Below are 57,671 nucleotides of genomic sequence, written 5' to 3'. Positions count from 1 at the left end.
GCGCCCTAAGATGCAATGTGCTCTGCCTTCAGAGATGGACAAGAAAAAACAAATTCACTTTATCAACACTGTCTTGTGCAGAGCAGTCAGTGTAGGAGAAGAAAAATCATGAGGTTAATATTTAGGGTGCTCTCAATGAGCATCTTATTGCTTGCCGTGAACATGGCAGCGAGGGCAAATGAAGTGACACTTTATTATGAGTGGGATGCTGAAAATCAAAACGGTCTTACATTCATTGAGGAGAGACAAGGAGTTGATTCTTTTAATATACCAAATTTTATACAGACTGGTGTCAATGGATCGGGAGATCCTCCGAGGCAGTTTGTATCATCAGCACTACAATTGAAACTGACTCCCAATGTTAATACTCAAAAGTCAAATATTGATTTGAAATCCATTCCCCCAAAAACAGTGACATTAAAATTACAAAATCGTTCTTTGCAAACAATAAATTTGATGTTTCATCTAAATACATTAGATTTCAGATATAGCTAAGCGATTTAATTTTAGTTACAATATAAAGAACTAATTAGCATGAGGTCACTATGAGTTATTCAGTGGATTTTCGTCAAAAAGTCCTGAGTATTCGAGAGAAAGAAGGACTGAGCATCAGAGCAACGGCGAAGCGTTTTCACGTAGGTACAGATACTCTCAGGCGTTGGCTCAAGCGAATAGAACCGAAACCCTCGGGTCCGCGTCGAGGCAAGATGGATAAAGAGGCGTTTATCAAAGATGTGGCAGAGTATCCAGATAGCTATCAACGGGAACGGGCGGCCCGTTTCGGGGTGTGCCCCAAAGCCATCTGGCAAGCATTGAAAAGATGGGGTCTGACCTATAAAAAAAACTCTGCGTCATCCCAAGGCAAACGAAGAGGCACGACAGGGGTTCCAGGAAAAAATCGCGGGGTATCAAAAGCAGGGTAAATCTCTGGTTTATCTCGATGAGAGCGGCTTTGCTCACGATATGCCCCGCCTCTACGGATACGCTACACGAGGTCAACGCTGTTTTGGGACTCACGATTGGCAGGCTAAGGGCCGCACTAACGTCATTGGTGCCTTATTAGGGGTCACTCTCATCGCGGTGGGCCTCTTTAACTGCTCCATTAACAGCGATGTTTTTTATGCCTGGGTCACTCAGCTGCTCCTACCCGCTCTTCCTCATCCGTGCGTGATGATGATGGATAACGCTTCTTTCCACAAGCGAAAAGATATTCAACACGCCATTCTCAACGCCGGTCATTCTATTGAATATTTGCCTCCTTATTCGCCCGAGTTCAACCCTATTGAGCACACATGGGCTCAAGCTAAAAGAAAAAGAAGAGAACTTCAATGCGACATCAATACCTTGTTTTCAGAACATATTATGTAACTATTCTTATGTCGTTTAGCTATATCAACCATCGACAGAAAATAATCTTAAAAATATAAATTACGAAGAATCCTTCTGCGAAGGAGTAACCGATACAGAACCATATCTTGGCGTGATTGAAAAAAGATATTTAATAAACTTGAAAAACGGGAATAATTGTAAATTTGAAATTAATGATCTCAATCAATCTGATCAAATTGCAATAGGTTTTGCTTATCAAATATTTTTGAATAACAATAATCTATTAAAAATTCACTCAGGAAGATACGAAGGAGAAGTGAGTTATTCGATTGACAATATTGTTAACACACATTCAAATTTCAGCAAAAACATAGACCATTTTACAATTAAGTTTGTTTTAAATGTGAAGCATCATCTGAAGGTTCACCTCACAGGTCATTCAAAGGTGCAACTGGAGCCATGTGCTCAAGCAGGCAACTGTAGAGCAGCCACGATCAATCAAAATTGGCAAAACTGGCACCAAAATCGATACCCCCTGACCGGTAAAACCCGGTTTTCTTTATCAAGTTCCGGGCCTTTTAAAGTTTATCTGGAATGTGAATATGAATCTCAAAGTGGATGTGCTATCGAAAGCAAAAAAAACCAAACATTGGTTCCGGTTCAAACGCGTCTGGGGCTGCCTGATTTTGCTGTTCCAGAAAATAAATTGCTTCAAACAAAAAATCATGTTGATGATATTATTTTCCCTCCGGATGTTAATAATCAACAAGGAGATATAAATTTTTCAGTCACTTCGGACAATGTGGAAACAATGCTAAAAAACGCGCCAGATAATTACAGTGGAAGAGTCACGGTTGTGTTTGATACTGAATTCAATTAAATCCCATCAAACTGAGCAAGCACAGTGCCGCAGATCATGGCCCTTGTGCCTTGCTTCTGTCAGTAAACGTTCCAACTCTCAACACCGGGCCCACAGTGCCATCCTGTTTACTCTGCTGGTCATCAAGAATTTGATTTTTTTGTAAAAGCCTGTTTACTTATTGATTGGGGAAATAAATCAGTCTGTATGACGCGACATCCCTCACGAGCCCATCCCTTCCAATAGAGTGAAAAACGATGCGATACAAAAAAATCACACTGCACACCCTCAGGCTGTCTGTGCTGACGATGTTGATACACAGTGGAGCCGGTGTTTCAGAAACAACGGTGTTTGATGGAGTAACCCATGAGTTGAATGAACAGGCTTACCTTGAGGGGATAGAGGCAAGGAATAAAGCTCAGGTGAATAATCGACCAGTACAACCTCTATCCCTGTCTGGCGGTGGAAGTAAAAAAACCGCGGTGAAAACCAGCGGAGTGGGCACCTCTGTGATGCTGAAAGGCACTGAAAAGCAAAAAATTACAGTGGACACCCAGGCCGCAGGCAGTTCTTATGGTCTTTGGGCGATAGACGACTCCACCCTGACACTCAGGCATATGGAGATAACGTTGAAGGGTGCCAACGACTGGGCGGTCGCTGTGGAAAAAGGGGCAAAAGTCGATATCGGGAACAGCACCCTCAGCGGCATAAAAAAGAATTTTTATGGTCTTTGGGCGAAAGGAAAAGAGACAGAGGTCACGGGTCATCAACTGAAGATAAATTCACGAAATGGAGATGGGGGTAGAGCGGTCACTTCTTACAGTGCCAGGATAACGCTCAAAGACAGCACCATCAGCAGTCAAGGAGAAAACTCTCGAGGTATTCTCACATTCGAGGCTGCCAGGGTGACAGGGTGACAGGGTGACAGGGTGACAGGGTGACAGGGTGACAGGGTGACAGGGTGACAGGGTGACAGGACATCATCTGGACATCAACGTAGAGGGTCAAGGTGCCAGAGCTATAAGCGCTGAAGAAGATTCAACGATGGATATCAAAGACAGCACCATCAGCAGTCAAGGAGAAAACTCTCGAGGTATTCTCACATTCGAGGCTGCCAGGGTGACAGGGTGACAGGACATCATCTGGACATCAACGTAGAGGGTCAAGGTGCCAGAGCTATAAGCGCTGAAGAAGATTCAACGATGGATATCAAAGACAGCACCGTTAGCAGTCACGGGGAAAATTCTTTTGGTATTGTCGCATTGAGGCGTACCAAGGTGACAGGCCATCATCTGGGCATCAAGGTAGAGGGTCAAGGTGCCAGAGCTATCAGTGCTAAACACAATTCCACAGTGGATATCCAGGACAGCACCGTTAGCAGTCACGGGGACAACGCTCGTGGTATTGTTGCATTCGAGAATGCCAATATCACTCTCAACAATAGCACCCTGAGCAGTATCGGGGAAAACGCTATTGGTATTGTCGCATTTAGGACTGCCAAGGTGACAGGAAATGATTTGGACATCAAGGTAGGGGGGCAAGGTACCAGCGCTATATTTCCTAACCAAAATTCAACGCTTCATCTTCATGACAGCCATATTCAAACCCTGGACAAAAACGCCGCGATTCTTGCTTTTGACACAGGAGCAACAGACACGACAGTGACCATGACGGGCGGGTCTCTCCATGCCGCAGGTGACCTGATTCTGTCTGCCGGCGGAAAAACGAACCTGGTTTTCAGCAGGGTCGTTATCTCCCCGCCGGGCAGTGGACATGCCATTCATTTTACCGGGACAGGGGGAGAAGTCGATTTAACGTTGAACCAGACAGCCCTCTACGGGAACATTATGGCGGAGGGTGAGAATAAAGCCAGAGTGACCCTGGACTCTGGCAGTACCTGGTCGTTTACCAACAATGCTACTGTAACAAACTTGAAAAATGCAGGACAGATGGTCTTTGAACCCCCTCATGACACCCCTTCGTTTTCTACCCTCACGACAGACCATTACGAGGGCGATTCCGGTAAAATCCTGTTTTACGCCCGCCTGGAAGGCGACGATTCGCCGGCGAATAAATTGATTATCAATGAATCCTCCAAAGGCACCACCCGTGTGACAGTGCGTAATGTGGGTGGGAAAGGGGGCGCCACCAAAGGCGGCATTCGACTGATTGAAGCCAAAGAGGGCACTGACGGCACCTTTGTTCAGGACGGCCCTATCGTGGCCGGCTCTTATCAATACTCTCTACAAAAAGGCAATCAAGAAAACCCAAACGATTGGTATCTGGTGTCCTCATGGTTTGCCCGGCCTGAGAGTTTGAGTTATGCGAATAATCTTCGGGCAGCCAATACGATGTTTCACATGACGTTACATGAACGCTTGGGTGAAACCCAGTATACCGAGGCCCTGTCAGAGGACAGCCCTGTCCCTGGGATGTGGATAAGGGCGTCAGGAGGTCATCATACCTCTTCCCTGTCTGACAACGACGCGCAATCTCACCGTTATGTGATGATGCTCGGCGGAGACATCGCCCAGTGGTCTTCTGATGGCCTCAACCGTTACCATTTGGGCGTGATGGGCGGATATGGCCATGAGTACAGCAAAGCGCATCACCGTCATCATGGGATGTCGTCGCAAGGGAAGGTGCGGGGCTACAGTGCAGGGGGGTATGCCACCTGGTATCAACATCCCAAAGCGCCTTCGGGTTTTTACGTCGATACCTGGGCGCTGTATCACTGGCTCAAGAATGAGGTGACGCCTGAAGAGCGGCGTACGGAGTCTTACAAAAGCCGGGGGGTGACCGCGTCTGTGGAGGGGGGATATCTGTTGAAGGTAGGGGAATATGTTTCCCGCTCGGGAATACTGCACAGTTTTTGGGTTGAGCCCAAAGCCCAGCTGACCTGGATGGACGTCAAGCCGGAGAACCACACTGACCAGAACGGCACCCGGGTGACGGGTCAAGGGAATTACCTGCAGAGTCGGCTGGGTTTACGGGCGCATCTGCTGGGGCACAGTCCGAAGGATGAAGGAAAACAACGGGAGTTTGAACCCTTTATTGAAGCCAACTGGATTTATCAACCCAAGCCGACGGCCATCAGGATGGACGACAGAAAGTATGAGATTCAAGGGGCGCGTCACCTCGGTGAATTCAAAATGGGCGTGGACGCAAAAATCAGTTCGCGTTTACATCTATGGGGCCATGTGGCGCACCAAATAGGCAAAAAAAGCTACAGAGATACTCGAGGGGCGGTGGGCGTTAAATATCATTTTTGAAGGATGGCCGTAAACAAACCTTATCTGCCTGTCACACATGAGACAGGCTTGGGATGGCAATATGTCTGTTTGTTTTAAATGAATTATTTTTTTAATTTTGTCTATTAAAAATAACATGTGCCATAGCTTGAGTTAATTGCGTGAGCTGTTCTGGGCGAATAATATAAGGGGGCATCACATAAATCAGTTTTCCAAAAGGCCGGATCCACACTCCCTGCGCAACAAATTCACGTTGTAATGAGGCCACATCCACTGCTTTTTTCATTTCTATCACCCCTATCGCGCCTAACACCCGTACATCCAAAACGGTAGGATGCGCGGATAAAGGAGATAATTCTGCCCAAAGCTGATGCTCGATGGCTTTCACCTGAGGTTGCCATTCATGACGCGCCAAGATTGCCAGATTTGCATTTGCAACCGCACAGGCCAATGGATTCGCCATAAAAGTAGGGCCGTGCATAAAACAGCCTGCTTTTCCTTTGCTGATCGTATTGGCTAGCTCTCTGGTACATAAAGTGGCTGATAGGGTGAGATATCCTCCTGTCAGCGCTTTCCCTAAACATAAGATATCCGGCGCGATGGCCGCATAATTGCACGCAAATAACCGGCCTGTTCGGCCAAATCCTGTGGCTATTTCATCGGCTATTAATAAAATTTGATGCCTCTCACACAGAGCACTGACTTCACGCAAAAAAGCGGGATGATAAATACGCATGCCCCCCGCGCCTTGTACAATCGGCTCCAGGATAACCGCCGCAATATCCGTATTATTTGTTTCTATGAGTTGTGAAAATGATTGAATTTCTTCGTTATTCCAAGGTGCGTCAAAAAAATGACCCTCTGAAAACTGATAGGCAGGAGGGGCAGGCGCAAATAAATTTTTTGCCACATATCCCTGATAAAGCGCCTGCATAGAATTTTCAGGATCACAAACAGAAAGGGCGCCAAAGGTATCTCCATGATAGCCCTGACGAAAGCTCAAGATTTTTGATCGACGCTCTCCTTTGGCGTGCCAATATTGCAACGCCATCTTTAACGCCACTTCGACTGACACAGATCCAGAATCTGCGAGAAAAACACAATCCAGGGGATCGGGTGTCAGAGCGATTAATTGTCGACATAGATCAATGGCCGGCGAATGGGTGATCCCACCAAACATGACGTGAGACATTTTTTCTATTTGCTGATGAAGCGCCTGGTTCAGCTCCCGACAGTTATAGCCGTGAATAGCCGCCCACCACGAAGACATCCCATCGATTAAACGTCGCCCATCTGCCAGTATGAGCTCAACGCCCTGAGCGCTTTTCACGGGATAGCAGGGCAAAGGATCGATCATGCGGGTATAGGGATGCCAGATATGATGGCGATCAAAATCCAGATCATCTTGCTTCATCAAAAATGATTTTCTCTTTATCTGATTTTTGCGCTAAAAAAACGCCATATTCGATATTCTCGATATCAGGCAATTCATCATAAAAATAAATTAAAAATGTAAATGTATTTTAAAACAACCTCAGTATATTTTTGATTGAATTTTTTTACATCTATATTCATAATATTGTGGTTTAAATTTAGTTTTTATTTCAAATATTAATAATTCTTATTTTTTAATTATTCACAATTCGAATATTAATTTATAAAAATCAAGCAAAAATTTTTAAGATCTTTTCTCGCTTTATTTTTTAACGTTTCTTTAATAAAAACAATTATTGATAATCCATGTGATCATTTTTTAAGTTAAGAGTAATTAATATAGGAAATAAATTCTTGGATAAATGGATTTTGAAGAAATTAAAAAATGAATAGGTGTTTTCTTAAATCCGCCTTTTTTCCCTTCGTATTTCTATCAAATCTTATGTACAAATATATTTGTTGATAATTTAAGCAAGAATGATTCATTTTTCGTAATAAATAAAAAATTTTTTAGGAGCAATCGACTTTGGTTATTGAAAATCATCTTTTATCAGCTCTGGTTTGTTCTGCGCGTTTATTAAACCTGGCTGGATTGCATCCGATCAGTATTGAAAAATTTCGCAATAGTTGCCTTTTTAATGATGAAGATCGAGTGACTCAAGAACAGTTAAAAAGGAACTTAAACCAGTTTGGAAAGCTTTCTTCCGCGAAATTTCATTTGCGTTCATTAACATTAGACAAATTAAAACCCCAACACTTACCTTTGGCGTTCCGTGATAAAACGGGCCAGTTTGTGATATTAGCGGGCATAAATCAACAACAAGCTTTATTACAATACTCTAATACACAAAAACCGGAAATCATCAATAGATCGGAATTAGACAATCTATGGGGCGGCCTTTGTTTGTTCTGCAAGCAATCCCGTTTTGATATTCGTTGGTTTATTCCTGTTTTTCTTCGGCATCGTCGCCAATTAACCCAGGTATTATTGGTATCTTTGATGTTGCAATTATTAGCGCTGGTTGCGCCTCTGTTTTTTCAGGTGGTGATGGATAAAGTATTGGTTCACAACGCATTGGCAACGCTTGATGTGCTTGTTATCACTTTAGTGGTGGTTGGGGTCTTTGAAGTGGTGCTCAAAAGTTTACGGGAATATTTATTTGCCCACACGACCACTCGGGTCGATATTCAACTGGGGGGGAAATTATTTCATCATTTGATTCATCTGCCTTTAAGTTACTTCAAACAACGCCACGTGGGGAATATTGTCGCCCGAGTACGCGAGCTCGACAGCATTCGTGAATTTATTACCGGTTCTGCTTTGACTTTATCAGTGGATGTTGTTTTTTCCGTCGTTCTTTTTACGGTGATGTGGTTTATTTCCCCTTATCTCACGCTGATTGCCTTAGCGTCTTTACCCTGTTTTGTTGTTTTGGCGTTCATGACCACAAAACCTTTACAAAAAAAAGTAGAAACACTGGCTTGCTGTGCGGCCCAAAATGGGTCTTTTTTAACGGAAACTGTAGCAGGCGTTGAAACCCTGAAAAGCTTGGCGTTAGAGCCCCGAATGCAACATCGTTGGGAGGAGCAAACATGCGATTTTGCTAAAGCGAATTTTGATGTACAGAATGTACAAAATTTCAGTACTCAAACAGCCCAGCTGTTACAAAAATTGACCACGACCTCAGTGATTGTGTTTGGGGCTTACGAGGTCATGGGGATTCATCTGAGTATTGGTCAATTGATCGCCTTTCATATGTTATTGGTTCAAGCCATGTTACCGATGACGAAACTGGTAGATTTGTGGCAACAAAGCATCCGTGCTCAAGTGGGATTGTCTTTATTGGCAGATATATTGACTTTACCTATGGAGAATAGTGGGTCTGGTTTTAAACCTAAAAAACCTCTTGAAGGGGCAATCAGTCTTCATAAAGTCATTTTTCGTTATCGTCCTGATCTTCCTCCCGTACTACGTGAATTGACATTACGAATTTCTTCAGGGGAGCATATTGGATTAGTTGGGCCTTCTGGATCAGGCAAAAGCACGATAGCTCGTCTGATACAACGCCTTTATACAGCCGAACAAGGGGAGATCTTAATAGACGGAAAAAATGTTAATCAGTTCGACGCTCATGCTTTAAGACGTCAGGTCGGAGTGGTGATGCAGGAAAATTACTTATTTAATCGCACCGTACGAGAAAATATTGCCCATGCTTTTCCTACAGCGCCTTTGGAACAGGTGGTTAAGGCCGCGTGTCTGGCAGGTGCGGATGAATTTATTCTGGCTTTACCTCTAGGATATGACACTGTTTTATCTGAAGGGGGATCTTCTCTTTCAGGAGGGCAACGTCAACGTATTGCCATCGCACGTGCGTTGTTATCGGATCCCAAAATACTGATTTTTGATGAAGCCACCAGCGCATTAGATGACGATTCTCAAAGTCAAATCATGAAAAATATGGCAGAGATTGTGGCTAGCCGAACGGTGATCACCATTGCACATCGTTTATCTACAGTCCGTCATTGTGATCGGATTGCCGTTATTGAAGGAGGCGTGCTGACAGAATTAGCATCACATGATGAATTATTAGCCTTTAAGGGAAGCTACTACCGTTTATGGCAACAACAAATTAACTTTAGCACTGAGGAAATGAAATGAAATTTTTGCAGGCCTTTTATCAAAAAATGATGAAATGGCGCGAGAAAGAAAAGAAAGTACAACTCACTCGGGATGAATATGATTTTTTACCCGCTTATTTAGAAATCATTGAACGCCCTGCAGCACCTTGGGCTCGTCGTACTGCCTGGTTAATTTTAGGATTTTTATTGTTGGTATTGCTTTGGTCGATTATCGGAAAACTGGACATTCATGCCACTGCTTTAGGTAAAGTTATCGTGTCTGATCGTACTAAAGTGATCCAATCTCTTGACCCCGGTACGGTCATTGCCATCAATGTACGAGATGGCCAAAAAGTGAAAGCGGGGCAAGTTTTGCTTGAGCTTAATCCGGTTGGAATTGATACTGAAGTACTGAAAGTGAGTGAACAACTTGCTCATCGTAGCCTGGAAAAAGCCCGGTTAACGGCCCTGCTCACTTCAGCTCCATTATCCCATTTTTCCCCTCCTGCAGATACAGAAGAGTTAATTGAAGCCAGCCGTGCTTTACTGCAACGAGAGTTTGATGAGGTGAACGCCGAGTTAGAACGTCAAGATATGAAAATAGCGGTCAATCAAACGAATGATGAATCAGTGCAAGAACAAATATCGAATCAAAAAACGCTGATTCAAAATATTGAACAACGTTTAAAAGCCCTTCGTACACTGGCAAAAACGCAGTCTATCGCAAAAATAGATCTCTTGGAAAAAGAGAAAGAATGGTTGAACGGGAAGGCACTTTTAAGTGAAATGCAAGGAAAACAAAAAATTTTGCTTTCAGAAAAGCAAAGTTATTTACAAGAAAAACAGCGTTATATGGCAGAAAAAAAACGCGATTATCGTGAACGCCTTAACAAAGTTCAGGAAAACATCAGTCAACTAAAACAAGAAAAAATTAAATTAATGGATAGGCAGCGTTTACAAATGTTGAGATTGCCTATTGATGGTGTGGTGCAAGAACTTTCTGTACATACATTAGAGGGGGTGGTCTCTTCGGCACAAAAATTAATGTCCATCGTACCAGAAGATACTCATCTGGAAATTGAAGCCATGGTATTAAATAAGGATGTCGGGTTTGTATTACCCGGGCAAACAGTGGAAGTGAAGGTGGATAGTTTTCCTTATACTCGTTACGGCACTTTAAAAGGAGAAGTCAAACATGTTTCTTTGGATGCAGTGGAAGACCAAAAGCAGGGGCTTATTTTCCCTACTCGTATTAAATTAATGGATGATACCTTGAAAGTGGATGGTCAATTAGTACGCCTATCTGCGGGTATGTCGGTCAACGCTGAAATTAAAACGGGTAAGCGTCGCGTGATTGATTATTTACTCAGCCCTCTACAGCAGTATCAATCTGAAGCGATGAGGGAACGTTAAAATGGCCAACCACAAAAAGTCCAGCGTTCCTTCTTTACTGGCGCTTGCAAGGGGAGCCGCTTGCTTTGATTTAGCAATAGAGTCTGCCCAGTTAGAACATAAGTTGGGTTTGCCGATAGAGAAAATAGACGACATCGCTCTTTGTCGATGCGCAAATTGGATTGGACTTCGAGCACGTAGAATTAAACAACCTGTCGCTCGATTAAACACAATGCCTTTACCTGTTTTATTTTCAGAGGGGGGAAATTGGTATTTATTATTAAATCTGAACGAAACTCATGCCGTCGTTTACTCTCCTCTTTCTGATAACGAGGGGAGTATCTCTCGTGAGCAGCTCAATCAGTTATGGTCAGGGAAAGCCATCTTATTGGCAAAAGCAGAAAAGCCAGCCAAGAAGGCAGCTTTTGGTTTTGGCTGGTTTTTACCTTTGATTCTGAAACACGGTAGGCAGTTACGCAATATTGTTGTTATTTCTCTATTATTACAGGCCATACTTTTGGTGACTCCTATGCTGTTTGAAACAGTCATTGATAAGGTGTTGGTCAGTCGTGGTATAGATAGCCTGATCGTATTAGGTATGGCGATGATAGGATTGGCTATTGCTGAACCTATTTATACTTTTTTGCGAGGCTGGCTATTTTCAAATCTTTCTACTCGAGTTGGAGCTGAGCTTAACACCCGTCTTTATCGTCATCTGATGAGTTTACCTTTAAACTATTTCAGCAGCAGACAAACGGGGCAAATTATTGCCAGGGTCCGTGAGATGGAGCAAATTAGAAGCTTCCTGACAGGATCAGCCTTAACCATGTTATTGGATTTATTTTTTGTCAGCACCTTTATTGCAGTCATGTTTTATTACAGCGTCAAGTTGACTTCAATTGTATTGATATCCTTGTGCTGTTACCTGGTATTTTGGCTGTGTGTGGGGAAAATTTTACAAAAAAGAGTCGAACGTGAATATGAAGAGAGTGCCAATGCCACTTCTTTTTTAACCGAGGTGATCACGGGTCTTGAAACCATTAAAACCACGACAACAGAAAAACAATTCAACCGTCAGTGGCAACAATATTTAGCGAATTTTGTTCGTTCGGCTTTCAATACCAAACAAGTGGGTAATTTAGCAGGCCAGGGCATTAGTTTAATTTATAAAATAACCTCCGCTTTATTACTTTGGTATGGTGTTCAGCTCGCGTTAGAAGGCAAATTGTCCCCTGGTGAGTTAGTCGCATTTAATATGTTTTCGGGTTACGTCACCCAGCCCATATTACGTTTAGCCCAAATTTGGCAAGATTTGCAACATACAAAAATTGCATTAAAGAGAATTGGCACCATTTTAGATAGCCCAAGTGAACCCGGTAATTCAGGTTTGGTTTCATCTGCTCAGAGTGCAGGTCGTATCGCTTTTAAACAGGTTCGTTTTCGATATTCTCAGGACACACCAGAGATACTACAAAATTTGAATATATCCATAAAAAGTGGTGAATTTGTTGGAATAACAGGGCCTTCTGGTTCTGGGAAATCTACCCTGACCAAGTTATTGCAACGTTTATACACACCACAAAGCGGTCAAATTTTAGTCGATGGACAAGACCTGGCAATCACAGATCCAACCGCTTTACGCCGCAGAATGAGTGTGGTTTTACAAGAAAGCATCTTATTTTCTGGGACAATACAGGAGAATATCTGTCAGTGTCGACCTAATGCTGATATGGAAGAAGTAGAAAAAGTCGCCCGTTTGGCCGGCGCTCATGATTTTATCATGGGCTTAGCTCAGGGGTATGAAACACAGGTGGGTGAAAAAGGCGGCATGCTTTCTGGTGGGCAACGGCAACGGATTGCGTTGGCAAGAGCATTAATGGCGGATCCTCAAATTTTAATTTTAGATGAAGCGACCAGTGCCCTAGATTATGAATCAGAGGCGGCTATTATGCGTCAACTGCCTGAAATTACTCGCAATCGTACCGTTATTTGTATTGCCCACCGTCTCAATACCTTACGGGGTTGTGATCGTATTTTGTTGCTAAAAGAAGGGGTTGTTCACGAGGAAGGCACTCACAGCGAACTGGTGGAACAATCCGGCCATTATGCGCGTTTATGGGCGCTACAAACCACTTAATCGCTTTTTTTATTTCTTTTAAGATAAACAGAACCCTCTTGAAATTATCCAGAATATTCAAGAGGTCTAAAAATTCCCACTCAATCTGTCACCAACGCGCTTTCAATAAGTTATCGGCCATCACATAATTAGGCTGAACCCCTTTAATCGGTTTGAGATAAAGATGAGGGGGCTCTTTTTTGGTGATACCCGCTATAAACTCCTCTCGAAAATATTTAAGAGCACTTTGTAAAGGCTCGACCGCCCCAGGTGCATGTGCACAAAAGGTTTTTCCTGGGCCTAAAAAGCGACAAAGCTGCTCCAGCGTTTCTATATCCCCTTCTCGACCTTCGCCTCGTTCAAGCGCTTTCAAAATTTTGACACTCCAAGGAAGGCCATCTCGACAAGGCGTACACCAGCCACAGGATTCACGGGCAAAAAATTCTTCTAAATTGCAAGTTAAAGAAACCATATTGATTTCATGATCTACCGCCATTGCAAGCGCCGTTCCAAGACGACTGCCGGCTTTTCCAATGTGTTCGAAATCCATAGGGAGATCGAGATGCTCTTCTGTCAAAAAATCTGTGCCTGCGCCGCCAGGTTGCCAGGCTTTAAATTTGAGACCGTTTTTCATTCCACCGGCATAGTCTTCTAGAATTTCACGAGCAGAGATCCCAAAGGGCAATTCCCAGACACCCGGGTTTTTCACCCTTCCAGAAAATCCCATTAATTTAGTGCCCGTATCTTTACTTTTAGCAAAACGACTCGCATCAGGAGCAATGCCTTGATACCAGGCTACGCCGTGCTCCATGATCGCAGGCACATTACAAAGAGTTTCTACATTATTGACACAGGTCGGTTTCCCCCAAACACCGGAGGAGGCAGGAAAAGGCGGTTTGGATCTCGGATTGGCACGACGCCCTTCCAGGGAGTTAATCAGGGCCGTTTCTTCCCCGCAAATATAACGTCCTGCCCCCGTGTGGACCATGAGTTCAAAATCAAACCCACTCCCCATAATGTTTTTGCCGAGCAGCCCTACTTGAGTGGCTTCAACAATCGCTCGCCGCAAATGGACTGCCGCCTCGATATATTCTCCTCGCAAAAAAATGTAGCCACGATAGGCCTGAAGCGCAAAAGCCGAAATGAGCATGCCTTCCACCAGCAAATGGGGCAGTTGCTCCATCAAAAGCCGGTCTTTGTAAGTGCCCGGCTCCATTTCATCCGCATTACAAAGCAGATAGCGAATTCGCATGTTGGGATCTTTAGGCATGAGACTCCATTTTAAGCCTGTGGAAAACCCTGCACCACCTCGACCTTTAAGACCCGCTTCTTTCACTGAATGCACGATTTCTTCAGGAGTGAGGCGAGTTAATGCTTTTTTTGCTCCTAAATAGCCATTTTTATTGCGATATTCTTCCAACCAAAGTGGTTGTTGAGAATCACGTAAACGCCAGGTCAATGGGTGCGTTTCAGGGGCTTTGTGAATTTTTTTAAACGCACCAGTGATAGAAGCAGGGGCCGAATTCATGGATATTGCTCCAATAAGGTGTCAATATTTTCTATCTGTAAGTGGCTATGGGTGTCATCATCGATCATCATGGTCGGCCCTTTATCACAATTGCCAAGGCAACAGGTCGGCAATAAAGTAAAGCGACCATCTTTTGTGGTCTGCCCAGGCTGAATACCGAGTTTTTCTTCAAGCACAGCTTGTATTTTTTGATAGCCCGTGATGTAACACACAACGCTGTCGCAGTAGCGGATCACGTGGCGCCCAACAGGTTTTCGAAAAATCTGGCTGTAAAAGGTCGCAACCCCTTCGACATCACTGGCAGGGATGCCGAGCACTTCTGCAATCGCATGAATCGCCTCGTCAGGGACCCACCCTCGTTTTTTTTGTACTATTTTTAACGCTTCGATAGAAGCGGCTCTGGCGTCTTCATAATGGTGTTTTTCTTCCTCTATCGCATCACGTTCTTCGGAGCTTAATACAAATGGCACGACATTCATGGCATCAATTTGATGCTCAGAAAGATTTTTATGATGACTCATGATCAGCGATCCACATCAGACATAACAAAATCGATACTGCCCAGATAAACAATTAAATCAGACACTAAGCTCCCTCGGATCACAGAGGGAATTTGTTGAAGATGAGCAAAGCTGGGTGTGCGAACCCTTGTTCGATAACTCATGGTTCCCCCGTCGCTGGTTAGGTAGTAGCTGTTAATCCCTTTGGTGGCCTCAATCATTTGGAAGGATTCATTCGCAGGCATGACTGGCCCCCAAGAGACCTGTAAAAAATGGGTAATCAGGGTTTCAATATGTTGCAAGGTGCGTTCTTTAGGCGGCGGCGTAGTAAGTGGGTGATCTGCTTTAAAAGGCCCCGCAGGCATGTGTTGATAACATTGTTCCAGAATACGCATGCTTTGACGTATTTCTTCTACCTTGAGCATCACCCGCGTGTAGCAATCACTTTGACCATAACCCACGGGAACGTCAAATTCAAAATGCTCATAACCTGAATAAGGCCGCCATTTACGAACATCAAATTCAATGCCGGTTGCTCGTAGCCCTGCCCCCGTCACACCCCAAGCCAAAGCGTCTGACGCATTGTAGCTGGCGATCCCCATAGATCTGCCTTTTAAAATGCTGTTTTCAAGCGCGGCTTTGACGTAAGAATTCAGGCGTTTTGGCATCCAATCGAGAAAAGTACGAAGCAATTTTTCCCAACCCTGAGGCAGATCCTGCGCGACACCTCCAATACGAAACCAAGCAGGATGCATACGAAATCCAGTAATGGCTTCCACCAGATCGTAAATTTTTTGTCGATCAGTAAAGGCAAAAAATACCGGCGTCATGGCGCCCACGTCTTGAATAAAAGTGCTGATATACAGTAAATGGCTATTAATACGGAAGAGCTCTGACAACATCACACGAATGCTTTTAACTCGATCAGGAACCGTGATGCCGGCCAATTTTTCAACCGCTAAAACATAAGGCATTTCATTAACGCAGCCGCCCAAATACTCAATACGATCGGTATACGGAATATAGCTGTGCCAAGACTGACGCTCGGCCATTTTTTCAGCTCCGCGGTGATGATATCCAATGTCTGGAACGCAATCGACAATTTCTTCTCCATCGAGCTGCAAGACGATACGAAAAGCACCATGAGAAGAAGGATGATTCGGGCCAAGATTGAGAAACATAAAATCTTCATTCTGTGTGCCTCGCTTCATGCCCCAATCTTCTGGTTTAAAAGTCAAGGCTTCCATTTCCAGATCTTGTTTTTGTTTGGTCAGCTCGAAGGGATCAAATTCTGTTGCGCGCGCGGGATAATCTTTGCGTAAAGGATGGCCTTTCCAAGTGTCCGGCATCAAAATACGTTTTAAGTGCGGATGGCCCTCAAAAGTGATGCCAAACATCTCCCAGGTTTCACGTTCATACCAATTCGCATTAGAAAAAATAGAAGTGATAGTCGGTAAGCACAATTTTTTTTCAGACAGAGCGACTTTCAGTAGAATGTCTCTATTACGTTCAATCGAAAGTAAATGATAAAAAACACAAAAATCGGCTTCAGGCAAACCTTCACGGTGGGTACGAAGCCTTTCATCGACCCCATGTAAATCAAAAAGCATCACATAAGGCTGGGACTCTTGACGCAAAAACAAAATAACCTCAACAAGCTGATCTGCTTTGACCCAAACGACCGGCATGCCGGTACGCGTTGCTTGAACGAACAGTGATTTTTGCCCAAAACGCGCCGATAGCCTGGCTATCACAGAATCATCAAGATGATCATCAGTTTGGCAAGGTTTGTAAAGGTTTTCAGCCATGATTAAGTCTGTCATAAAAAGATTAAATCTCGTCTGGAGTGCGTAAATTTTTCACTGCAATGCGCTCGGCATGTTTACGCTTTCTTTCTGACGGCATGACAGCGCGATACACACCCTGATCGCCAATTGCCCAAGACAGTGGGCGACGTTCTTTACCGATCGATTCCTGAAGCAGGAATAAGGCTTGCATGTAAGCTTCAGGTCGAGGAGGACAGCCAGGGATATAGACATCAACGGGAAGAAATTTATCGACACCTTGCACCACAGAATAGATATCATACATCCCGCCAGAATTAGCACAGGCGCCCATAGAAATCACCCATTTCGGCTCTAGCATCTGGTCATATAAACGCTGTATCACCGGCGCCATTTTAGTAAAGCAAGTGCCGGCCACCACCATAAAATCGGCCTGTCTGGGTGAAGCGCGCAATACTTCTGCACCAAAACGCGCGACATCGTGAACCGCCGTAAAAGAAGTGACCATTTCCACGTAACAACAAGAAAGGCCGAAGTTATAAGGCCATAGAGAATTTTTTCGACCCCAATTCACTGTATCATGCAAGGCATGTTCGAGCTTCCCCATATAAATATTACGATGAGCCTGTTCATCGAGAGGATCTCGGCTGACATTTTTTTGCGTTTGTAAAGGATAGGTAAAATGATCTTTATCATTCGGTTCTGCGCGCGTTAAAGTGTATTTCATGATGGTTACTCGTTATTAGACTGACGCTGCTGTGCCATTTTATAAATAGAGGGATTGGATTGAACACGGCCTCTAGAACCAATCGGTGCCCAATCCAATGCACCGATTCGCGATAAATAAAGTAACCCCACCAATAATACAAAAATGAAAACGCTCACTTCAATAAAACCGGTCCATCCGCTTTCACGAATAGAAATGGCCCAAGTATAAAGGTAAAGGGCTTCTACATCGAAAATAACAAAAAACATGGCGAAACAATAAAATTTAGCAGATAAGCGCATGTGCGTTGAGCCGACCGAATCAATACCAGATTCATAGGGAATATTTTTAGATCTGGCCTTGGCCCTGCCTCCCAGAAAAAAAGCCCCCAACAGCATAGCAAGACAAAGCCCTATTGCAGAAATACTAAAAATGGCAAATGCCCAATGATGCGCAAAAATTTGGGGTATGTTTTGCATTTTATTTAGCCTCTTTATTTTTTCCTGTAGCCAAGTCAGAGGGGATGATAAAACATCTATATCGTTTGAGACACTTTTTTTGCTATTTCATTTGGAAATTTCATCGCGATCATCATATTTTTTAACATGGTGCGTTTGCGTTCACTATTTGTATTGGTTATCACCCAATAAGGTGTTTTAGGTATTTGTTTGGGTTTTGTGTGTGTGCCATTTTTGAGTAAAAAATTTTTACTGCCTGAAAAATACGCCCGTTTACGACCCTGTAATGATTCGGCAGCCACAGAAAAAGCTTTGCTATCTAGATCATATAAGGTGGATAAAATCAACATAAAACGGGCGATTACCTTATTTTTTGAAGCATAAGTTTCAGATGATAAAATGTCGTTGAGAATTTGTATTCTACTAAAAAGAGTTGCTTTCACTGAGGATTGATGAATTTTCGGTGTCTTTTTGATCTTTATTTCTGTCTGTTTTTTTTGAGTCAATGAGAACATTCGTCGTAAAATCTCTGAGGCACTTTCACCAATATATTGGGTATGAGCGGCAATATAACGATAAAGTTCTTCATCAACTTCAATAAGTTTCATTTTAATCCAAGGCCATTTTTGTTAGATTCATTTATAATAGAATAACTTAAAATTTATTTTTATTCAGTGTGAATTTTGCGATGAAATTAAACTTTATTTTACATCAATCTGACAGTACTTCTCCTAATTTACCTATAATTCTGATCCACGGGCTTTTTGGTAATTTAGATAATTTGAGCATGCTCGGTCGTGATTTTCAAAAACACCACGACGTTATACAGCTTGATCTGCGTAACTATGGTCTATCTCCTCATTCACCTGAGATGAATTATTTTGCTATGGCTCAGGATGTATTGGAACTATTAGATCAGCTGAAAATCGAAAAAGTGATCATCATTGGGCATTCGATGGGCGGAAAAGTTGCTATGACGATGACTGCGCTGATACCAGAGATAATTAAAACGTTGGTAATCATTGATATTGCACCTGTTGTTTACCCTCTTGACCGGCATAATCAGATATTTATGGCACTGAACGCGGTAACTGATGCCAAAATCACTCAGCGTCATATGGCGGGTAAATTAATGCGTGATTTTGTCAAAGATGAAAATATTATTTTATTTTTACTGAAATCTTTTCACGAAGGCATCTGGCGATTTAATGTGCCGGTTTTATGGGATCAATACCAATATATCGCTGGCTGGGAACCTATTCCAACATGGCAAGGTCCTTTGCTGTTTCTCTGCGGTGCGTTGTCTCCTTACATCAAAAGAGAGTATAGAGAACAGATTGCAGGCTATTTCCCTATAGCGCGATCCCATGTGATTTCCGGCTGTGGTCATTCACCTCATGCCGAAAAACCTGATGTCGTTTTACGTGCCATACAGCATTTTTTTTCAAAAATCCTGCATTGACCAATTCAGCTAATTTTACCAAAATCGTCAAAGGTAACCCCAGAAACCACCTCTAATTAACATTATGACGACCTTTTTTCTTCAATTGAAATTTTAACTATCAGTTTTTCAAGAGTCCTGGTGAATCCAGTAGGCTAAGCGTTCATAAAGGTCTATCATAAGTAATGATATTTTTACTCCTGCAACGGACAAAATGAATGGGAAAAAAACCTGAGTCTTACTATCTCTCAGCAGAGGATGCTTTATCCCTTGTTGCTAAAAGCATTAATATTAAAATTGATGTTGACAAAAATGAACTGGAGCGTCTATTTAAACAATATGATAGAAATAACATCAATGATACGGTAAAATTAAAAAATTTTTTTTTATCATTAGGCCTCGTGCTACAGGAAGTCCATTTTAATGGCTCAGAAGATTTGCTTAATGAAGCTATGCCAATCATTTTATTAACACCAGATATGGAATGGATGGCGTGCATAGGAGGTGGCAAAAAATTTAAATTGATTGAGGCTGGAGGGCAAATTTGTGAAGTGAGCTTATCAGCGGAAAGACTCGCGCTGATTTCGGCTTTCAGATTGCAACCATTACGAAAAGTGGTTGATGGCATTCGAGTGATTAACATATTAAGGCAGGCGCTATCGACCAACAAAATTTTTTACAGTAAATATTTTTTCTCATCATTTTTTATGGCGCTGTTTGCCTTAACTATCCCTGTATTTAGTAATCTTTATTACGATAAACTGGTGCCCAGTGCCTCAACTGCATCATTGTTTGGGATTGTATTTATTGCGGCCTTATTTATTATTTTTGAATTTATTCTGAGATCGTCAAAAGATATCTATCAATCCATTATTTCAAGAAAAGATGATGTGGATATTGATGTCTCATTTTTGGAAGCGGTTATTTACAATAAGAAAAAAGATGGGCGATCGATGTCTTCTGCCTTCGTTTTATGGCACGAATTTCAAAAAGTAAAGCAAGTATTACTCAATACCGTCTTTCAGCGCTTAGCGGACATTCCTTTATTAATTATCTTTATTTTAGTGATTTATCTGAATGTAGGATGGGTGGTTTTTATCCCCATTTTTATGTTTTTATTTTCGATATTAATCGCATTCATTCATCATCACTACACATATTCATTAATAGAAAAGCAAAAAAAAGTGCAAAAAAATAGAAATGTTTTTATGACTGAAGTTTTTTATTCTATTAAAATGATCCACACGTTAAATAATAAAAATTTATTATTAGATTGGGTAAACAGTTCTAATCAGCAATCTTATCTTAATTTAAAAATTCGCAAATTTACTCTCTTTTATCAATCCATGCTAGCGAGCATATCTTCTGTTTCTCATATTAGTATTATGGTAATCGCTTTTTTTATGGTGATTAATGGTAGCGTTACCACTGGGGCAATTGTTTCCTCGGTGATTGTCTCAGGTAGAATATCTGGGATTATTTCTCACTTTTCATCAATGGTGGTCTCTTTACTTTCTGCTGAAAAAACCGCTAAAGATTTAATCGCCTTTTTTGAGAATGATAAAAAAAACAAACCCACGCTACAATCTATCAGCCACTGCAGTGGACAAATTTCTCTAATGGGAGTCAGTTATCAATATCATCCCCAGTCACCGGCGGTGATCAGCAATCTTTCCCTGGATATTCCAGCCGGCCAACGCGTAGTGATTCTGGGTGATTCTGGAGCAGGTAAAAGCTCATTATTAACATTGTTATCTGGTTATATCTCACCTTCAGAAGGGGTTATTCTTTATGATGGATATAATCTGAGTCATCTATCTCAATCTTTTTTTTCTCAACAATTGAGTGTGGTCACCGCCCATGATGTATTATTTACAGGGACAATAGAAAGTAACTTTGCTTTAAAAGCACATTCAGATCGCGAACGAATATTACAGGCGCTCGCTTTGACTAACTGTAATTTTATCTTGCAACATCCGATGGGCTTACGTTTTCCTGTCAATTTTATGGCTCGAAATCTCTCTTCTGGGCAGCAGCAGCAGCTGTTGATTGCACGTAGCCTGAGTAGTGATGCCAGTATCTTTTTGTGGGATGAGCCCACCTCAAATATTGACGAAAATACCGAGAAAAAGATTTTTGAAAATTTAGACACTTTTATGACGGCTAAAACATTATTAACGGTGACACACAGGCGCAATTTGATCAAATATTTCGATCGCGTATTGGTCATGCAAAATGGACAGATTACCCGTGATTGTTCACCAGAAAAATTGATGTTGTAAAATCAAAGTAAGAGTAAAAGCAGAGGCTATTCGTGTTTGTGTGCGCCAGCTGAGTTAACCCTATTTATTTTAATCAGTACTCTATTGAGGAATTTTAGTGATGACAATAAAAAAATTAATTTTAGTAAGACATGGTGAGAGTGAATGGAACAAAGAAAATCGTTTTACTGGTTGGGCTGATGTTGATCTATCCGAAAAAGGTCGTGTTGAAGCACAACAGGCCGGTAATTTACTAAAAAAAAAAGGATTCTCTTTTGACTTTGCTTACACTTCCGTTTTACGACGTGCCACTAATACGCTTTCTCTCATTCTAGATGTACTGCAACAACAGAATCTACCAATCGAAAAATCCTGGCGCCTGAATGAGCGTCATTATGGCGCACTCCAAGGTCTCAATAAATCAGAGACAGCGGCAAAATTCGGATCTGAACAAGTGAAGCAATGGCGTAGAGGATTTTCAACCTTGCCTCCTGCATTAAATTTAAATGATCCCCGTGCTCCTGCTAATGATAGCCTGTATGCTACACTCAATAAAAATGATCTGCCGCTGACAGAGAGCTTAGCCACCACCGTCGATCGTGTCGTGCCTTATTGGGATGAAGTGGTTAAGCCCCGTATCATCGATGGAAAAAGGGTAATTATTGTCGCTCATGGAAATTCTATTCGTGCGCTCGTCAAATATGTTGATCATTTAAGTGAAGAAGAAATTATGGAAATTAATATTCCAACGGCCGTTCCTTTGGTGTATGAATTTAATTCATCTTTGCAGCCTATCAACCATTATTATTTAGGCAACGCAGAAGAAATTACTCAAAAAGTGGCTGCGGTGGCAGCTCAAGGAAAAGCTTGAATGCCTTCATAAAACGATTTTTCTGTCACTGCTTTTCGATTCGAATAACGGATAATTTTGGTTCAATGTAGTGTTCATTCAAATCTTAGGAGAATAACCTATGCATACAATTAAAAATTTACCTAGGACATCGACAACCGGTCATATAAATCAAAAACCTCTTTTCGTACGGCATGAAAGTACCAATAATGTCATTGATAATATTGAAAATAAATACTATCCCTCTCTGGAAAAAGATGTCATTTTAAAAGAGAGTATTCTTTCTGCTTTTCATCGTGCCAGTGTCTTTTGTAATAAAGCAAACAGACCTGACTTTATAACAGACGGTTCTTGCCAAGCAAGTGATATTATAACCATGCGCAATAGCCTATACCATTGCATAAAGGATAGGCTTGATGATTTTAAAAAAGAACTTGATGAGGCTAAAGCAGATGGAGATCTGGTCACTGTACAAAGAATTTATGCTGAACTGGTGGCGAAAACATATCAAGACCCACTTTCATTGCAAGAGCAAACTTCTAAGCAGACAACATCCGCATCACCTGAAACAATCGAGATGATCAGTGAAACCGAAGATAAATATATAGAGGGGGCCCCCACTTTCTGCGGAGAAATCTCTTATTTATTCTATCATTTTTTATGTCAGGAAGGGGTCAATCCGAACAAAATGCGGGTTATCTGTTTTACACAAAAAGATCCGAATATTAATCCTGATTCTTTGAAAAATCACGCCTTAATTATTTACTCTTCAAATCAGGAGTTATTAAAAAAGATGGAAAATTACTGTGGTGTTGGAGAACATGTGCGACGTGAAAGTTGCACCACAGAAGTCCCTTGAATCAGGGTAAGGTTGATCCGAAACCTTATTGTCACTTTCTCGGTGCAAGAGGAGTAATTCTCTTGTTCTAAGCGAGAATGAAAGCCTAACTAAAGTATTAAGCTGAATAAGAAATAGGGGCTAGGCAAAATTGAAATGGGCTGAATAAAGTGAATCTCCGTGATTAAAATGTCGTCAGCAACGAAAACACGAAATCAGATGTGACGTGTTAAGGGGAAATTTAACGACAGTTAGAAACGGGTAAAGAAGAGTGTTCGTTCTTTACAACGGATCCCGTTCCCCGGCATAGAGGAGGCAACCCATTCAATGTATCTTCATGGTGTGAAACACGGTAACCCCATTAATCTTTTAGTGTTGATGTAAATACTAAGAGACAGTGGGCATAAGACGTTCCAAAAAGCGAAGGCAATCAGCCGAAAGGCAACTGGAAATCATAACAGGATTGATAGAGGTAATTACTTTACTCTGAAAAGAGGCTGACGTGGAACGGGTGACTTACCCATATAATCCTTTACCAAGGTTATGAATTGATTTAGAAGAGTTAGATGCCTATGGCAAACGTAATAAATCAAAACTATGAACAACAACTGGAATGGCATGCTATTAACTGGCGTGTTGTGACAGCCATGATTAATAATCTAAGGCAAAGAATATATAGGGCTTCAGCAACAGGTGACTTAAAGAAAGTCAGAAATCTGCAAAAACTCATGATGAAATCAAGAGCTAACCATCTTCTGGCTATCAGGAAAGTCACTCAGGTCAATCGGGGAAAACACACGGCTGGAGTAGATAATCAGGTAATTAATGACCATAAAGGACGAGAACATCTTTATAAGTTATTAAGCCAAACAACTTCAGAAAAGGTTTATCCAGTAAAACGAGTTTACATAGCAAAAAAGAATGGAAAAAAACGCCCTCTTGGGATCCCAACCATTCTCGACCGCTGTAGACAAGCGATAGTTAAATCGGCGCTGGAACCTTATTGGGAAGCAAAATTTGAACCAGTCAGCTACGGATTTAGACCGGGGCGAAGTGCCCATGACGCAATACAAAAAATTTTCTGTATTGCCAGGGCACGGGGGACAAGGCATTGGGTACTGGATGCAGATATTAAAAGCGCATTTGACAACATTGACCATAATTTTCTCATAAAAACAATCGGGGGATTTCCCGAAAGAAACATGATTAAAAAATGGCTACAAGCCGGTGTGCTGGAACATGGCAACTATATACCCAGTGTTGCAGGTACTCCATAAGGAGGGATTATCAGTCCACTACTGGCCAATATTGCACTCCACGGAATGGAAACCTTGCTGGGTATTCAATACTGGAAAAATGGCAAGCCAAAACAAGGCCAACCTTATGCAGTAGTGCGCTATGCGGATGATTTTGTTGTATTAGGTAAATCCCGTGAAGAATGCGAAACAGCTAAAATAAAGTTGCGAAGTTGGTTAGCACAGAGAGGGTTAGCCCTTTCGGAAGAAAAAACCAGTATCAAACACCTGAAGGAAGGATTCGACTTCTTGGGATTTAATATACGACATTATGAAAATCGCCACAGAAAGCGGGGATATGTGTTGTTAATGAAACCGTCAAAGGAGTCGATTAAAAGGTACAGACAGCAAATGAGAATGACCTGGAAAAGGATCATTGGCATGCCGACAAAAGAAGGCATAATGCAGCTGAATGAAAAAATAATAGGATGGTGTAATTACTATCGTATTGGTGCGTCAAAACAGACATTCAGTGCAATAGACCAATGGATGTGGATTCGCCAATGTAGATATCTGTATCGACGTCATCCCAATAAACATTGGTGGTGGCGAAGAAAACACTATTTAGGCAAGATACCAGGTAGAGAAGACTATTCAGTATTTATGGATAAATCAAACGGTGGATTTCTCTGGAAGCATGCATGGACAAAAATACAGCGTCATTGGCTAGTTACCAAGAATGCTTCCCCCGATAATCCTGAATTGCGTGATTATTGGCGTCATAGGCAGGCACGTAAGCAGCCTTTTATTTGTGGTATAAAAGTCAACCTCTATAAGCGACAGAAAGGTTATTGTCCTCTCTGTGATCAAGAGGTGGACAATGGTGAACAATTACATGTTCATAATATTCAGCCCAAAGCTGAAGGGGGTGATAACAAGCTAGCTAATTTAAGATTGTTACATGCTAATTGCCACAGACAATTACATAGCAAAAAAGGAAAAATGTTGAAGTCAGTAAGTTGCGTGAGCCGTATGCGGGGTAACTCGCACGTACGGTTCTTGAGGGAGTGGGCACTTTCGGCCTGCTTACCTAATCAAAGCACCGACGATAAAATGATGGCTTTTAGAATGAAAAAATACAGCTTGGCGGTGATGCAGCAACACCTTGACCAAGGTCACGACACCTTACCTTTGGTCTTGCCTGTCCTGTTCTATCACGGGCAGAAAAGTCCTTACCCGCATAGCATGGATTGGCGGGATTGCTTTTGCGAAAAAGAACTCGCGAGGATATTAGACTCACAACCTTTTCCATTGGTAGATGTTACCATGCTTCCTGAAGAAGAAATTATGAAGCACGGGATCATTTCCTGGCTTGAAATGAGTCAAAAAATGGTTCATACCCGTGACATGATGGAAATAGCGCCTTATCTTATTCGTCTAGATAAGCTTTTTCCGTTAAACGATGAACTCTTTAAAAGTTTGTTGTATTATTTGTTTCAAGAAGGAGAAACGGCAGATCGTATGTTGTTTTTTGACGCTCTTTATTCAACCACTCAACGGGAGAATGTGATGACGATAGCAGAAGAACTCAAAAGAGAAGGCAGAGAAGAAGGTAGAGAAGAGGGTAGAGAAGAAGGTAGAGAAGAAGGTAGAGAAGAAGGTAGAGAAGAAGGTAGAGAAGAGGGTAGAGAAGAAGGTAGAGAAGAAATTGCTAAAAATCTCTTAAATAATGGCTTTTCTTTCAAACAGGTTAAAATGTATACCGGTCTTTCTGAAGACAGTTTAAACAAATTACTTCATTAGCCATCCGCTTTAAAAAAACAAGATCCCATTTGAATTAAGCGACAGGGTCTTTCAAGGCTTAAAATTCAGAGAAGAATAAAAAAGAGTCAAGGAAGGTTTATTTTGTGGGCGCTCTTCACTAGCCCACTTCTGTTAAGAAGCACAGGATTTCTTTCATAGCCTCAGAAAATAAGCTCGTTGAGAAGGGAAGATGAAAGAAACCTAGCTAAAAACAGAGGAAAATTAAAAATCTTCCCTGAGGCTTCAACTTTTATTCTCTGATCAAACCGATGACTTTTTCTTCGCTCCGCTTTTTGATTTTTTAGCCACTTTAGTTTGTTTGGGCGCTTGTAAATGAACGGAGTCTTTCAGACTTTTCCCCGCAGAAAACACAGCGACTTCACGAGCAGGGGTTTTGATTTTTTCACCCGTTTTGGGATTACGAGATATCCGCTCTTTGCGATGGCGGACTTTAAAAGTCCCAAATCTGATGATTTGCACCGGCTCTTTTTTCCCCAATGCTTCGATAATACTCGAAAAAACAGCGGTGACCGCCTCGGTTGATTGCGCCTTCGTCAGGCCAGACTTGTCTCGGACTTGCTCAATTAACTCAGTTTTATTCATCCTTTATCCTTTCAAATTGTTATCAAATATACCGCCCGATAAATACGCTATCTCTGCCCATTTTTAACGAAATATCAACAAACAACAACCCATTTCCAACAAATGATAAAAATAAAAAGGGGCGATGCGCTCAGGGAGTCAAATTCGGAGAATCAAATACAATGGGAGCGGGTTTATCTTGAGACCGCATTTCACAGACCCGTTTCTGCTGAATAGGGTCTGTTAACCTCAAGGCAGTCTGACCCATTTCATTGAAATCTCGAACCAACGAACACGCTTTCTCAACGTACTCCCGCGGACCCGAGAAAACCCGTTTCTCTCCACTTTTTTGCTCTGCCAAATGTAACCCCGCCACCATATTGTCCCCCTCGTTTTCAAACGGTCTGGCCATCTCAATGGTTTCCCCTCGGTCAATCATTTGGGTGATTCCTTCCTTTTTGTATACAATCGCCCCGTCACGGTGGATATGATGGGTATAGCCTTTGAGCTCAACCGGCGCAATATCATCTGAAACGGCACATTCAATGACCGTATCACTGAGGTAAGCCGTGCGCTCATCCCGCTTCGCTTGGTAAGCCCACCCTCTTAACTGGCTAATGGCCGCTTTATCCCCTTTTAACGCCTGCTGTTCCACCCAAACACGATAAGACAGTCGCCTATTTTCTGGAGAACGATACCAGTTCTCCCGCTCTTCCTTTAATTTTAAACGCAACTCGGCCATCGCTTTTTCTCGCTCAAAAGCCAACACATGATAGGCCAGTTTTCTCATTAAAGGATCGCGCACCGCAACACACACATGGGCTCTTCGGAAACGAAAGGTCATGGAAAGAGTTCTGAAACGATTTTTTGCGTCAAAAGAGGGGCATTTCGCTTCTTTTTTGTCAGTTTGATAACGCAATTTTAACTCTTCTCGGGCCTCAGCGCGTTCTAATCGGCGAGTCATTCGAGCTTGATGATCACGCAAATGAAGTCGATCATCATAATGTGAACTCACCATATAGTTTGTTAAGGTCACCTCCCCTTGTTCATTTTTAAATTCCATCACTCGGGGCGCACTTTCAAATTCGCCAATGCGAGGCACTAATTTCGAAAGAGTGAATTGAGGGTGTAAACTGCTGGCTTTTAAAGGAACATTGTTCGGACAATTTTTGTCATAAATAGCCAACCCAGAACCTTTTTTTTTCAATTCCAGATGGGCCCTTAAAAAAACAGCGTGTACCTCTTCCCATTCTTGAAGCGGCCCTTTTAAAATAGAAGTCAACTCTGTTCGGCACGTACGAACCACATACGAATAAAAACTTTCTTTATCTTCGTGATATTCAAACTGCGTCGATGCTCTCGGAGCCGAGGGATATTGAGATTCAGCTCGAATAATCTGATGATTTTGATCTCTCTTCCAACACCCATTATCCGGTTTCCAATCATATTTAAGCTCTAATTTTCGGCAGGCTTTGTGCAAAATTTTAACGTCGTTATAGAGGTTCACTGCACGATAAGAAAGGGGATGAATACGGTTGGCCGCCACATGACAATGGAGGTTATCGGTGTCACGATGAATCGCAAAAACATACTGATGATCAACCATCCCCATTTCCTTTAAACAAAACAAAGCACTGTCAAAAATGTGACTGTCTTCAGGTGTTTCTTCTTCCGGCCAAGACAAAATAAAATGATAAACCGGATCGAGACAACGACGATTATTCGAGGCCATCGCATTCATTTCAGAGGAGGCGGTTTCAATACTCAACGTGTTCGTTTGACATAAAACGCCTTCACAAAGAATCCGATGACTCCCATCGGGTAGGTGCGTGATGAGCTGCTGTGATTCAGGGGAAGCATGGCGATCAATATAATCAATTAAACGATCAAACACCGCGATTTTAGAAGTGGAAGGACGGTCAAAAAAAGCATCAGCGGTCACGGGAATATCACCTGGATTATCTTCACGGAAAGAGAGGTAAAACACCAGTTTAAGAAAACTTGATTTTCCATCACGGCGCTTTTTTGGAATGACAACGACCATCCTTTATTCCTTAAAATCAATTTTCAAAATCGCCTTTTTTAAGGCCACTAATAGGTCGTAATATGCCATATTTTATTTTTTATAAATATCAATACTTTAAAATGAAAAAGTCACAATAAATCACAATTCACTCATAATGGTCTTATTCAGCTCTGTTTTTTTAGAGACTCAATTGAATCCCCAAAAATTAAAAAAGAAATTCAAATCGTCTCCCATTCACTGCCCCTGCTGTCTCGGTCTTTGTCTGTCATATTCGCCGATTTGTGGCCCAATAATTTCTGGGCAAACTCTTTACCTCATGTATGGCTTGATTGAAAGGGCGTTTCACTTCTAAAAGGAAAAAAAATGAAATCGTTAAAGCAAGGTATTTTTAATATCAGTGATGCGAGTATCGGTTGGGGCATGGCCTTTGTGGGGCTGGCGATGGTCGCTGCGGCGGGGATGGGGTTGTATGTGAAAGTGTATTCAACCTCATCGGTGGCCTCTATTAATACGTTACTGAATGAAACTAAATCATTACGTATTTCAACCGGCTATGGCACCGCTAACCTGGTCCCTGCGCTCATCCGCTCAGGGGCCATCCCTAAAGGCATTTCGATTGTGGGAGACCGGCTTTTTAATGCCAGCGGCGGGGCCATCACCGTCACCGGCAAAGGGATCGGTTTTATTGTCTCAACAGCCGGCATGAATGAAAAAGATTGCATGAAACTCGCCACGACCTTAAGCAATGGAGATATCGCTTCGGTCCGAATCAACAGTGCGCCTGCGATGACGGGCGAGATAACCGGCACAGGCCTCTGCCGCCTGTGTTGCTGGAAGAAACAATACGGTGACTTTTACTACGAATATGTAAGGCCCTTGAGATTTACAAAAACATTCAAGAATGAGGATGTAAAACGACCCCGCCCTACTTTATTTGCATGTTCCATGGATTAATCACGGTGACTCTGGCCGCTTCGTAGGGAGAAATATCACGTGACGCAACAATGAATCCACGGGAGGCTGCAATTGCGGCAATATATCCGTCTGGGGTTGGGAATCCTTGCCCTTTGGCTTTGGCTTTGGCTTTGGCTTTGGCCGTCACAGCCAATTCGGCGTAATGCCGCGCGGCGTCAGTGTCGAATGGAAGCACCCTAGCCTTAAACAGGCCCATCAAGCCGTTAAGCGCTTGTTCAATCATACTCTTACGCTTACCTGTTGGAAGGGTCCCAATACCGAACAGCAACTCAGCCAATGTCACACTAGACAGATACAAGGTTTCAGCAGCTTGATCGTTCAGCCAAGCGCGAACAGCCGGGTGGGGCTGAGGTTTCATCGACTCTGAAACCACATTAGTATCGAGAACAATCATTCAAATTTCGTCGGTTCGGCGGGGATTTTATCTTCTACCTGATTGAATATCTCAAAATCTTTATTTGTTAAGCCGATATTGCGTCCCAAATCAGCGAGGGCATCCCCCAAACGGACACGTGTTTCTGGTTTAACGGTTATCGCTAAAATTTCCCGGACTTCAGCTTCGGTGCTACGTCCATGCTGCGCGGCTCTTACCCTCAATGCTCGGTGTACTTCGTCAGGTAAATTACGGACTGTTAACATTGACATAGTCTTACCTCAAAAATAAGCATTCAATGAAGTCATAATATGTTATTGAATGCAATTTTGCAAAATAATTTTGGTTCACTCATCGATGATTTTAACAGTATTGATCAGCAGAGATTAAGACAACCTTCCGGCTCCTCATAGGAGAGAGAACAATGACATCTTTAAAGAAGGGCATCTGGCAGATCTTCGATGCCTCCATCGGCTTGGGGGTCGGGCTGTTTTGCTTTGCTCTGATCGTGTTGCCTTTGGTCTATGAGTTTAACAAAGACCAGCAATACAGCACCGCGGCCACGTCTCCTTATATTCTGGGTGTACCAGAGCTGATACAGGCGGGGTATTTACCGGCCGGCTTTTCAGAGACCAATCTTTTTTCACAGCGTTATCACACCCGCATTGTTCAACCGGCCCCGTTAAAATTTCATCATATGATTTTTTTGACAGGCGGGGCTCCGCTGAGTTTGAGTGCCGCCCGGAAAATGGCGATGAGAATCGGAGGCAGCGGCGGTTACATTGAGGGCGGGTCAGCCAGAGGGGTGATGGGGGGCTGGACTGAACCCCTCTACGCCTTTAGCTATACGTGTTGAAGTCGATGCTCTCTTGAAGGCCCAAGGCCATACCTCAAATACGGCAATGCCGCTTTGTTCCGTTCGATACGCACCCATTGCCCCGCGGCGCGGGCCGTTCTCATGTGGGTGTCGTAGAGGATTTTTAAACGGCGGGGCGTGCCCAATTCAACCATAGCGCCATCCTCCATCAATACCTTTCCCAGCCAACCCCGCTTTCCAAGGAGGGGTTCGAGTTCATCCTGAAACTGTTTCAATGTCTTGCCCTCCGCCAAAGCAGCATCAACGGCTTAACGTATCTGATAAGCGAGGAAGACCTGTTGATACGCTAATTTTCCAGTGCGAACTGGATAAGCAGATAGACATTATCTCCGAGATAGCCAAAAATCCCGCAGCATAGATCGAATTCAGGTCTATTGTAGGCACAATCCGCTAAAAAGGGGGTGTTAGCCGTGAGTATGCGCACTGTTGTTCCGAACATTTTTAAGAAGGAGACTCAATTCAAATTAAACAATGCCTAAAAAAACGGCCATTAACTGTGTTACCAGTTGCATATCTTTTTTTGATGCGCTACCACAAAAATTACCCAGACGATGACGAGGCACGGCTGTTAATTTGTCCAGCATAACTTCTGAAATACAGTTAAGACCGTTGCTATCGTCTGGCTCCATACGATAACGAAAAACAGAAGCGCCAGTAAGAACACTGGTAAACGGTGCCACTACCACAGAAGGATGTTGAGAAAATATATCGGATTGAACAATTAAGGCTGGACGAGGTTTGCCATAATCCCCGTTGCTGACAACAGTGACAATATTACCTCGTTTCATTCCCAGCCTTCCGTATCACTCACTTCATCTATCCAGTCCATTATTTTTGTTTCATCTCGTTGATTCAGGCTAACGGATTGATTTCTGCATTTCTCAATAAACTGAAGATCGCGAGTATCCGGAACCCAGATAGTGACAGGTCGATAGCCTGCCTGCCTTAACGCTTCACGGTGTTTTCTGACACGTTGATTAACAGTCATTATTAATGCTCTCCTGTAATAGCTCAGTACGCAGTATAGCACATGTTACATGTAACAAAATAGTGCTGTTTATGCTGTGCCAAGTGAAATTTTTCATCTGAACTCCCTCCTTTGCCCGCGCTACCTTGGCGGGCATGACAACACACACTTTTGCCTTAAACACGGAACTTCGGCCCCTTCTGGAAGCGACCGCTGCCCAGAAGGGAACCCCGTTGTGGGTGGAATTAATCCCTGTCGGTGAACAGATCACTGGACGGGATGGCCGTTCCTGGGTCAATGATCACCCCCAAGGGATGGTGGATGCTTTTCAGGCCAACCACGCCGACCTGCCCATTGATATTGAACATGCGACTGAACTCAAAGCCCCCAAGGGCGATCCCGCCCTTTCAGTGGTGTAAAACTTCTTGAGTTTTATCCGAAATTATTTGACCAGAACACTTCCAGGAAGAACTCTGCACCGTCATTGAAAAAACAGGGACAAGATTAAACCCACATCACCATACGCAACTCTACCAAGCCATCCAGACCTGTGCCGAAAACGCCGCGAACACAAAATTATCTCGAAAGAAAAACGGCAAAGATATCCTGGACAAGGCGCAATTTATAGAAAACCTGGGTTTATCAGAAACGGTGGATTGTGAAAAAATGCACTGGATAAACGGCATGGCGGTGAAGTGCAGGGTAAAATCCAAGCGAACGACACCGTCACGGTGTCAAAGAACGGCAAAACCGCCAAATACCAGAGCGACGGCAATATTCACGGAGCGGTCTGGGGCGCCCCCTCAACGGATGACTAAATAATACCTTTGTGCGCGATATTCGATTGGGACATGGCAGTGTTAACAAAGTAAATTAAAGACCTTAAGACAAGCGATAGCGAAGAAAGAAAAGAAGGTGATATCGAGTTTATCAAAGCGTAAAGCGAGTCTTTTTTGTTCTTTTATGCTGAAGAAGAAACGTTCAATCGCAGAGCGTGTTTTGTATTTTTCTTTATCATTAGGTTGAATGCCGGTGCAAACAGCCCCTTTTCGTCGGGGTATCACAGGGCTCTTTCCACTATCCCGGATTAATTTTCTGACATCAAAAAAGTCAACTCCCTTATCAGCGATGATGTAGCTCACCTTCCTCCCATTTCCCTTTATCCACAGCTCAGTAAAGGCTTTCATATCGGAGCGCTGTCCTTCAGATAGACAGGCACTCCGGAGAAAGCGGCCTGAAAGACCCACGTGAATTTGAGTGCTCACGCCTTTTCGGCCGCGCCCTATCGATTGAGGTCCCTTTTTTTAAGGCTTCCTGAGCCGTGTCGGTGGATGGCGACCGTCGTACTGTCTACCCATGTACAGTCCATTTTGATTTTCTTTTTTTGTTGTAAACGATAAAGCAAGTTCCAGAACAAGCCATTTTCACTCCATCTTTTAAAGCGCATATAAATCGTATGCCAATGACCGTATAAATCAGGTACATCACGCCAAGGGATACCCGTTCTCAATACGTACAAAACAGCTGAAAAAAACTGATAATGACTGATGCTTGCAGGTCTACCTGGACGTTTATCATATTTTATAATATGAGGTTCGATTATTTTTATAAAATCACACTCTTTGAGCGGATAGTGCCTGTTTTTCATTTCTTTATCCCCCTAAAAAACAGAGAATATCTTAACATTAACTTTGTTAACAGTGCCATATGCAAGAAGTCCAGGTATGGCGTGGGCCTGGCTATCGTGATGAACATGCCACATGTGATTACCGGCGCGTATAACTCGAACTCTTATGAATATGTTGACTACATTCAGCGGCGCCCTCTGCAAAAAAATATCAATTATAACTGGATGAATGTGTGGTGTATGTAATGCAAAACCTTAAAAATTTTCAACGTTATCACCCTGAATCCTCTGACAAAAAAGCGCTAGAAAGCGCTATGGGGGTCATTTTTCTTATTTCAGAAGACGCTCAGGACTGGTATGAGTGCTAAAAAACTTTTCAGCCAAAGACGATGGAAATCGAGTATGAATCCGATGGTGTCATATGCTCAATGGGTTACGATATCAGTGGCTTTTGTCCCGAAGGATGCAGCGTAGCAGAAGTGTCCGAATGGCTTGGTTTTTCATTAAATTGAATGAAATCACCCATCAGTCAAAGTTCAATGCTTAGACTATTTAAACTCTCCCTCCCCCTATCTTAACTCTTTAAGACAGCTTATTCAGGTATTACCTGATGTTTTGATGGTCTTTATTTTGGAAGAATAAAACATCAGAGATTTTTGATATTTATTTTTGTTAGAGAGATGCCATATATTAATAACAAAAAAATAAATTAAACAAAATATATACAAATAATGCTTCTAAAAATCTGAATATAAAAAATATTTAGGGGCTTAATTTATAATTATTCATTTTTTAAATAATATTTGGGGAAATAAAAATGTCAGTCGATCGTCTATGTATATCTCATCAAGAGAACATCGGTTTTTATACGTCAAATAACGCATGTGGCATGTGCCTCATCAAAAATAGCCAGTGAACTCGTTTCAGTCAAAAATAAAAATCCATCTCTGGATGACATCCAGGCTGAAAAACAGACAAAACCGGCATTAAACATCTCTCAGGAGCTTAAAAAGCTAATAGACTCGCCTAAATTGTGGGAAGAAATAAAGTGAATTGGGTCTTCGCTCAGTAAAGAAAAAATGGAAAATATTCAAAATGAATTTCAAAACGCAATAAAGACAGAACAATTTGACGACAAGACAATACAGGATTTATACAAAAGAACGAATAAAATGTTCAAAGAAGATTCAATCTTACGCTCATATTTTCCCGGGTATTTGAAGCAAAAAACAAACCCGCTCATGGATGCTTTAGAGAATTTAAAAACATTAGTAACCCCTACAAAAGATTCGATTGTTGACAAAATGATTCTCGGAACTTTTTGTATATTCAACGTGGTGGCTGGTCAATCTTCAGGAATGACAACCTCATCAACTGAAGGGGGTGCATTGGAAGGATTGGTAGGGGCCGTAACTACTATGAGTTTTAACGGAATTCCAGAGCATGACGCCCATGCTCAAGAAAATAAAGTTCAAGATGAAAGAAAATATGCATATAAGGATACGGAGCGGGGGAATAAAAGCATAAAGCGTGAGGGTTTAAGAAAGGAAAGAGACGAAAATTTGAAGATTTTTAATGATTCTTGTGAACAGCAACGTCAAAATACAACAAACAAAAGAAAGCAAAAAGAATTCAATAGCGCCATAGAAGCAAGGGGAACGACTAACACACCTGAACAAATCACTGTGAATCGTCAATAATTCTATACCTGCGGATAACTCCGTTAGTGACATTATAGGTGATAATAACGATTCCCACACTCAAGCAAACACGTCTAGTGTTACAACAGAAAAAGCAGATAACGCGGTAATAAAAAACAAAAATGTAACAAAAACTTTTTCTAACACACCCTCAACTTCGTTGACAAACAACATCTACAACCCAGAACCAAAAGATCAACTACATTTTGACAGTGAAAATATGGCTGTTTGGGAATCTGCTTCTCCTTCTCCAGGACAATGGTTTACAGGTCTTGTAGAAACTCAGACAGGTGCAATAAAAATCGTTCCTGTGAATATTTTTGGTGGTCAAAATGGAAAATTGAATGAATTGACTCTCAATAATACCGGAGCTAACTCAATAAATCGATATGCATCAGGTGTGCCAGGAGAACGCAATGGAAAATCGATAGAGCCCAGTTGGTTATCACATCGAAATGGGAGTACTCCACACACAGCCATAGCTTTTAAATATGGTTTTAATCAAGAATCTTGTTTGGGTTTTTCATTAATTAAAACAACTAAAAATGGAGAATTTGCCCAAATAAAATTTTCTTCAACTAGTTTAAATTCTAAACCTGATGGAGAAGTTAAACATAGTTTTTCCCGGGCTACTGCTTCTGATTCAAAGGGTTTTCCCCAGACAGCGTTATAATGCCGACAAAATGGCGAGAGGCTTTAATCACAGCTTTAAGGAGTGGAGATATGTCTATTCGTCATTTAGCTGTTTCTTATGATTAATTTTTAATTAACTAATTAATTTTAAAATCAAACAGACTAAATAAAATTTATAAAACCTTTTTATTTGTATTATCAAAAGATAGTATTATTCGAAATTAAATTTTAAACCTGTTGTTTAATAAAAAAACGCGGGTTTAAGCACTTTTTGTGGGTGTGTTTTTTAGTATTACCTAGTGTAAAAATTGAATAGAGGATGTAATATAGCTTCTATAATTGTCTAAAGACCAGAAGATTTTTTATTAACAGAGGAGTATCTTTCAGAAATTCGTGCTTTTTAACGCTATGCGAAATTCATTTTTTGTAAAAAATGAATTTGTCAAAAACAAATATTATCGCAAACCAAAACCTGAACAACCATGTTTACAATGTCGCGTTGGAGGGAAGTGTGAAAGAAGAAAAAATTTCTTACTTGCTGTTACTTGATTAATCGTTGATGAAATTTATTTTTGATGCCAATTTCAAGCAAAATAACAGGTCATAATAAAACTTAAATGATTGTTAAATAATACTTAAAATATCGTCTTTCATCCGATTTTATTGTCTTTTATTGCTTGTTTTTTAACCTAAAAATTTATTATTCGTTTGTTTTTTAAATAATTTTTATTTAAAATATTGCCTAGAAATTATTATTAATATAATTTTGATTTAATGATGCTTTTTTATCTTTCAATATTTTTAATATTTAAAATACTTAAAGAATAAAAAGAATATTAAAAGTGATAGCTTTCATTTTATTTTTTAGTTCATTGAATATAAAAAATATTTTTATGGTGTTTTTTAAACAAAAGATATGCGATATCAATATTTTTTTAAAAATGTGATCTCTAAAAACAATTTGATCATTTTTATCCATTTTCTTCTTTGGAGCCTGGTTGTATGGAAAACCACTTCTTTATGTTTGTTTTTTCTCTCCCCTAGTGAAAACATTCCTATCATAGACTCTCCTTCTGAGCCTGTTTTATCTCGATCTTTACCGCAAATCGATATCAATCTTATTTTCAAACAAAACTGGTTTGGTGATCCAGATCGTAAAATTCAACAAAACAGATTGCCTAAAACACAAAGTCCCTTTATTTTACGTGGCACAGCTCCTGCTGCTTCTGAAAATAAAAGCGTTGCAGTCATCGAAAACAATGGCATACAAAAAATTTACGTCCCTGGTGAAACAATTGATGGTAGTCATATTATTTTACTCAAAGTTTTATCTAAAAAAATTGTGCTTGAAAATAACGGGGTGCAAGAAAGTTTATCTTTAAGAGATGATCACGAAAAAATTTTAAATCAAAACCTGATTGAATAAAATTTTTCTGAATATGAATATCTCTGATATTAAGATTGCATTGATATAAAAACATAAAAAGGAACGTTATGTTTTGGTCTGATATATTACGCCTTCACATTTTTCGACATAGAATTTTTTCTTTTGTAAAAAAGATAAATTATCCTTATTTTTTCCCATTGATTTTATTATTATTTTTTTTGTTCTTTCCCTCCATCTTATTAGCCGATCATTTTTCGGCCAACTTTCAAGATACCGATTTGCGCGCTTTTATTGATACTGTTGGAGTTAACCTAAATAAAACGATGATCATGGGGCCTCATATTCAAGGTCGGGTGAGCATTAGAAGCACAGATACTTTATCGACAGAGCAATACTATCAACTTTTTCTCAATGTGTTAGAAGCACAAGGCTATGCCGCCATTCCAGTTGATGGCGGCGCGCTCAAAATTGTCAGAAGCATGCATGTTAAAACGGAGCCCATTCCTGTCATAACTCACCAAAAAAATCCTTATTTCGGTGACGAAATGATGACACAGGTGATGAGCCTTCAAAATATTTCAGCACGTGAATTGACACCTGTATTGCGTCAGCTGATAGATCGAGGGGAATCAGGAAATATCATCAGCCATGGTCCGTCGAATATTCTTATTCTCTCAGGAAGGGCGGCTGTTATTAAGCGTTTGTTTTCTATTATTGAGCTTATAGATTCGAATGCAGATAAATTCAATGAAGTCATCCCATTAAAAAATGCGTCTGCAACGGAAATGGTTAGGGTCATCAATGCTTTAAATAAAAATGCCCCCCAAAATGATTTGTCTATATCAAAATACACAGTGGTAGCCGATAAACGGACTAACAGCGTTATTATCCATGCTGAACCTAAAATGCGCCAAAAAATCAAAAAATTAATACAGGAACTGGATTCAGAAACTCAGCAAAGCGGCTACAGTCAGGTGTTTTACCTTAAATACAGTCAAGCCGAAGATTTAGTTGACATCATTGAAAAAGTGAGCAACACCTTAAAAGGGAAACAAAACGAGCAGGGTCAAGATCAAAATAGAATGTCTGTTTCGATTGCCGCCAGTAAAAAAACAAATGCGCTCGTGGTCACAGCATCTCAAGATGTGATGCAATCTATACGAAGCATCATTGAACAGTTGGATATACGTCGTGCTCAAGTACATGTTGAGGCACTGATTGTTGAAGTTGCAGAAATCAGTGATATTAATTTCGGAGTACAGTGGCAAGCGAACAACAGCTTGATTCAATTTAATAATGGCCATCAAATTCCATTAGGAGCGTTAACTTTGGCCCGACGGCATGCGGAGTCAAAAACAGGGAATACCTTGAATCAAAACGAAACGTTCCTACCTTCCCAAGTGTCTAGTGATATCTCATTGCTGAGCAAACTGCTCTCGGGTTTCAGTGGTGCTAAGGTCGGTATTATTAAAGGAGATTGGCAAGCACTGGTTCAAGCGGTGAAAAACGATTCCAGTGTGAATGTACTTTCCACTCCAAGTATTACCACTTTAGATAATCAAGAAGCCTCGTTTATGGTAGGTGAAGATGTCCCTGTACTCACGGGCTCGGCGGCAAACGCGAATAACACGAATCCCTTTAATACTGTCGAACGAAGAAAAATTGGTGTGATGTTAAAAGTCACCCCTCAAATCAACGAAGGGAACACCGTACAGTTGCTGATAGAGCAAGAAGTATCAAAAATTCAGGGGGAAACCAAGCTTGATATCAAATTTGCGGAACGTAAACTCAAAACCACTGTATTGGCTGATGATGGTCAATTAATTGTATTGGGGGGGCTTCTCGATGAAGAGAGCGGGGAAAGTGTATCTAAAGTACCTGTACTAGGAGACATTCCGATCTTGGGGCATCTTTTTAAATCCACTGTTAATAAAAAAACAAAACGTAATTTGATGATATTTATCCGCCCTACCATTTTACGAGATGGGCTCTCTGCTGACGGCATTTCACAACGAAAATATCATTATATGCGAGCTGAGCAACTGTATAAAAATCACCCAGGATTGAGTTTAATGCCCCGCACAAAGCAGCCACTGCTTCCTGCTGATGGAAAAGAATCTGAATATCCAGCAGAAATTCGCGCTCTACTAGCTATAACTAAAAAATCATGATCTCATTAAGATCAGAAAAAACCGGGATAACTCGCCTCCCTTTCAGTTATGCCCGCCGTTTTTCAGTGATTGTAGAGACGGATACTGCCGATGTGCCTACGCTTTACTACGTTCCGCCCTTGCAAAAAAATATTTTTTTAGAAGTACGAAGGGTCACAGGCATAAAACTCATGCCTTATCAGCAAACGATTTTAAACAGAGATTGAGCACTGCCTATCAACGGGATTCAATAGAAGCGCGTCAGTTGATGGAAAATATCAGCAGTGAGAGTGACTTGTATGTCTTGGCTGAAGAATTACCTATCACTGAAGATTTATTAGAGAGTGAAGATGATGCGCCCATCATTAAATTGATCAATGCCATGTTCGTAGAAGCGATTAAAGAAGTGGCCTCTGATATTCATATCGAAACCTTTGAAAACGCCTTGCTCATTCGTTTTCGGATTGACGGCATATTGCGTGAAATACTTCGATTAAAGCGTCAATTAGCGGCCTTACTCGTCTCACGTATCAAGGTCATGGCAAAATTAGATATTGCAGAAAAGCGGATCCCTCAGGATGGTCGAATCACTTTACTCATTGGGGGGCGTTCGGTGGATGTTCGCGTTTCTATCATGCCTTCCGCTCATGGAGAGCGCGTCGTTTTGCGCCTTTTAGATAAACATCAGGGGATCCTCAATTTAAATGATTTAGGGATGTCATCTGATTTAATTTCAACATTTCGAAAACAGCTATTTAAGCCTCACGGGATCTTGCTGGTCACGGGTCCTACAGGATCTGGGAAAACCACCACTTTATATTCAGGCTTACAGGAATTAAATCGCACTGAGCGTAACATCTTAACGGTAGAGGATCCCATTGAGTATGTCATTGAAGGCGTAGGGCAAACACAGGTGAATTCTAAAATAGAGATGACTTTTGCTCGTGGGTTGCGAGCCATTTTGCGCCAGGATCCGGATGTGGTGATGATAGGAGAGATTCGTGATCTGGAAACAGCTCAAATTGCGGTACAAGGTTCGCTGACAGGGCATCTCGTATTATCAACCTTGCATACCAATACCGCGGTAGGCGCTGTGACACGCTTAAAAGATATGGGAATTGAGCCCTTTTTGATCTCTTCAAGCCTGGTAGGGGTTTTGGCACAACGTTTGGTTCGTACGCTTTGTCCAGATTGTTCTCGAGCAGAACTTTTTTCTAATCCACAATTAGATTTTTCATCTCATCCTGTGCCGGCATCGACTCCCTTATATAGCTAAGCGATTTAATTTTAGTTACAATATAAAGAACTAATTAGCATGAGGTCACTATGAGTTATTCAGTGGATTTTCGTCAAAAAGTCTTGAGTATTCGAGAGAAAGAAGGACTGAGCATCAGAGCAACGGCGAAGCGTTTTCACGTAGGTACAGATACTCTCAGGCGTTGGCTCAAGCGAATAGAACCGAAACCCTCGGGTCCGCGTCGAGGCAAGATGGATAAAGAGGCGTTTATCAAAGATGTGGCAGAGTATCCAGATAGCTATCAACGGGAACGGGCGGCCCGTTTCGGGGTGTGCCCCAAAGCCATCTGGCAAGCATTGAAAAGATGGGGTCTGACCTATAAAAAAAACTCTGCGTCATCCCAAGGCAAACGAAGAGGCACGACAGGGGTTCCAGGAAAAAATCGCGGGGTATCAAAAGCAGGGTAAATCTCTGGTTTATCTCGATGAGAGCGGCTTTGCTCACGATATGCCCCGCCTCTACGGATACGCTACACGAGGTCAACGCTGTTTTGGGACTCACGATTGGCAGGCTAAGGGCCGCACTAACGTCATTGGTGCCTTATTAGGGGTCACTCTCATCGCGGTGGGCCTCTTTAACTGCTCCATTAACAGCGATGTTTTTTATGCCTGGGTCACTCAGCTGCTCCTACCCGCTCTTCCTCATCCGTGCGTGATGATGATGGATAACGCTTCTTTCCACAAGCGAAAAGATATTCAACACGCCATTCTCAACGCCGGTCATTCTATTGAATATTTGCCTCCTTATTCGCCCGAGTTCAACCCTATTGAGCACACATGGGCTCAAGCTAAAAGAAAAAGAAGAGAACTTCAATGCGACATCAATACCTTGTTTTCAGAACATATTATGTAACTATTCTTATGTCGTTTAGCTATATTAAGGTAGTAGAGAATCAAAAAAGTAAATAAATATATATGAAGTTGAATGAAATGTATTTTTTGTGAAGATGGAGAAAGATAGTCAATCAAAAGAAAACGCCCCATAGATGTGATACCCCAGTGTCTCTGTTCGACTCTGGCGCACGCCCTGAGTCTTCGAAACCTAAAAGAAATCAGGGGCCCCCGTATTTCAGTTGAGCATTCGACTGAGCACCGTTGGGTGCTGTTCATTGGACAAGGTCTTTCGACAACATGTCTTATTTTACACACTCCAGGTTTTGCAATAAATTGGTTCTTTTTTAATTCAAAGTTTTATTTAATTTTAAAAATAATCTATCTATGCAACGGTAACTTAGCGCTTCAGCAAGGTGATCCTTCTTAATATTTTCTTGTTCAGCTAAATCCGCAAGTGTTCGAGCTACTTTCAAAATGCGATGCCAAGCACGTACGGAAAGACCTAATTTTAACAACACTTGTTCTAAAAATTGAGCATCCTTAGTGCTTATATGACAAAATTTAGCCACTTCTTTATTATTGAGATGAGCGTTGATTTTTTTTGTTCTATTTAATTGGCGTTCACGAGCTTTCAGAACACGCGTTCTAATAGTACTGCTGCTTTCACCCTGATTTTCTTGCATTTGTAATAAACCAGGAGGTAATAAAGGAACTTCAATAGATAGATCAAACCTATCAAGGAAAGGACCAGAAAGTTTTGAAAGATATCGTAAAATTTGTTGTGGGGTTGTTCGATGATGAATACCTTTATAATGCCCACTTGGGCTTGGGTTCATGGCCGCAATCAACTGTACCCTTGCAGGAAAACGAATCTTGGCCATGGCGCGAGAAATGATAATCTCCCCAGATTCTAGTGGTTCTCTTAATGAATCTAGTACCCTGCGTTCAAATTCTGGTAATTCATATAAAAATAATACGCCATTATGAGCTAAAGATATTTCGCCTGGACGAGGTAAAGATCCCCCGCCCACTAAAGCAGCAATCGAGGCACTATGGTGAGGGGATCGAAAAGGACGCTTACGCCATTGAGTCGGATATTTTTCAATATTTAATAAACTGTTTACAGCAGCGGTTTCCAATGCTTCCTCGTTTGTTAATGCAGGTAGTATGCCAATCAATCTGCTAGCCAGCATCGTTTTGCCAGTACCAGGTGGGCCAATTAGTAATAAATTATGCCCCCCAGCTGCAGCCACTTCGAGAGCTCGTTTTGACTGCTGTTGACCAATCACATCTTGAAGATCAGCATACGTATCTGTTAGATCAGTTTCATTATTTACAACAGAAAGTAAATTTTCTTCTCCACTTAAAAACCCACACACCTCTAGCAAGTGTTTGGCAATCATAACCTCCCCTTCAGGGATTAACGTCATTTCTAGAGAATTAGCTGAAGGTAATATCAGCTTCCGATTTGCTTTAGAGCATGCAAGAGCCGCTGGAATTGTGCTATTAATAGGTCGTAATGCACCAGATAAAGCTAATTCACCTAAAAATTCATAATGAACTGATTTGTGACCACTCACTTGTTCTGAGGCTATTAATATGGCTAAAGCTATAGGTAAATCGTAACGCCCACCTTCTTTTGGTAGATCTGCAGGTCCTAGACTCACCGTAATACGCTTAGCTGGAAACATAAAACCACTGTTCAAAATCGCACTCCGTACGCGATCTCTCGCTTCTTTTACCGCGGTTTCAGGTAAGCCCACCAGGGTAAAACAAGGCAATCCATTACTGATATGCGCTTCAACCGCAACTGCAGGAGACTGTACCCCCAGACTCGCTCGAGTGTTGATTACTGCCAGTGCCATATGTCTCTTCCTCTATTTGTGTGCACTATATGATATGAATTTTTTTTAACTACTCATAAATTCAAAATTTGAGATAAAGATCACAAAATATTTATTTTTTCAGTAAACGAGTTCAATTAGTTAATGAATTACATTTTCTAGTAAAACAAAATCAGGGTGTTGATTTAGGAGTGATCAAGATGAAATGATAAATTAAAGAGTATCTATTAAGAGATAAACATTTATGCAAAACCATATAACACTGTTAATAAAGTTATTTTATTTAACTCATTAAAATAAAAGTTATTCTTAATGAAACGATGAGGGCATTTTATATTGCCATAGATCAGATAATCGAACGATGCCGTTAATAATCAGGAAGAATTTTTCGAATTTTTTCTAAATCTTCTGGGCTGTCTATACCTTGAGGGGGAATCTTTTTGACTATATCGACGTGGATCTTTTCACCATGCCATAAAACACGTAATTGCTCCAATTTCTCTATTTCCTCTAATGGACTTTTCCCCCAATTAATATAACGGCGAACAAAATCAACTCGATAAGCATATATACCAATATGGCGCAACGCCGTCCTGTTTTTTTCCTCAGTCATAAGCCCATCACGTTTCCATGGAATGGGTGCTCGAGAAAAATATAAAGCATGACCCAAGGCATTCACCACTACTTTCACAACATTAGGATTCATTAAATCTACTTTATTCGTAATAGGCGCAGCCAAAGTGGCCATACCCAAGCAGGTGTTGGCAAGGTTTTTTGCAACCTGATCAATAATAATAGGGGGAATCATAGGCTCATCGCCCTGTACATTAACGATAATATCAGTATCACTGAATCTATATTTTTCAATGACTTCAGCTAAACGTTCTGTTCCTGATGAATGCTCAGAGCTTGTGAAGCAAGCTTCCCCACCTGCTGATTTAATGACTTGTAAAATTTCTATATGATCAGTCGCCACAATCACACGATCAGCTCCTGCCTCTCTTGCTCGCTCCATCACATGGAGCACCATGGGTTTACCCTGAATATCAATTAAAGGTTTCCCAGGCAAACGAGTTGATCCATAGCGCGCAGGAATAACAATCACAAAAGACATTATTTTTTCTCAAGTGACGATAAATCTCGAGCATGGCTTTCTAATAAAACGGGGATCCCATTACTTATGGGGTAAGCAAGTTCATCGGTCTGACAGATCAGTTCGAGATTTTTTTTGTCAAAATGCAATTTACCATTGCAAATGGGGCAAGCAATAATTTCGAGTAAATGATGATCCATCTATATATCCTCAAAAATTTTAATATTTATTTGATCTAAAATTGAGCATAAAATAGCACAACTCATTCAATGAAACTGTCATTTTTTATCGTAAAAATAAAAAAATGAGCGACTAGATTTATATAGACGCTCATTTCTTAAATCACTTAATAAAGTTTTAAAAGGTGTTTAAAACTATTTTTAATGTTTACTGATATTGTAGAAATTTTTCTAAAAAATATCGTGTTGTAGTTTTATTTGCTTATTTTTTCGAGTGTATCCCTCATAAAAATTTTAAAAAGCAATAACATCTTCTGCAGAAGGTCCATGAAAACTAACACGATAAGAGAACTCTACATCTTGTCCCGCAATCAATGATTTATCTTTGATGTTAGCAATGGCCGCTTTATGAACATAAATATCCAATCCACCATCTTCCGGTGAAATAAAACCATAACCTGCTATTTTATCAAACCATTTCACCTTACCTTTTTTTAAAGTCATAATAAAAACTTCCTTTTTACTGGGCATCTCACAAATCATTTTTATTCATTGCTTCGATGCAAAATCGATCAAAATGTTCCGATTAAATTTATTTAAGCCTATCAAATCGGACATAAAAGTAGGCTCTGAAATATTCATTTTTTATTTACAGAATAACACTCTGCTAGTTATGTTTTGTTACTCTCTTTTTTATATTTATTTTTTAATACCGAATTTAAAATATAAAGTTATTAAACAAGTTTCAAAAAAATACGATGTGAAAAATGCATTAATAAAAGTCAGCAGAAATAGAAAAGAAAGAGGTTATTGAATATTTATCTTTATAGCGGCATGTAATGATAACTGCTCTGAAAAACTGCTCTACTCTTTACTTTGTTTTACTTTGCTTAAAAGAAAAAATGAATAAAATAACTTACGCAACAGAGTAATCGACATTTACTCATAAAACCCAATTTTTTTCAACTGATTTTTATTATCTTTACTAACAAATTCGATGACATAACGCCTCAATCGAAGCCAGTAACTTTTGAGATTGCACGAATGGAAAATCTGCACTGACAGGAAGATACCACCAATTGGGCTGAGCAAAAGCCTTACACTTGACGGCATCCTTCTCTGTCATGCATAAAGATTGTGTTTTTTTGGCTAAAGGCAAAAGTGTTGATAGGGTGTAATGTTGATGATCGGAAAATATTTGTGTTTTTATGATATTGACACCTAATTGAGCCAGCATCATAAAAAAGCGGTCTGGATGTCCAATCCCGGCCATAGCAATCACTGAAATCAGTTCTTCAACAGGTTTTTTTTCTCCAGTCACGAGGTTAACCGCTTGGCTTGGTCTTAATTGCATTAAGATCTCTTCTTTTTGAGCCTCTCCCCCATTGATAATGATGGCATCCACTGAATGTAATCTGGTTATATTTTCTCTCATAGGACCCGCCGGCAACAAACAAGCATTCCCAAAACGGCGAATTCCATCGATAACCACTAACTCAAAATCACGTTTGAGCGCATAGTGCTGCAAACCATCGTCTGCTATCAATAAATCTAATGGATGTTTTTTGAGTAAAGCTCTGATAGCCTCTTTACGTTTAGGGGCAACTGCAACAGGCACCCCTGTACGTTGAAAAATGACTACTGGTTCGTCACCTGCTTCCTCAGGTTGAGTATGATGAGAAAGTATTAATGGATACTTACCTGATTTTCCAGAATATCCTCGCGAAACAACACCGACCTGAAGCCCTCTCTTTTTGAGTTGTTCGACCAGCCAAATGACAATAGGTGTTTTGCCGTTTCCACCTACAGTTAAATTTCCTACCACCACGATAGGAATAGGTGAACGCCAAGCTACACGTAAACCAGAACGATAGCTGAGGCGAATTAACCAGGTGATCAAACCATATAACCAAGAGAAAGGGAGTAACAATAAATAAAGCCGAGAATGCCCAAACCAAATGCGGTCAATCACGATCTCTCTCCAAACTGAAAACGACTAAGTTTAATATAACCGGGTTATTGAACCAATAGAGCTTACTATGCTTTATCATAAAACCAGATTGAATTAAGATAATTCCCAAAGGTTAAGTTTGAGCTACTAAAAATCAATAAATTTAAAATCCTGAAACAGAATACCGCCCTGATTTTAATTTTTTGACAAATTTTAAAAATTCACCCCAGTGGATGATTGTGTTAAAAATAACGGAGATGATATTCGTATCAGGACTTAATCAAGCCTCATATATTTTAAATAAATACAACATGTAATAGTCGATACAGGATTGATACTCAGTTTTTAGCAAGTTCCTGGTATGTTATAAAAAAATTCATCTATTCATGCGATTTTTTGAAAACAGGTCCATTATGTTCAACAGCCTATTAATCATAATATTTTTGATTGCTATCAGTGCTTTTTTTTCTTTATCCGAAATTTCTCTCGCCGCTTCCCGTAAAATAAAATTAAAAGTCATGGCCGATGAAGGCGATAAAAGAGCTTTACGCGTTTTAAAATTACAGGAAACACCCGGAGTTTTTTTTACTGTGGTCCAAATCGGCCTAAATGCTGTGGCCATTCTCGGGGGTATTTTAGGGGACGCTGCTTTTTCTCCCTTCATAAAAAGCATCTTCATGCTTTTTATGAGATCAGAATGGGCTGATACATTAAGTTTTATTTGCTCCTTTTCATTAATCACCAGTCTTTTTATTTTATTCGCTGATCTTGCGCCAAAACGTATTGCGATGGTCTCCCCTGAAAAAGTGGCCGTGCGCATTGTACCTCTGATGTGCTTCTTTTTAATCCTGTTCCGGCCGTTAATTTGGTTTTTTAATGGTATGGCTAATATTATTTTTAAGTTTTTAAAATTACCTACGGTGCGTAATGATGACATCACGTCTGACGACATTTACGCGGTGGTCGAAGCCGGTGCTTTAGCAGGTCTATTGCGTAAAGAAGAACATGAATTGATTGAAAATGTCTTTGAACTGGAATCGCGCACCGTGCCTTCTTCTATGACCACCCGTGAAAATATCATTTATTTTGATTTGCAGGAAAGTGAGCAGAGCATCAAAGAAAAAATTTCGGTTCATCCCCACTCCAAGTTTTTGGTCTGTGATGGCAATATCGATCAGGTCGTAGGATATGTGTCTTCCAAAGATTTACTTAATCGTGTACTAGGGAATCAAACGTTGTTACTGAATGGAGGTATACAAATTCGGTCGGTGCTTATGTTGCCTGATACACAGACGCTTTCTGAAGCTCTTGATCGCTTTAAATCGGCCGGTGAAGATTTTGCGATCATTTTGAATGAGTATGCGCTGGTGGTCGGCATGATTACCCTCAACGATGTGATGACCACTTTAATGGGCGGATTAGTAGGTCATGGTCAAGAAGAACAAATTGTAGAACGCGATGAAAATTCCTGGTTAATTGAAGGAAGCACGCCGATTGAAGATGTCATGCGGGTTCTTGATATCGAAGAATTTCCTGAATCTGTCAACTACGAAACCGTGGCGGGATTTATGATGTATATGTTGCGAAAAATTCCCAAAAGAACGGATTTTATTCAATACAAAGGCTATAAATTTGAGGTGGTAGATATTGATAATTACAAGATTGATCAATTATTGGTCACAAAAACATAAATCATAAAAAAATGGAAATCTGTGCTGATTAAAGCAGCGGAAACATAATATCTTAAATTTCCGCGTAAATTTTTCTGTTCTTTTTTTATACTGAGGTTTTATTTATCCCGGATCTGAAGGTAAATCTTTTATATCGACTGTTTTTTGATTCCATAACATCACCGATGTTTGATTTTTACACACTGTATTAGATAAAAAATGACAATTTTCAGGAATTTTTTCTGTTTTTATACCCGTCCATTCTGAAAATAAACTTAAAAAACTAAAAGCAGATCGGTGAGCAGTGATTTCTGTTCTTTGAGTCGCATCGGAAGAAATAATAAACATCGGTACTTCAAAGTTTTGTTTATATTTATTGCTATGGTGAAGTTGAGAATCCAGATTATTTTGCATTTTCAGTGCTAATCCATGATCAGAAAAATACATCATGGACCATTTATCTTTTTTTTCATTTGCAATTTTTGTTATTTTTTTAAGTACCGTATCAGTGTTTTTAATGGTTTGAATATAACAGGATAAATCTTTAGAACGGAAATAAACATCAAATTGGTCCTGTGTTCTTTTACAAACAGGGGGATGAGATCCCATAAGATGCACGATGATTAATTTAGGCTTAGAATCTTCATTATTTAAAGCAGACTCAATGAATGGCAATAACTTTTCATCACTACCAGAATAATTAACAGACCAGCTCCCTGACTTTAAAAATTGCCGAACCTGTGCTTTTCTCGCAAAATTAGCCATCGCCGTATCATCTGTTCCACGGGAACCTTGATTAGAAAACCAATAAGTTTTAAAACCGGCTTTATTTGCTAAAGAGATAATATTATTATGAAGCTGTAATTCATCATTTTCACGCAACGCCAGTGTGTTCATTAAAGACATTTGTGTACTGGATGCCGCAGAAAGATAATTTTTAAAAAAAATCCCCTGAGCTTGATCAGAAAAAGGCGTATTTTTAATTTGAAAGCCATAAGTATGCATAAAATCTTTTCTAACACTTTCACCAATCACAAGAATATAATTTGAATAATCGGGGTTTGAAGACACATTGCCCCAGGTATCGTTATTAAGAACAGAAATGGTTTTTCTATGGTCTTTCTTGAATTTTTCAATACTTCGATAAAAGTCAATCATAAATTTTATTGGCGGCAATCCTGTTTTATATAAATGAAAACCTTCACCCGAAAACATGCTTTTAATTGGCCCATGCAAGCAAGTTGCTATAGCAAAAATAAAAAGCCATTTTTTCCCTTTTAAAGGCAATATAATGTCTTTTTTTATTAATAAAATACCAGCTAAAATTAATATCAATAAACTTGATAAATAATAAAAAACAGGAATAGAGAATAAAAATTCTTTTGCTTCTAAGTAATTCGTAGAAAAAACAGATAAAACTGTATTATAAGAAGGAGATCCAAAAATTTGACCAATAGGAAAATAAAGTGAACCTAATACAGAAAGAAAAACGATAAAGAGAATATAAATATATTTCAGAGTATCTTTTAATAAAATAAGAATACTAAACAAGGCTAAAGCATAAATTATTTTGAATATGTAATCGAAAGAGTAATTGACCATAATACAAAACAAAAATAAAAACAAACAATATAAAAATTTCTCATTTAAAACATGATATTTTATTTTTTTTAACATTTTTCATTTTTACCAAATTAAAAAAGAATAATAAACCAAATAAAACATGCAAGTAATATAGAAACAAAAACTGCAGAAGCAGAAATATCTTTTGCCTCACCAGATAATATATTTTTCTCAGTCCCTATAAGATTAACCACCTTTTCGATAGCAGTGTTAATAATTTCAATAATTAAAATAAAAACTATCGATCCTATCATTAATATTTTTTCTACTTTACTGACATTAATAAAAAAAGTGATTAAAATAGAAAAAAATAAAATAAAACACTCCTGACGGAAAGCAACTTCGTTTTTGTAAACAATTTTCAAACCATTCAGAGCAAATTGAGTTGACTTAAAAAGTTTTTTTATACTAAATATTTTTTTCAAAGTTTTTTCCAAAATTGATTTGATTTTAAATACCATTAAAAAAATAACCTTTTTTAAAAATAAAAACAACGATAAAAACACAAATTTTAAAAAATAAGTTTTTGATTTTTTTAAATTAAAATTTTTTTTATTTTTTAGTGATATCATTGTTTGCATTAAGTGAGACTGACATATGGTTTCGTAAGCAGTCAATTAACTTTTAATCAGATGCAGGTAGGCTTTTTATGTCAAAAAAAGTAATGAGTGTCGTGATCCTGGCAGCAGGCAAGGGCACACGTATGTGTTCGAACCTTCCTAAAGTATTACATCTTTTGGCAGGAAAACCCATGGTCCAGCATGTGATCAATACAGCGAATCAATTAGATTGCACCCGAATTCACCTTGTTTATGGGCATGGGGGCGCATTACTCAAAGAAAAACTTAATAATGAAAAATTAAACTGGATCTTACAGGAAGAACAGTGGGGTACAGGGCATGCCTTACAAAAAGCGATCCCCTATTTTTCCGAGGATGAAAATATCCTCGTGCTTTATGGTGATGTGCCTTTGATAGAAGTTGACACCTTAAACCGATTGTTGTTGGCAAAACCTCATGGAGGAATCAGTTTATTGACCGCCAGGGTGGATAATCCCAGAGGTTATGGTCGAATTATCAGAAAAAACGATGATATCTCTGGGATCGTTGAATGCAAAGAGGCCACTGAAATTCAAAAAAAAATTAATGAAATCAATACAGGCATTATGGCGATTAACTCGTCTGATCTCAAAAAATGGCTGAAGCAATTAAAAAATGATAACCACCAAAACGAATTTTATCTGACCGATATCATCAAGATGGCCTATCAAGAAAATAGAAAAATAATTGGCATTCAGCCTGCCCATTTAAATGAAATTGAAGGCATTAATGACGGCCTTCAACTTGCCAGGCTTGAACGACTGTTTCAAAAACAACAGGCAGAAAAACTGCTTTTATCAGGCGTGAGGATATTAGATCCTGCCCGTTTTGATTTGAGAGGCCAATTAATTTGTGGCAGTGATGTGGTGATTGATACTAATGTCATTATCGAAGGCGAAGTCACACTCGGTGATCGAGTACAAATTAGAACAGGCTGTTTATTAAAAAATTGCCGGATTGGCGATGATTCTCAGATCAACGCTTATACAGTGATAGAAGGGTCTTTTTTAGATAAAAATTGCGTGGTGGGGCCATTTGCCCGCTTGCGTCCAGGGAGTGAATTATCCGAGAAAGTCCATGTGGGCAATTTTGTAGAAATAAAAAAATCGTCTTTAGGTCAAGGTTCAAAAGCGGGTCATTTGTCTTATTTAGGAGATGCTGAAATTGGATCTGGGGTTAACATTGGGGCTGGCACTATCACCTGCAATTATGATGGTGTGAATAAGCATAAAACTCAGATTGGTGATTATGTTTTTGTAGGATCACATACGCAATTTATCGCGCCTGTGACCGTGGGTGATCATGCCACCATTGGGGCGGGTACAACGGTCACCCTGAATGTGCCTGAAAATGAACTGGGGCTCAGTCGGGTCAAACAAAAAAATATTCAGGGTTGGAAACGCCCTAAAAAAACTTAAACAGGAATTTTAGAATGTGTGGAATTGTAGGTGCAGTCGCACAGCGTAATATAGCGAAAATACTCATAGAAGGTTTAAGGCGCCTGGAATACCGCGGCTATGACTCAGCAGGTTTGGTGGTGCTAGATGCTGATGGGCAAATGACCTGTTTGCGTGAGGTAGGCAAAGTTAAAGCGCTATCTGATGCAGCTGAAAAAAAAATATTACAGGGGCAAACAGGCATTGCTCATACACGTTGGGCGACTCATGGTGAACCTTCAAAAGTCAATGCCCATCCTCAAATTTCTCAAAACATCTGTGTTGTTCATAACGGTATTATCGAAAATTATCATCCGTTGCGTGAGTTATTGATCCGCCAAGGGTATTTATTTGCGTCTGAAACCGACACAGAAGTGATCGCGCATTTGGTTCATTCGGAACAGCAACAGGGCGGATCTTTACTACAGGTCGTTCAACGAGTCATTCCCCACCTGATGGGATCCTATGGCGCGGTGATTATGGACAGTCATGATTTGAATCTTTTGATAGCGGTTCGTTCAGGTAGCCCTATGGTGATTGGTTTAGGTGAAAATGAAAATTTTGTGGCTTCTGACCAATTGGCGCTTTTGCCTGTAACTCGTCGTTTTATTTTTTTAGAAGAAGGGGATATTGCTCAAATAAGGCGTTCTGATGTAGAGATTTTTAATCAAAAGGGAGAAAAAATTCAACGCCCGATCTGGGTGTCTGAATCAAAATATGATGCAGGGGATAAAGGCATTTATCGCCATTATATGCAAAAAGAAATTTATGAGCAGCCGATGGTGATCAAAAATACCTTACAAGGGCGCTTACTTCATGGAAGGATCGATTTATCTGAATTAGGTACCAGAGCCAAAGGCATTTTGGCTCAAGTAGAACACATTCAAATTATTGGCTGTGGCACTTCTTATCATTCAGGTCTGGTGGCTCGTTATTGGTTTGAATCCTTGGCAGGGATCGCTTGTGATGTCGAAATTGCCTCAGAGTTTCGTTATCGTAGATCGGTGGTTCGTTCAAATAGTTTATTGATTAGCCTCTCTCAGTCAGGTGAAACGGCAGACACCCTAGCGGCATTACGTTTATCTCAATCGTTGGGTTACTTAGGTTCTTTAGCGATCTGCAATGTAGAAGGATCATCTTTAGTCAGAGAATCTGATTTTGCATTAATGACAAAGGCGGGGACTGAAATCGGGGTGGCTTCAACCAAAGCCTTCACGACTCAACTTACGGTATTATTGATGTTACTCGCTTACATTAGACGTTTAAAAAACCAGCCTGAAGCATTAGAACATCAGATTGTAAAAGCACTACAGATTTTACCGGCTCGAATTGAGCAAATATTTTCATTGACTAAAGATATTGAAACTTTAGCGGGCGATTTTTCTGATAAAAATCATGCTTTATATCTTGGGCGGGGAGATTTGTATCCTATTTCTATGGAAGGCGCATTAAAGCTCAAAGAAATCTCATATATTCATGCCGAAGCCCATGCGGCAGGGGAATTAAAACATGGTCCACTGGCACTGATTGATTCAGAGATACCCATTGTTATCCTGGGGCCTAGTAATGGATTGTTAGAAAAATTAAAATCAAACATTGAAGAAGTGCGAGCCAGAGGCGGAAGACTGTATGTCTTTTGTGATAAACAGGGAGAGTTTGTTGCAAATCAAAGAATGAAATTGATTGTTTTGCCTAAAATAGAAGAGATCATAGCACCTATTGTTTACAGCGTACCTCTACAAATATTGTCGTATTATGTGGCTTTAATAAAAGGAAGAAATATTGATCAACCTAGAAATTTAGCAAAATCAGTGACGGTAGAGTAAATTCAGGCGGATTATTTCATTTGATATAACCTGTGATTTGCAGTTTTTTAGTACTTTTCAACATGTTCGGAAATAGTAGATCATGAAAATAAATGGCATGTAGAATTAAGTTGAGTCAAAAAAAACCCTACAAATGTCTTGTAGGGTTTCTCTTTTAATAACACGTATTTATTTCAATAATTGAAAACGCTTTCGGCTGGTTGTGTAATAACGACCTTATTGCCTGTTACTTTTACATCTACACGGCGATCAGGAGCTAAACAGTTGACTAACTCTAGACGTTTTTTAACCTCATTGCATTTAGAACCCGTTACAGGGTTAGATTTTCCTAAACCTTTTATGACAAAAGGTGTATCTGAAGAAATACCCTTGGAGATAAGATAATCAGCGACCGATTGCGCGCGTTTTTGAGAAAGTAGTTGATTATATTTATCCCCACCAATTCGATCACTAAAGCCTAATACAGTCACCGAACCTTCTTGAGGATTGACATTGGCCAATTTAGAATAAAGTTTATTTAACTCTTCCCCCCCTTCTTTTTTTAAGGTCCATTGATTAAAACCGAATAACACGTCAGACTTCAATTCAAAATGTTGGGTTTGAGCAACGGGCTCCAGATCGATTTTTGTTACTGGCTCCGGAAGTATTTCTGGGGGCTTTTCTTGATTGAAACGATAAGAAACGCCTATGCTGAGCATTCCATTATTGGGGGCAGCACCAATACTATCAAAATTCCCAATTTTTCTTGTCCATTGATAATCAAAACGGGTTGCCCAGTTTTCAGTGAGTGCATATTCAAGGCCCACAGCCGCAAATGGGGAAACGCCTGTATCATTTTCACTCAAACGTTTCGCTTCCGGAGAAGTATACCCTTTAGTTTTTGCTTTCCATACCACGCCTCCGAGACGTGTGTATATATCTAAATCTTCAGCAATGGGATAGTTCAATTTCGCCCCAATTTGTACACCATAAGCCTTGAATGCGCCATTTTTAGTGTCTCCTTTGTAAGGCATACGACCAAACCAGTCTGAGCCTAATTCAAATCCTAAATATTGATTAGCTTGGTAGCCTAGAAAAGCACCTGCTCCTATCTGGTTTTTATGAGTAGGGCCATCACCGATACCGATGTAATCATTTTTCATACCTGTACTCGCATAACGAGACCAACCTAATTTGCTCCCTAAATACCAAGTATCATCTTTAGGAGCCGCTTGTACTAATGTAGTCAAGCCTGAGAATGCTACTGCCACTGCTATAGTTGTTTTTTTCATTTTTTACGCCTCATTATCAGAAACAAACCAAATAAACTTTAAAAGCTATTGAAGCTTTTGGTCAACTTCTCTTATTTTCTTTTCAAGGTGTGACTTTTTACCCTCGGTTAAGTTTTCACTTAATGTAACATTTGAAGTTCAAAAAAAACCTTAGTGTATTTAAGTTTACAACTTAAGAAGAAACTTACAAGCCTGATCTGTTTGTTGTTTAGTCACTTTGAAAGTAAAAATTAAAACGGCGGTAGTTCGATCACCTTTGGGGATTAAAATGAAAGAGGGTTATATTCGGTTTTAAGAGTAAATACAGGCTGATAGAGAAGAAAAGAACACTCGGTAACGCGGCACCCAGTATCGGGGAAAATTGATAGAGAAGACTCAGAGGCCCAAAAATTTTATCCAAAAGATAAAAAACAAAACCAAAACAAATACCTGTCACGATGCGCAGACCAGTTGCTGTGCTACGCAGCGGGCCAAAAATAAAAGATAAAGACAGTAGAATCATAACAGTGATAGAAAAAGGTGAAAAAATTTTCTGCCACATTTTTAATTCGTAACGATCTGAGTCCTGGCCTACCTGTTTTAAATATTTGACATAATCATATAGCCCCATGATCGACAATGAATCGGGATCCATGGCAACGATCCCCAATTTATAAGGTGTTAAGCTCGTTTCCCATTTTTCGCTCAATGTTTGTGATCCTTGAATTTTTTTTGTATCACTGAGATTGGATTCATCTATCTGAGAAAGTTGCCACGCGCCTTTTTCAAAAATTGCCGTCGCCGCATAGCGTATTGATATAAGACGATCATGTGCATCAAAATGATAAATATGCACCCCTGATAATTCATGATGGTTGATGACTTGATTAATATAAATAAAATCTGATTTATCTTTGGCCCATATCCCCGATTGAGTGGAAATAACAGATCCACCATAGATCATTTTTGTTCGGTAATGACTCGCTGTTTGATCAGCTAAAGGAGCAAGCCATTCACCGATGATGATACTGAGTAAAAAGAGAATAATCGCTGTTTTCATGACAGATAAAACAATTTGCATATGACTAAAACCAGAGGCCTGTACCACCACTAATTCGCTGCGGGTTGCTAAAGCGCCCAATCCTAAAATGCCTCCTATTAGAGCTGCCATCGGAAAAAATATCATTATATCGTTGGGAACAGACAGTAACGTGTAAATCGCTGCGGCAAATACAGAATAATTCCCTTCGCCCACTTTTCTGAGCTGTTCAATAAATTTGATGATACCTGACAAAGATACCAGCATAAATAAAGTCATTATGATCGTATTTAAAATACTTCGCCCAATATAACGATCCAATATACCGAAAAACATCAGAGAGTCTCCCTTGATTTTGTATACAGCCTACGTAAAGTTGAGCTGTCCCATATGTTCAATATGATGGCCAATATTGTGTAAAGACCATTGACAAGCCATAACCAAATTAAAGGATCCAACCTGTTATTACCGGCATTAGAGCGTAACGTGCTTTGTAATAAGAAAAAGATCAAATACAGCAACATGGCTGGTAACATACTCAATACCCGGCCTTGACGAGGATTCACTTGACTAAGAGGAACCGCCATAAAAGCCATTATCACAACGGAAACAATTAATGTGAGCCGCCAGTGAAGCTCTGCTCGGGTATCGGGATCGTTGGCTTCCCAAAGTGAGCTCATTGACATTTGTTGAGCAGTATTGCTGTTTTTTGTGACTGATTTACGGCTTATAACCGCCTGATAATGATTAAAATAAGTAATTCGAAAATCACCTAAAGGCGGAATCCCCTCGTAGTTCATTCCATGATTGAGTGTCAGTAATTGAATACCTGGTGCCGGCGCCGATATATAACCACTATTGGCAACGACAACAGTGGGTCTTTGAGTGTGATTGGATTCGCGTTGTGCGAGAAATATTTTATGAAATTTTTTATTCTGAATATCCTGGATAAATAAAACGATTTTTCCATCCGGTGATGATTGGAATTGTCCCTTCACTAAGGCGGATAAACCTGGATTGACACGTTCTTCATTGATAATTTTTTTTTCATGTTTTACAGACCAGGGAGAAAAGTAAAAAACGTTGATGGTAGCAAACAAGGACGTTAGAGCAGCCAAAACCAGAGCCACTTTAATTAATCGTGTTTTACCCACGCCACAGGCATACATAGCGATAATTTCGCTTTCGTTGTAAAGCTTGCCGTAAGTCATCAATAAGGCAAAAAACAGACTTAATGGCAATATCAATTCGGCCATTTTAGCGAAGCCTAGCCCTAACAAAGAGAAAATCAAATGGGCTGGAATATCATGATTTATTATATCGTCTAATA

56 protein-coding genes and 3 pseudogenes (2 of these 59 only partly in view) are annotated in these 57,671 nt (G+C 40.4%); 32 read left to right on the top strand and 27 right to left on the bottom strand.

What is annotated here, in order from left to right; all coding sequences use genetic code 11:
• The 8 genes from HDEF_RS01475 to HDEF_RS11085 all read left to right on the top strand — a co-directional run.
• A protein-coding gene (locus HDEF_RS01475) for a TcfC E-set like domain-containing protein (RefSeq protein ID WP_234809422.1) crosses the window boundary here: on the top strand, positions 1–112 show its 3' end. The gene continues 1,568 nt to the left of window position 1, outside the view; 112 of the gene's 1,680 nt are visible here — the last part of the coding sequence; the start codon falls outside the window, past its left edge; its stop codon occupies positions 110–112.
• A gap of 23 nt (positions 113–135) precedes the next feature.
• The gene (locus tag HDEF_RS01470) at positions 136–495 is read left to right on the top strand and encodes a hypothetical protein (protein WP_148206992.1); all 360 of its coding nucleotides are present in this window, start codon (positions 136–138) and stop codon (positions 493–495) included.
• Positions 496–545: 50 nt separating this feature from the next.
• On the top strand, positions 546–923 hold the full coding sequence (locus HDEF_RS01465) for an IS630 transposase-related protein (RefSeq protein ID WP_012737971.1): 378 nt from the start codon (positions 546–548) through the stop codon (positions 921–923).
• Positions 835–1,368, top strand: coding sequence for an IS630 family transposase (locus tag HDEF_RS01460; RefSeq protein WP_086934965.1), 534 nt, complete (start codon positions 835–837; stop codon positions 1,366–1,368). The genes HDEF_RS01465 and HDEF_RS01460 overlap by 89 nt, the downstream gene beginning before the upstream one ends.
• 112 nt (positions 1,369–1,480) lie before the next feature.
• Positions 1,481–2,209 (top strand): hypothetical protein, encoded by a 729-nt coding sequence (locus tag HDEF_RS01455; RefSeq protein WP_012738011.1) that lies wholly within the window; start codon positions 1,481–1,483, stop codon positions 2,207–2,209.
• A gap of 236 nt (positions 2,210–2,445) precedes the next feature.
• Positions 2,446–3,105, top strand: coding sequence for a hypothetical protein (locus HDEF_RS01450; RefSeq protein WP_044612233.1), 660 nt, complete (start codon positions 2,446–2,448; stop codon positions 3,103–3,105).
• A 52-nt stretch (positions 3,106–3,157) separates the two neighbouring features.
• Entirely contained in the window at positions 3,158–3,319 is a 162-nt protein-coding gene (locus HDEF_RS12380) for a hypothetical protein (protein ID WP_158533932.1), read from the top strand.
• Positions 3,316–5,460: an autotransporter family protein gene (locus HDEF_RS11085; RefSeq protein ID WP_012738008.1), complete on the top strand. Its 2,145-nt coding sequence runs from the start codon at positions 3,316–3,318 to the stop codon at positions 5,458–5,460. The genes HDEF_RS12380 and HDEF_RS11085 overlap by 4 nt, the downstream gene beginning before the upstream one ends.
• Before the next feature lie 91 nt (positions 5,461–5,551).
• On the opposite strand, the gene bioA is transcribed toward HDEF_RS11085, so the two are convergent.
• Positions 5,552–6,853, bottom strand: a complete 1,302-nt coding sequence (gene bioA / locus HDEF_RS01440) for an adenosylmethionine--8-amino-7-oxononanoate transaminase (protein WP_012738007.1) — start codon at positions 6,851–6,853, stop codon at positions 5,552–5,554.
• Positions 6,854–7,405: 552 nt separating this feature from the next.
• Between bioA and HDEF_RS01435 the strand changes: the two genes are divergently transcribed.
• From HDEF_RS01435 to HDEF_RS01425, 3 genes are read left to right on the top strand one after another with little or no spacing between them, the layout of a single operon-like run.
• On the top strand, positions 7,406–9,532 hold the full coding sequence (locus HDEF_RS01435) for a peptidase domain-containing ABC transporter (RefSeq protein ID WP_171770492.1): 2,127 nt from the start codon (positions 7,406–7,408) through the stop codon (positions 9,530–9,532).
• A complete protein-coding gene (locus tag HDEF_RS01430) occupies positions 9,529–10,905 on the top strand; it encodes an HlyD family type I secretion periplasmic adaptor subunit (RefSeq protein WP_012738005.1) in 1,377 nt (458 codons plus the stop codon). The genes HDEF_RS01435 and HDEF_RS01430 overlap by 4 nt, the downstream gene beginning before the upstream one ends.
• A gap of 1 nt (position 10,906) precedes the next feature.
• Positions 10,907–13,021, top strand: a complete 2,115-nt coding sequence (locus HDEF_RS01425; RefSeq protein ID WP_012738004.1) for a type I secretion system permease/ATPase — start codon at positions 10,907–10,909, stop codon at positions 13,019–13,021.
• An 88-nt stretch (positions 13,022–13,109) separates the two neighbouring features.
• Here the strand turns inward: HDEF_RS01425 and nuoF are convergent, their stop codons facing one another.
• Genes nuoF through seqA form a run of 6 tightly spaced genes read right to left on the bottom strand, consistent with a single transcriptional unit; the run spans position 13,110 to position 18,584 of the window.
• Positions 13,110–14,528, bottom strand: coding sequence for an NADH-quinone oxidoreductase subunit NuoF (gene nuoF, locus HDEF_RS01420; RefSeq protein ID WP_012738003.1), 1,419 nt, complete (start codon positions 14,526–14,528; stop codon positions 13,110–13,112).
• Positions 14,525–15,049, bottom strand: coding sequence for an NADH-quinone oxidoreductase subunit NuoE (gene nuoE / locus HDEF_RS01415; protein WP_012738002.1), 525 nt, complete (start codon positions 15,047–15,049; stop codon positions 14,525–14,527). Before nuoE ends, nuoF begins: the two co-directional genes overlap by 4 nt.
• A 2-nt stretch (positions 15,050–15,051) precedes the next feature.
• Positions 15,052–16,851 (bottom strand): NADH-quinone oxidoreductase subunit C/D, encoded by a 1,800-nt coding sequence (gene nuoC, locus HDEF_RS01410; protein WP_012738001.1) that lies wholly within the window; start codon positions 16,849–16,851, stop codon positions 15,052–15,054.
• Between the two features lie 7 nt (positions 16,852–16,858).
• A complete protein-coding gene (locus tag HDEF_RS01405; protein ID WP_012738000.1) occupies positions 16,859–17,539 on the bottom strand; it encodes a NuoB/complex I 20 kDa subunit family protein in 681 nt (226 codons plus the stop codon).
• A 5-nt stretch (positions 17,540–17,544) separates the two neighbouring features.
• Complete coding sequence (locus tag HDEF_RS01400) at positions 17,545–17,997, bottom strand: NADH-quinone oxidoreductase subunit A (RefSeq protein ID WP_012737999.1); 453 nt, start codon at positions 17,995–17,997, stop codon at positions 17,545–17,547.
• Between the two features lie 56 nt (positions 17,998–18,053).
• Complete coding sequence (seqA, locus tag HDEF_RS01395) at positions 18,054–18,584, bottom strand: replication initiation negative regulator SeqA (protein WP_012737998.1); 531 nt, start codon at positions 18,582–18,584, stop codon at positions 18,054–18,056.
• Between the two features lie 80 nt (positions 18,585–18,664).
• On the opposite strand from seqA, the gene HDEF_RS01390 reads away from it, so the two are divergent.
• The 6 genes and pseudogenes from HDEF_RS01390 (at position 18,665) to HDEF_RS12905 (ending at position 26,404) form a co-directional block, all read left to right on the top strand.
• Entirely contained in the window at positions 18,665–19,438 is a 774-nt protein-coding gene (locus tag HDEF_RS01390) for an alpha/beta fold hydrolase (protein WP_171770461.1), read from the top strand.
• Between the two features lie 197 nt (positions 19,439–19,635).
• Entirely contained in the window at positions 19,636–21,699 is a 2,064-nt protein-coding gene (locus HDEF_RS01385; RefSeq protein ID WP_012737996.1) for an ATP-binding cassette domain-containing protein, read from the top strand.
• A gap of 100 nt (positions 21,700–21,799) precedes the next feature.
• Positions 21,800–22,549, top strand: a complete 750-nt coding sequence (gene gpmA / locus HDEF_RS01380) for a 2,3-diphosphoglycerate-dependent phosphoglycerate mutase (protein ID WP_012737995.1) — start codon at positions 21,800–21,802, stop codon at positions 22,547–22,549.
• A 100-nt stretch (positions 22,550–22,649) separates the two neighbouring features.
• On the top strand, positions 22,650–23,387 hold the full coding sequence (locus tag HDEF_RS01375; protein WP_012737994.1) for a hypothetical protein: 738 nt from the start codon (positions 22,650–22,652) through the stop codon (positions 23,385–23,387).
• Positions 23,388–23,932: 545 nt separating this feature from the next.
• Positions 23,933–24,865, top strand: a pseudogene (locus tag HDEF_RS12910) (reverse transcriptase domain-containing protein); the annotation flags it as partial.
• A 105-nt stretch (positions 24,866–24,970) separates the two neighbouring features.
• Positions 24,971–26,404 (top strand): Rpn family recombination-promoting nuclease/putative transposase, encoded by a 1,434-nt coding sequence (locus HDEF_RS12905; protein WP_320408684.1) that lies wholly within the window; start codon positions 24,971–24,973, stop codon positions 26,402–26,404.
• A 261-nt stretch (positions 26,405–26,665) separates the two neighbouring features.
• Here the strand turns inward: HDEF_RS12905 and HDEF_RS01360 are convergent, their stop codons facing one another.
• The 3 genes and pseudogenes from HDEF_RS01360 to HDEF_RS12900 all read right to left on the bottom strand — a co-directional run.
• Entirely contained in the window at positions 26,666–27,007 is a 342-nt protein-coding gene (locus tag HDEF_RS01360) for an HU family DNA-binding protein (RefSeq protein ID WP_012737993.1), read from the bottom strand.
• A gap of 130 nt (positions 27,008–27,137) precedes the next feature.
• A complete protein-coding gene (gene traI, locus HDEF_RS01355) occupies positions 27,138–29,030 on the bottom strand; it encodes a TraI/MobA(P) family conjugative relaxase (RefSeq protein ID WP_012737992.1) in 1,893 nt (630 codons plus the stop codon).
• A 200-nt stretch (positions 29,031–29,230) separates the two neighbouring features.
• A pseudogene (locus HDEF_RS12900) lies at positions 29,231–29,326 on the bottom strand (tyrosine-type recombinase/integrase); the annotation flags it as partial.
• A gap of 49 nt (positions 29,327–29,375) precedes the next feature.
• On the opposite strand from HDEF_RS12900, the gene HDEF_RS01350 reads away from it, so the two are divergent.
• The gene (locus HDEF_RS01350) at positions 29,376–29,966 is read left to right on the top strand and encodes a type 4 pilus major pilin (protein ID WP_012737991.1); all 591 of its coding nucleotides are present in this window, start codon (positions 29,376–29,378) and stop codon (positions 29,964–29,966) included.
• Here the strand turns inward: HDEF_RS01350 and HDEF_RS01345 are convergent.
• Both HDEF_RS01345 and HDEF_RS01340 read right to left on the bottom strand, forming a co-directional pair.
• A complete protein-coding gene (locus HDEF_RS01345; RefSeq protein ID WP_012737990.1) occupies positions 29,938–30,381 on the bottom strand; it encodes a type II toxin-antitoxin system VapC family toxin in 444 nt (147 codons plus the stop codon). The genes HDEF_RS01350 and HDEF_RS01345 overlap by 29 nt on opposite strands.
• The gene (locus tag HDEF_RS01340) at positions 30,378–30,632 is read right to left on the bottom strand and encodes a FitA-like ribbon-helix-helix domain-containing protein (protein ID WP_012737989.1); all 255 of its coding nucleotides are present in this window, start codon (positions 30,630–30,632) and stop codon (positions 30,378–30,380) included. Before HDEF_RS01340 ends, HDEF_RS01345 begins: the two co-directional genes overlap by 4 nt.
• Before the next feature lie 152 nt (positions 30,633–30,784).
• On the opposite strand from HDEF_RS01340, the gene pilV reads away from it, so the two are divergent.
• Positions 30,785–31,216: a shufflon system plasmid conjugative transfer pilus tip adhesin PilV gene (gene pilV, locus HDEF_RS01335; protein ID WP_012737987.1), complete on the top strand. Its 432-nt coding sequence runs from the start codon at positions 30,785–30,787 to the stop codon at positions 31,214–31,216.
• Here pilV and HDEF_RS01330 read toward each other — a convergent pair.
• From HDEF_RS01330 to HDEF_RS01320, 3 genes are all read right to left on the bottom strand, one after another.
• Entirely contained in the window at positions 31,204–31,452 is a 249-nt protein-coding gene (locus tag HDEF_RS01330; RefSeq protein ID WP_012737986.1) for a hypothetical protein, read from the bottom strand. The two genes, pilV and HDEF_RS01330, sit on opposite strands and share 13 nt — an antisense overlap.
• A 249-nt stretch (positions 31,453–31,701) precedes the next feature.
• Positions 31,702–32,025: a type II toxin-antitoxin system PemK/MazF family toxin gene (locus tag HDEF_RS01325; protein ID WP_012737985.1), complete on the bottom strand. Its 324-nt coding sequence runs from the start codon at positions 32,023–32,025 to the stop codon at positions 31,702–31,704.
• Entirely contained in the window at positions 32,022–32,225 is a 204-nt protein-coding gene (locus tag HDEF_RS01320; RefSeq protein ID WP_012737984.1) for an antitoxin MazE family protein, read from the bottom strand. Before HDEF_RS01320 ends, HDEF_RS01325 begins: the two co-directional genes overlap by 4 nt.
• Positions 32,226–32,359: 134 nt before the next feature.
• Here HDEF_RS01320 and HDEF_RS01315 point away from each other — a divergent pair, with 134 nt between their 5' ends.
• Entirely contained in the window at positions 32,360–32,623 is a 264-nt protein-coding gene (locus HDEF_RS01315; RefSeq protein ID WP_012737983.1) for a phage protease, read from the top strand.
• Positions 32,624–33,064: 441 nt separating this feature from the next.
• On the opposite strand, the gene HDEF_RS01310 is transcribed toward HDEF_RS01315, so the two are convergent.
• Both HDEF_RS01310 and HDEF_RS01305 read right to left on the bottom strand, forming a co-directional pair.
• Positions 33,065–33,451: a transposase gene (locus tag HDEF_RS01310; protein WP_234809479.1), complete on the bottom strand. Its 387-nt coding sequence runs from the start codon at positions 33,449–33,451 to the stop codon at positions 33,065–33,067.
• A 35-nt stretch (positions 33,452–33,486) separates the two neighbouring features.
• Positions 33,487–33,852, bottom strand: coding sequence for a transposase (locus HDEF_RS01305; protein ID WP_012737981.1), 366 nt, complete (start codon positions 33,850–33,852; stop codon positions 33,487–33,489).
• Positions 33,853–34,076: 224 nt separating this feature from the next.
• Here HDEF_RS01305 and HDEF_RS13460 point away from each other — a divergent pair, with 224 nt between their 5' ends.
• The 9 genes and pseudogenes from HDEF_RS13460 (at position 34,077) to HDEF_RS01265 (ending at position 41,850) form a co-directional block, all read left to right on the top strand.
• The gene (locus HDEF_RS13460) at positions 34,077–34,199 is read left to right on the top strand and encodes a hypothetical protein (RefSeq protein WP_267892407.1); all 123 of its coding nucleotides are present in this window, start codon (positions 34,077–34,079) and stop codon (positions 34,197–34,199) included.
• A gap of 711 nt (positions 34,200–34,910) precedes the next feature.
• Complete coding sequence (locus tag HDEF_RS01295) at positions 34,911–35,531, top strand: hypothetical protein (protein WP_012737979.1); 621 nt, start codon at positions 34,911–34,913, stop codon at positions 35,529–35,531.
• 160 nt (positions 35,532–35,691) lie between these two features.
• Positions 35,692–36,204, top strand: a complete 513-nt coding sequence (locus HDEF_RS01290) for a hypothetical protein (RefSeq protein ID WP_100103865.1) — start codon at positions 35,692–35,694, stop codon at positions 36,202–36,204.
• A gap of 903 nt (positions 36,205–37,107) precedes the next feature.
• A complete protein-coding gene (locus HDEF_RS01285; RefSeq protein WP_425475043.1) occupies positions 37,108–37,590 on the top strand; it encodes a type II secretion system protein N in 483 nt (160 codons plus the stop codon).
• 68 nt (positions 37,591–37,658) lie between these two features.
• Positions 37,659–39,722 carry a type II secretion system secretin GspD gene (gene gspD / locus HDEF_RS01280; RefSeq protein ID WP_012737974.1) on the top strand — a complete coding sequence of 688 codons (2,064 nt, stop codon included), beginning with the start codon at positions 37,659–37,661 and terminating at the stop codon, positions 39,720–39,722.
• The gene (locus HDEF_RS13955) at positions 39,719–39,928 is read left to right on the top strand and encodes a hypothetical protein (RefSeq protein WP_012737973.1); all 210 of its coding nucleotides are present in this window, start codon (positions 39,719–39,721) and stop codon (positions 39,926–39,928) included. The genes gspD and HDEF_RS13955 overlap by 4 nt, the downstream gene beginning before the upstream one ends.
• Positions 39,913–40,905: pseudogene (locus HDEF_RS01275) on the top strand (GspE/PulE family protein); the annotation flags it as partial. The gene HDEF_RS13955 and the pseudogene HDEF_RS01275, both read left to right, overlap by 16 nt.
• A 122-nt stretch (positions 40,906–41,027) precedes the next feature.
• Positions 41,028–41,405, top strand: a complete 378-nt coding sequence (locus tag HDEF_RS01270) for an IS630 transposase-related protein (RefSeq protein ID WP_012737971.1) — start codon at positions 41,028–41,030, stop codon at positions 41,403–41,405.
• Positions 41,317–41,850 (top strand): IS630 family transposase, encoded by a 534-nt coding sequence (locus HDEF_RS01265; protein WP_086934965.1) that lies wholly within the window; start codon positions 41,317–41,319, stop codon positions 41,848–41,850. Before HDEF_RS01270 ends, HDEF_RS01265 begins: the two co-directional genes overlap by 89 nt.
• Positions 41,851–42,175: 325 nt before the next feature.
• On the opposite strand, the gene HDEF_RS01260 is transcribed toward HDEF_RS01265, so the two are convergent.
• The 5 genes from HDEF_RS01260 to lpxK form a co-directional block, all read right to left on the bottom strand.
• Entirely contained in the window at positions 42,176–43,696 is a 1,521-nt protein-coding gene (locus tag HDEF_RS01260; RefSeq protein WP_012737969.1) for a YifB family Mg chelatase-like AAA ATPase, read from the bottom strand.
• 346 nt (positions 43,697–44,042) lie between these two features.
• Positions 44,043–44,789, bottom strand: a complete 747-nt coding sequence (kdsB, locus tag HDEF_RS01255; RefSeq protein ID WP_012737968.1) for a 3-deoxy-manno-octulosonate cytidylyltransferase — start codon at positions 44,787–44,789, stop codon at positions 44,043–44,045.
• Positions 44,789–44,968 (bottom strand): Trm112 family protein, encoded by a 180-nt coding sequence (locus HDEF_RS01250; protein WP_012737967.1) that lies wholly within the window; start codon positions 44,966–44,968, stop codon positions 44,789–44,791. Before HDEF_RS01250 ends, kdsB begins: the two co-directional genes overlap by 1 nt.
• Positions 44,969–45,241: 273 nt before the next feature.
• Complete coding sequence (locus HDEF_RS01245) at positions 45,242–45,451, bottom strand: cold shock domain-containing protein (RefSeq protein WP_012737966.1); 210 nt, start codon at positions 45,449–45,451, stop codon at positions 45,242–45,244.
• A gap of 481 nt (positions 45,452–45,932) precedes the next feature.
• A complete protein-coding gene (lpxK, locus tag HDEF_RS01235) occupies positions 45,933–46,919 on the bottom strand; it encodes a tetraacyldisaccharide 4'-kinase (RefSeq protein ID WP_012737964.1) in 987 nt (328 codons plus the stop codon).
• A gap of 392 nt (positions 46,920–47,311) precedes the next feature.
• On the opposite strand from lpxK, the gene paeA reads away from it, so the two are divergent.
• Complete coding sequence (paeA, locus tag HDEF_RS01230; protein WP_012737963.1) at positions 47,312–48,589, top strand: polyamine export protein PaeA; 1,278 nt, start codon at positions 47,312–47,314, stop codon at positions 48,587–48,589.
• Positions 48,590–48,691: 102 nt separating this feature from the next.
• Here paeA and HDEF_RS01225 read toward each other — a convergent pair whose 3' ends face one another.
• A complete protein-coding gene (locus HDEF_RS01225; RefSeq protein WP_012737961.1) occupies positions 48,692–50,245 on the bottom strand; it encodes a phosphoethanolamine transferase in 1,554 nt (517 codons plus the stop codon).
• 17 nt (positions 50,246–50,262) lie between these two features.
• Positions 50,263–50,772 (bottom strand): diacylglycerol kinase, encoded by a 510-nt coding sequence (locus tag HDEF_RS01220; RefSeq protein WP_234809418.1) that lies wholly within the window; start codon positions 50,770–50,772, stop codon positions 50,263–50,265.
• Positions 50,773–50,840: 68 nt separating this feature from the next.
• On the opposite strand from HDEF_RS01220, the gene glmU reads away from it, so the two are divergent.
• Both glmU and glmS read left to right on the top strand, forming a co-directional pair.
• Positions 50,841–52,208 carry a bifunctional UDP-N-acetylglucosamine diphosphorylase/glucosamine-1-phosphate N-acetyltransferase GlmU gene (gene glmU / locus HDEF_RS01215; protein WP_012737959.1) on the top strand — a complete coding sequence of 456 codons (1,368 nt, stop codon included), beginning with the start codon at positions 50,841–50,843 and terminating at the stop codon, positions 52,206–52,208.
• A gap of 14 nt (positions 52,209–52,222) precedes the next feature.
• Positions 52,223–54,052, top strand: coding sequence for a glutamine--fructose-6-phosphate transaminase (isomerizing) (gene glmS, locus HDEF_RS01210; protein ID WP_012737958.1), 1,830 nt, complete (start codon positions 52,223–52,225; stop codon positions 54,050–54,052).
• Positions 54,053–54,225: 173 nt separating this feature from the next.
• Here glmS and ompA read toward each other — a convergent pair whose 3' ends face one another.
• From ompA to lptF, 3 genes are all read right to left on the bottom strand, one after another.
• Positions 54,226–55,323 carry a porin OmpA gene (gene ompA / locus HDEF_RS01205; RefSeq protein WP_012737957.1) on the bottom strand — a complete coding sequence of 366 codons (1,098 nt, stop codon included), beginning with the start codon at positions 55,321–55,323 and terminating at the stop codon, positions 54,226–54,228.
• Between the two features lie 250 nt (positions 55,324–55,573).
• Entirely contained in the window at positions 55,574–56,677 is a 1,104-nt protein-coding gene (lptG, locus tag HDEF_RS01200; RefSeq protein WP_012737956.1) for an LPS export ABC transporter permease LptG, read from the bottom strand.
• Positions 56,677–57,671: the 3' portion of an LPS export ABC transporter permease LptF gene (lptF, locus tag HDEF_RS01195; protein WP_012737955.1), read on the bottom strand. The gene runs 100 nt beyond the window's last position; the window shows 995 of its 1,095 coding nt (coding positions 101–1,095); its start codon lies beyond the right edge, outside the window; it ends in the stop codon at positions 56,677–56,679. The genes lptG and lptF overlap by 1 nt, the downstream gene beginning before the upstream one ends.

The organism is Candidatus Hamiltonella defensa 5AT (Acyrthosiphon pisum) (assembly GCF_000021705.1).
In the GTDB taxonomy this organism is placed as follows: domain Bacteria; phylum Pseudomonadota; class Gammaproteobacteria; order Enterobacterales; family Enterobacteriaceae; genus Hamiltonella; species Hamiltonella defendens.
Note: the sequence above shows the minus strand (reverse complement) of the source record. Positions and strands in the feature narration are given on the sequence as shown.

Coding starts and splice junctions, on each gene's coding strand:
- HDEF_RS01470 (WP_148206992.1), top strand. CDS start 136: ATGAGCATCTTATTGCTTGCCGTGAACATGGCAGCGAGGGCAAATGAA.
- HDEF_RS01465 (WP_012737971.1), top strand. CDS start 546: ATGAGTTATTCAGTGGATTTTCGTCAAAAAGTCCTGAGTATTCGAGAG.
- HDEF_RS01450 (WP_044612233.1), top strand. CDS start 2,446: ATGCGATACAAAAAAATCACACTGCACACCCTCAGGCTGTCTGTGCTG.
- bioA (WP_012738007.1), bottom strand. CDS start 6,853: ATGAAGCAAGATGATCTGGATTTTGATCGCCATCATATCTGGCATCCC.
- HDEF_RS01430 (WP_012738005.1), top strand. CDS start 9,529: ATGAAATTTTTGCAGGCCTTTTATCAAAAAATGATGAAATGGCGCGAG.
- HDEF_RS01425 (WP_012738004.1), top strand. CDS start 10,907: ATGGCCAACCACAAAAAGTCCAGCGTTCCTTCTTTACTGGCGCTTGCA.
- nuoF (WP_012738003.1), bottom strand. CDS start 14,528: ATGAATTCGGCCCCTGCTTCTATCACTGGTGCGTTTAAAAAAATTCAC.
- nuoE (WP_012738002.1), bottom strand. CDS start 15,049: ATGAGTCATCATAAAAATCTTTCTGAGCATCAAATTGATGCCATGAAT.
- nuoC (WP_012738001.1), bottom strand. CDS start 16,851: ATGACAGACTTAATCATGGCTGAAAACCTTTACAAACCTTGCCAAACT.
- HDEF_RS01405 (WP_012738000.1), bottom strand. CDS start 17,539: ATGAAATACACTTTAACGCGCGCAGAACCGAATGATAAAGATCATTTT.
- HDEF_RS01400 (WP_012737999.1), bottom strand. CDS start 17,997: ATGCAAAACATACCCCAAATTTTTGCGCATCATTGGGCATTTGCCATT.
- seqA (WP_012737998.1), bottom strand. CDS start 18,584: ATGAAACTTATTGAAGTTGATGAAGAACTTTATCGTTATATTGCCGCT.
- HDEF_RS01390 (WP_171770461.1), top strand. CDS start 18,665: ATGAAATTAAACTTTATTTTACATCAATCTGACAGTACTTCTCCTAAT.
- HDEF_RS01385 (WP_012737996.1), top strand. CDS start 19,636: ATGGGAAAAAAACCTGAGTCTTACTATCTCTCAGCAGAGGATGCTTTA.
- gpmA (WP_012737995.1), top strand. CDS start 21,800: ATGACAATAAAAAAATTAATTTTAGTAAGACATGGTGAGAGTGAATGG.
- HDEF_RS01375 (WP_012737994.1), top strand. CDS start 22,650: ATGCATACAATTAAAAATTTACCTAGGACATCGACAACCGGTCATATA.
- HDEF_RS12905 (WP_320408684.1), top strand. CDS start 24,971: ATGAAACCGTCAAAGGAGTCGATTAAAAGGTACAGACAGCAAATGAGA.
- HDEF_RS01360 (WP_012737993.1), bottom strand. CDS start 27,007: ATGAATAAAACTGAGTTAATTGAGCAAGTCCGAGACAAGTCTGGCCTG.
- traI (WP_012737992.1), bottom strand. CDS start 29,030: ATGGTCGTTGTCATTCCAAAAAAGCGCCGTGATGGAAAATCAAGTTTT.
- HDEF_RS01350 (WP_012737991.1), top strand. CDS start 29,376: ATGAAATCGTTAAAGCAAGGTATTTTTAATATCAGTGATGCGAGTATC.
- HDEF_RS01345 (WP_012737990.1), bottom strand. CDS start 30,381: ATGATTGTTCTCGATACTAATGTGGTTTCAGAGTCGATGAAACCTCAG.
- HDEF_RS01340 (WP_012737989.1), bottom strand. CDS start 30,632: ATGTCAATGTTAACAGTCCGTAATTTACCTGACGAAGTACACCGAGCA.
- pilV (WP_012737987.1), top strand. CDS start 30,785: ATGACATCTTTAAAGAAGGGCATCTGGCAGATCTTCGATGCCTCCATC.
- HDEF_RS01325 (WP_012737985.1), bottom strand. CDS start 32,025: ATGAAACGAGGTAATATTGTCACTGTTGTCAGCAACGGGGATTATGGC.
- HDEF_RS01320 (WP_012737984.1), bottom strand. CDS start 32,225: ATGACTGTTAATCAACGTGTCAGAAAACACCGTGAAGCGTTAAGGCAG.
- HDEF_RS01315 (WP_012737983.1), top strand. CDS start 32,360: ATGACAACACACACTTTTGCCTTAAACACGGAACTTCGGCCCCTTCTG.
- HDEF_RS01305 (WP_012737981.1), bottom strand. CDS start 33,852: ATGAAAAACAGGCACTATCCGCTCAAAGAGTGTGATTTTATAAAAATA.
- HDEF_RS13460 (WP_267892407.1), top strand. CDS start 34,077: ATGCAAAACCTTAAAAATTTTCAACGTTATCACCCTGAATCCTCTGAC.
- HDEF_RS01295 (WP_012737979.1), top strand. CDS start 34,911: ATGGAAAATATTCAAAATGAATTTCAAAACGCAATAAAGACAGAACAA.
- gspD (WP_012737974.1), top strand. CDS start 37,659: ATGTTTTGGTCTGATATATTACGCCTTCACATTTTTCGACATAGAATT.
- HDEF_RS13955 (WP_012737973.1), top strand. CDS start 39,719: ATGATCTCATTAAGATCAGAAAAAACCGGGATAACTCGCCTCCCTTTC.
- HDEF_RS01270 (WP_012737971.1), top strand. CDS start 41,028: ATGAGTTATTCAGTGGATTTTCGTCAAAAAGTCTTGAGTATTCGAGAG.
- HDEF_RS01260 (WP_012737969.1), bottom strand. CDS start 43,696: ATGGCACTGGCAGTAATCAACACTCGAGCGAGTCTGGGGGTACAGTCT.
- kdsB (WP_012737968.1), bottom strand. CDS start 44,789: ATGTCTTTTGTGATTGTTATTCCTGCGCGCTATGGATCAACTCGTTTG.
- HDEF_RS01250 (WP_012737967.1), bottom strand. CDS start 44,968: ATGGATCATCATTTACTCGAAATTATTGCTTGCCCCATTTGCAATGGT.
- HDEF_RS01245 (WP_012737966.1), bottom strand. CDS start 45,451: ATGACTTTAAAAAAAGGTAAGGTGAAATGGTTTGATAAAATAGCAGGT.
- paeA (WP_012737963.1), top strand. CDS start 47,312: ATGTTCAACAGCCTATTAATCATAATATTTTTGATTGCTATCAGTGCT.
- HDEF_RS01225 (WP_012737961.1), bottom strand. CDS start 50,245: ATGTTAAAAAAAATAAAATATCATGTTTTAAATGAGAAATTTTTATAT.
- HDEF_RS01220 (WP_234809418.1), bottom strand. CDS start 50,772: ATGCAAACAATGATATCACTAAAAAATAAAAAAAATTTTAATTTAAAA.
- glmU (WP_012737959.1), top strand. CDS start 50,841: ATGTCAAAAAAAGTAATGAGTGTCGTGATCCTGGCAGCAGGCAAGGGC.
- glmS (WP_012737958.1), top strand. CDS start 52,223: ATGTGTGGAATTGTAGGTGCAGTCGCACAGCGTAATATAGCGAAAATA.
- ompA (WP_012737957.1), bottom strand. CDS start 55,323: ATGAAAAAAACAACTATAGCAGTGGCAGTAGCATTCTCAGGCTTGACT.
- lptG (WP_012737956.1), bottom strand. CDS start 56,677: ATGTTTTTCGGTATATTGGATCGTTATATTGGGCGAAGTATTTTAAAT.